50 protein-coding genes (1 of these 50 running past the window's edge) are annotated in these 56,576 nt (G+C 63.0%); 19 read left to right on the top strand and 31 right to left on the bottom strand.

All coding sequences use genetic code 11. The annotated features are described in order from the left end of the window. Positions 1 to 435: the 3' portion of a metallophosphoesterase gene (locus FDM28_RS04560; RefSeq protein WP_138513457.1), read on the top strand. 372 nt of this gene lie to the left of the window's left edge; only the last 435 of its 807 coding nucleotides appear in the window; the start codon falls outside the window, past its left edge; it ends in the stop codon at positions 433 to 435. A gap of 90 nt (positions 436 to 525) precedes the next feature. Here the strand turns inward: FDM28_RS04560 and FDM28_RS04555 are convergent, their stop codons facing one another. Beyond that, a complete protein-coding gene (locus tag FDM28_RS04555) occupies positions 526 to 1,452 on the bottom strand; it encodes a DNA ligase (RefSeq protein WP_240791889.1) in 927 nt (308 codons plus the stop codon). A 98-nt stretch (positions 1,453 to 1,550) separates the two neighbouring features. On the opposite strand from FDM28_RS04555, the gene FDM28_RS04550 reads away from it, so the two are divergent. Next, positions 1,551 to 1,973, top strand: coding sequence for a universal stress protein (locus FDM28_RS04550; protein ID WP_138513455.1), 423 nt, complete (start codon positions 1,551 to 1,553; stop codon positions 1,971 to 1,973). A 52-nt stretch (positions 1,974 to 2,025) separates the two neighbouring features. On the opposite strand, the gene FDM28_RS17590 is transcribed toward FDM28_RS04550, so the two are convergent. From FDM28_RS17590 to FDM28_RS04525, 6 genes are all read right to left on the bottom strand, one after another. Beyond that, the gene (locus tag FDM28_RS17590; protein ID WP_170211587.1) at positions 2,026 to 2,184 is read right to left on the bottom strand and encodes a hypothetical protein; all 159 of its coding nucleotides are present in this window, start codon (positions 2,182 to 2,184) and stop codon (positions 2,026 to 2,028) included. Between the two features lie 140 nt (positions 2,185 to 2,324). Then, entirely contained in the window at positions 2,325 to 3,308 is a 984-nt protein-coding gene (locus FDM28_RS04545) for an aldo/keto reductase (protein WP_138513453.1), read from the bottom strand. Positions 3,309 to 3,393: 85 nt separating this feature from the next. Further along, the gene (gene yjfF / locus FDM28_RS04540) at positions 3,394 to 4,362 is read right to left on the bottom strand and encodes a galactofuranose ABC transporter, permease protein YjfF (protein ID WP_138513451.1); all 969 of its coding nucleotides are present in this window, start codon (positions 4,360 to 4,362) and stop codon (positions 3,394 to 3,396) included. Further along, positions 4,359 to 5,411, bottom strand: a complete 1,053-nt coding sequence (locus FDM28_RS04535) for an ABC transporter permease (RefSeq protein ID WP_240791888.1) — start codon at positions 5,409 to 5,411, stop codon at positions 4,359 to 4,361. The genes yjfF and FDM28_RS04535 overlap by 4 nt, the downstream gene beginning before the upstream one ends. Positions 5,412 to 5,422: 11 nt before the next feature. Next, complete coding sequence (locus FDM28_RS04530) at positions 5,423 to 6,961, bottom strand: sugar ABC transporter ATP-binding protein (protein ID WP_138513447.1); 1,539 nt, start codon at positions 6,959 to 6,961, stop codon at positions 5,423 to 5,425. Between the two features lie 76 nt (positions 6,962 to 7,037). Then, positions 7,038 to 8,003: an ABC transporter substrate-binding protein gene (locus FDM28_RS04525; RefSeq protein WP_138513446.1), complete on the bottom strand. Its 966-nt coding sequence runs from the start codon at positions 8,001 to 8,003 to the stop codon at positions 7,038 to 7,040. 372 nt (positions 8,004 to 8,375) lie between these two features. Between FDM28_RS04525 and FDM28_RS04520 the strand changes: the two genes are divergently transcribed. Beyond that, a complete protein-coding gene (locus tag FDM28_RS04520) occupies positions 8,376 to 9,296 on the top strand; it encodes an aldose 1-epimerase (RefSeq protein WP_138513444.1) in 921 nt (306 codons plus the stop codon). Positions 9,297 to 9,364: 68 nt separating this feature from the next. On the opposite strand, the gene FDM28_RS04515 is transcribed toward FDM28_RS04520, so the two are convergent. Both FDM28_RS04515 and FDM28_RS04510 read right to left on the bottom strand, forming a co-directional pair. Beyond that, entirely contained in the window at positions 9,365 to 10,006 is a 642-nt protein-coding gene (locus tag FDM28_RS04515; RefSeq protein ID WP_138513442.1) for a TetR/AcrR family transcriptional regulator, read from the bottom strand. A 53-nt stretch (positions 10,007 to 10,059) separates the two neighbouring features. After that, complete coding sequence (locus tag FDM28_RS04510; protein WP_138513440.1) at positions 10,060 to 10,977, bottom strand: LysR family transcriptional regulator ArgP; 918 nt, start codon at positions 10,975 to 10,977, stop codon at positions 10,060 to 10,062. 85 nt (positions 10,978 to 11,062) lie between these two features. Here FDM28_RS04510 and FDM28_RS04505 point away from each other — a divergent pair, with 85 nt between their 5' ends. After that, positions 11,063 to 12,394, top strand: a complete 1,332-nt coding sequence (locus FDM28_RS04505; RefSeq protein WP_138513438.1) for a D-amino acid dehydrogenase — start codon at positions 11,063 to 11,065, stop codon at positions 12,392 to 12,394. A gap of 178 nt (positions 12,395 to 12,572) precedes the next feature. Here FDM28_RS04505 and FDM28_RS04500 read toward each other — a convergent pair whose 3' ends face one another. Beyond that, positions 12,573 to 13,508, bottom strand: coding sequence for a LysR family transcriptional regulator (locus FDM28_RS04500; RefSeq protein ID WP_138513437.1), 936 nt, complete (start codon positions 13,506 to 13,508; stop codon positions 12,573 to 12,575). Between the two features lie 212 nt (positions 13,509 to 13,720). Between FDM28_RS04500 and aptA the strand changes: the two genes are divergently transcribed. Then, positions 13,721 to 15,097, top strand: a complete 1,377-nt coding sequence (gene aptA / locus FDM28_RS04495) for an omega-aminotransferase AptA (protein ID WP_420853003.1) — start codon at positions 13,721 to 13,723, stop codon at positions 15,095 to 15,097. 87 nt (positions 15,098 to 15,184) lie between these two features. Next, positions 15,185 to 16,690, top strand: a complete 1,506-nt coding sequence (locus tag FDM28_RS04490) for a CoA-acylating methylmalonate-semialdehyde dehydrogenase (protein WP_138513434.1) — start codon at positions 15,185 to 15,187, stop codon at positions 16,688 to 16,690. 124 nt (positions 16,691 to 16,814) lie between these two features. Here FDM28_RS04490 and FDM28_RS17585 read toward each other — a convergent pair whose 3' ends face one another. The 3 genes from FDM28_RS17585 to FDM28_RS04480 all read right to left on the bottom strand — a co-directional run bounded on the left by FDM28_RS17585 (position 16,815) and on the right by FDM28_RS04480 (position 18,148). Beyond that, positions 16,815 to 16,988 carry a hypothetical protein gene (locus FDM28_RS17585; RefSeq protein WP_170211585.1) on the bottom strand — a complete coding sequence of 58 codons (174 nt, stop codon included), beginning with the start codon at positions 16,986 to 16,988 and terminating at the stop codon, positions 16,815 to 16,817. Positions 16,989 to 17,140: 152 nt separating this feature from the next. Then, positions 17,141 to 17,587: an FxDxF family PEP-CTERM protein gene (locus FDM28_RS04485; RefSeq protein ID WP_420853006.1), complete on the bottom strand. Its 447-nt coding sequence runs from the start codon at positions 17,585 to 17,587 to the stop codon at positions 17,141 to 17,143. Between the two features lie 63 nt (positions 17,588 to 17,650). Then, positions 17,651 to 18,148, bottom strand: coding sequence for an FxDxF family PEP-CTERM protein (locus FDM28_RS04480; RefSeq protein WP_240791887.1), 498 nt, complete (start codon positions 18,146 to 18,148; stop codon positions 17,651 to 17,653). A gap of 115 nt (positions 18,149 to 18,263) precedes the next feature. On the opposite strand from FDM28_RS04480, the gene FDM28_RS04475 reads away from it, so the two are divergent. Further along, positions 18,264 to 19,313: an LLM class flavin-dependent oxidoreductase gene (locus tag FDM28_RS04475; protein WP_138513430.1), complete on the top strand. Its 1,050-nt coding sequence runs from the start codon at positions 18,264 to 18,266 to the stop codon at positions 19,311 to 19,313. Here the strand turns inward: FDM28_RS04475 and FDM28_RS04470 are convergent. Next, the gene (locus tag FDM28_RS04470; protein ID WP_138513428.1) at positions 19,285 to 20,151 is read right to left on the bottom strand and encodes a pirin family protein; all 867 of its coding nucleotides are present in this window, start codon (positions 20,149 to 20,151) and stop codon (positions 19,285 to 19,287) included. The genes FDM28_RS04475 and FDM28_RS04470 overlap by 29 nt on opposite strands. A gap of 74 nt (positions 20,152 to 20,225) precedes the next feature. On the opposite strand from FDM28_RS04470, the gene FDM28_RS04465 reads away from it, so the two are divergent. Together FDM28_RS04465 and FDM28_RS04460 are read left to right on the top strand one after the other, a co-directional pair. After that, on the top strand, positions 20,226 to 21,401 hold the full coding sequence (locus FDM28_RS04465) for a GGDEF domain-containing protein (protein ID WP_138513426.1): 1,176 nt from the start codon (positions 20,226 to 20,228) through the stop codon (positions 21,399 to 21,401). Between the two features lie 40 nt (positions 21,402 to 21,441). After that, the gene (locus tag FDM28_RS04460; RefSeq protein ID WP_138513424.1) at positions 21,442 to 23,406 is read left to right on the top strand and encodes an ATP-binding cassette domain-containing protein; all 1,965 of its coding nucleotides are present in this window, start codon (positions 21,442 to 21,444) and stop codon (positions 23,404 to 23,406) included. A 104-nt stretch (positions 23,407 to 23,510) separates the two neighbouring features. Here the strand turns inward: FDM28_RS04460 and FDM28_RS17840 are convergent, their stop codons facing one another. The 5 genes from FDM28_RS17840 to FDM28_RS04435 form a co-directional block, all read right to left on the bottom strand. Beyond that, the gene (locus FDM28_RS17840; protein ID WP_138513422.1) at positions 23,511 to 24,164 is read right to left on the bottom strand and encodes a PEP-CTERM sorting domain-containing protein; all 654 of its coding nucleotides are present in this window, start codon (positions 24,162 to 24,164) and stop codon (positions 23,511 to 23,513) included. 25 nt (positions 24,165 to 24,189) lie between these two features. Beyond that, positions 24,190 to 24,780 carry a PEP-CTERM sorting domain-containing protein gene (locus FDM28_RS18070; RefSeq protein WP_276611852.1) on the bottom strand — a complete coding sequence of 197 codons (591 nt, stop codon included), beginning with the start codon at positions 24,778 to 24,780 and terminating at the stop codon, positions 24,190 to 24,192. A 159-nt stretch (positions 24,781 to 24,939) separates the two neighbouring features. Then, positions 24,940 to 27,285 (bottom strand): response regulator, encoded by a 2,346-nt coding sequence (locus tag FDM28_RS04445; RefSeq protein WP_138513420.1) that lies wholly within the window; start codon positions 27,283 to 27,285, stop codon positions 24,940 to 24,942. Between the two features lie 38 nt (positions 27,286 to 27,323). Next, positions 27,324 to 28,181 (bottom strand): phosphate/phosphite/phosphonate ABC transporter substrate-binding protein, encoded by an 858-nt coding sequence (locus tag FDM28_RS04440; RefSeq protein ID WP_138513418.1) that lies wholly within the window; start codon positions 28,179 to 28,181, stop codon positions 27,324 to 27,326. Positions 28,182 to 28,240: 59 nt separating this feature from the next. Further along, entirely contained in the window at positions 28,241 to 29,530 is a 1,290-nt protein-coding gene (locus tag FDM28_RS04435; RefSeq protein WP_138513416.1) for a CaiB/BaiF CoA transferase family protein, read from the bottom strand. Between the two features lie 145 nt (positions 29,531 to 29,675). Between FDM28_RS04435 and FDM28_RS04430 the strand changes: the two genes are divergently transcribed. Next, positions 29,676 to 30,995, top strand: a complete 1,320-nt coding sequence (locus tag FDM28_RS04430) for a GH1 family beta-glucosidase (RefSeq protein WP_240791886.1) — start codon at positions 29,676 to 29,678, stop codon at positions 30,993 to 30,995. A gap of 63 nt (positions 30,996 to 31,058) precedes the next feature. On the opposite strand, the gene FDM28_RS04425 is transcribed toward FDM28_RS04430, so the two are convergent. Continuing rightward, positions 31,059 to 32,093 carry a LacI family DNA-binding transcriptional regulator gene (locus FDM28_RS04425; RefSeq protein WP_138513412.1) on the bottom strand — a complete coding sequence of 345 codons (1,035 nt, stop codon included), beginning with the start codon at positions 32,091 to 32,093 and terminating at the stop codon, positions 31,059 to 31,061. A 55-nt stretch (positions 32,094 to 32,148) separates the two neighbouring features. Continuing rightward, the gene (locus FDM28_RS04420; RefSeq protein WP_138513410.1) at positions 32,149 to 33,345 is read right to left on the bottom strand and encodes an acyl-CoA dehydrogenase; all 1,197 of its coding nucleotides are present in this window, start codon (positions 33,343 to 33,345) and stop codon (positions 32,149 to 32,151) included. A gap of 198 nt (positions 33,346 to 33,543) precedes the next feature. Between FDM28_RS04420 and FDM28_RS04415 the strand changes: the two genes are divergently transcribed. Genes FDM28_RS04415 through FDM28_RS04405 form a run of 3 tightly spaced genes read left to right on the top strand, consistent with a single transcriptional unit; the run spans position 33,544 to position 36,955 of the window. Continuing rightward, on the top strand, positions 33,544 to 35,229 hold the full coding sequence (locus FDM28_RS04415) for a flavin monoamine oxidase family protein (RefSeq protein WP_138513408.1): 1,686 nt from the start codon (positions 33,544 to 33,546) through the stop codon (positions 35,227 to 35,229). A 5-nt stretch (positions 35,230 to 35,234) separates the two neighbouring features. Further along, a complete protein-coding gene (locus FDM28_RS04410; RefSeq protein WP_206021909.1) occupies positions 35,235 to 36,038 on the top strand; it encodes a carbon-nitrogen hydrolase family protein in 804 nt (267 codons plus the stop codon). A gap of 8 nt (positions 36,039 to 36,046) precedes the next feature. Beyond that, positions 36,047 to 36,955 carry a LysR substrate-binding domain-containing protein gene (locus FDM28_RS04405; protein ID WP_138513406.1) on the top strand — a complete coding sequence of 303 codons (909 nt, stop codon included), beginning with the start codon at positions 36,047 to 36,049 and terminating at the stop codon, positions 36,953 to 36,955. 70 nt (positions 36,956 to 37,025) lie between these two features. On the opposite strand, the gene FDM28_RS04400 is transcribed toward FDM28_RS04405, so the two are convergent. Continuing rightward, positions 37,026 to 38,039, bottom strand: a complete 1,014-nt coding sequence (locus FDM28_RS04400; protein WP_138513404.1) for a hypothetical protein — start codon at positions 38,037 to 38,039, stop codon at positions 37,026 to 37,028. Positions 38,040 to 38,288: 249 nt separating this feature from the next. Between FDM28_RS04400 and FDM28_RS04395 the strand changes: the two genes are divergently transcribed. The 4 genes from FDM28_RS04395 (at position 38,289) to FDM28_RS04380 (ending at position 43,902) form a co-directional block, all read left to right on the top strand. Then, the gene (locus FDM28_RS04395; RefSeq protein WP_138513402.1) at positions 38,289 to 39,650 is read left to right on the top strand and encodes an NAD(P)-dependent oxidoreductase; all 1,362 of its coding nucleotides are present in this window, start codon (positions 38,289 to 38,291) and stop codon (positions 39,648 to 39,650) included. 27 nt (positions 39,651 to 39,677) lie between these two features. Then, positions 39,678 to 40,985, top strand: coding sequence for an NAD-dependent dihydropyrimidine dehydrogenase subunit PreA (preA, locus tag FDM28_RS04390; RefSeq protein WP_138513400.1), 1,308 nt, complete (start codon positions 39,678 to 39,680; stop codon positions 40,983 to 40,985). An 89-nt stretch (positions 40,986 to 41,074) separates the two neighbouring features. Beyond that, complete coding sequence (gene hydA, locus FDM28_RS04385) at positions 41,075 to 42,517, top strand: dihydropyrimidinase (protein ID WP_138513398.1); 1,443 nt, start codon at positions 41,075 to 41,077, stop codon at positions 42,515 to 42,517. Positions 42,518 to 42,639: 122 nt separating this feature from the next. Then, positions 42,640 to 43,902 carry a Zn-dependent hydrolase gene (locus FDM28_RS04380; RefSeq protein ID WP_138513396.1) on the top strand — a complete coding sequence of 421 codons (1,263 nt, stop codon included), beginning with the start codon at positions 42,640 to 42,642 and terminating at the stop codon, positions 43,900 to 43,902. Positions 43,903 to 44,052: 150 nt separating this feature from the next. Here the strand turns inward: FDM28_RS04380 and FDM28_RS04375 are convergent, their stop codons facing one another. From FDM28_RS04375 to FDM28_RS04360, 4 genes are all read right to left on the bottom strand, one after another. Beyond that, the gene (locus FDM28_RS04375) at positions 44,053 to 45,342 is read right to left on the bottom strand and encodes an ATP-binding protein (protein ID WP_138513394.1); all 1,290 of its coding nucleotides are present in this window, start codon (positions 45,340 to 45,342) and stop codon (positions 44,053 to 44,055) included. 90 nt (positions 45,343 to 45,432) lie between these two features. Further along, positions 45,433 to 46,446 (bottom strand): adenosine deaminase, encoded by a 1,014-nt coding sequence (add, locus tag FDM28_RS04370; RefSeq protein WP_138513392.1) that lies wholly within the window; start codon positions 46,444 to 46,446, stop codon positions 45,433 to 45,435. Next, positions 46,443 to 46,655, bottom strand: a complete 213-nt coding sequence (locus FDM28_RS04365) for a DUF4287 domain-containing protein (protein ID WP_138513390.1) — start codon at positions 46,653 to 46,655, stop codon at positions 46,443 to 46,445. Before FDM28_RS04365 ends, add begins: the two co-directional genes overlap by 4 nt. Before the next feature lie 22 nt (positions 46,656 to 46,677). Further along, entirely contained in the window at positions 46,678 to 47,022 is a 345-nt protein-coding gene (locus FDM28_RS04360) for a DMT family protein (RefSeq protein WP_138513388.1), read from the bottom strand. 100 nt (positions 47,023 to 47,122) lie between these two features. Here FDM28_RS04360 and yghU point away from each other — a divergent pair, with 100 nt between their 5' ends. Continuing rightward, positions 47,123 to 47,980 (top strand): glutathione-dependent disulfide-bond oxidoreductase, encoded by an 858-nt coding sequence (gene yghU, locus FDM28_RS04355; protein ID WP_138513386.1) that lies wholly within the window; start codon positions 47,123 to 47,125, stop codon positions 47,978 to 47,980. Positions 47,981 to 47,996: 16 nt separating this feature from the next. Here the strand turns inward: yghU and FDM28_RS04350 are convergent, their stop codons facing one another. Genes FDM28_RS04350 through FDM28_RS04340 form a run of 3 tightly spaced genes read right to left on the bottom strand, consistent with a single transcriptional unit; the run spans position 47,997 to position 54,057 of the window. Beyond that, positions 47,997 to 49,160 (bottom strand): response regulator, encoded by a 1,164-nt coding sequence (locus tag FDM28_RS04350; protein WP_138513384.1) that lies wholly within the window; start codon positions 49,158 to 49,160, stop codon positions 47,997 to 47,999. Beyond that, complete coding sequence (locus tag FDM28_RS04345) at positions 49,157 to 53,047, bottom strand: response regulator (RefSeq protein ID WP_138513382.1); 3,891 nt, start codon at positions 53,045 to 53,047, stop codon at positions 49,157 to 49,159. Before FDM28_RS04345 ends, FDM28_RS04350 begins: the two co-directional genes overlap by 4 nt. Before the next feature lie 5 nt (positions 53,048 to 53,052). Beyond that, positions 53,053 to 54,057: an ABC transporter substrate-binding protein gene (locus tag FDM28_RS04340; RefSeq protein ID WP_138513380.1), complete on the bottom strand. Its 1,005-nt coding sequence runs from the start codon at positions 54,055 to 54,057 to the stop codon at positions 53,053 to 53,055. A gap of 100 nt (positions 54,058 to 54,157) precedes the next feature. On the opposite strand from FDM28_RS04340, the gene FDM28_RS04335 reads away from it, so the two are divergent. Beyond that, positions 54,158 to 54,796, top strand: a complete 639-nt coding sequence (locus FDM28_RS04335) for a tRNA-uridine aminocarboxypropyltransferase (protein ID WP_138513378.1) — start codon at positions 54,158 to 54,160, stop codon at positions 54,794 to 54,796. Positions 54,797 to 54,845: 49 nt separating this feature from the next. Here the strand turns inward: FDM28_RS04335 and FDM28_RS04330 are convergent, their stop codons facing one another. After that, on the bottom strand, positions 54,846 to 55,532 hold the full coding sequence (locus FDM28_RS04330; protein WP_138513376.1) for a hypothetical protein: 687 nt from the start codon (positions 55,530 to 55,532) through the stop codon (positions 54,846 to 54,848). Further along, on the bottom strand, positions 55,532 to 56,518 hold the full coding sequence (locus FDM28_RS04325; RefSeq protein WP_138513374.1) for an MYG1 family protein: 987 nt from the start codon (positions 56,516 to 56,518) through the stop codon (positions 55,532 to 55,534). Before FDM28_RS04325 ends, FDM28_RS04330 begins: the two co-directional genes overlap by 1 nt. Positions 56,519 to 56,576: the final 58 nt, after the last annotated feature.

The following is a 56,576-nucleotide window of genomic DNA, read 5'->3' as shown; positions in this document are numbered from 1 at the left end:
CCGCCAGAGCGCCAGCTCAAAGCCCGCGACAAGGCCTACCGCGCCGCCAACTACTACCTGAAGAAAACACTCACCACCCGTGCCGACGAGCCGTGGCTGGCAGACGGCTTGCGCGAGCAGGCCTTGGTCTGCCAAGCCTGGCTGCGCGAGGCCTTGGCAAAGCCGCATGACGGCCCCACGGTGGTGGTAACCCACTTTGCCCCCAGCCTGCGCAGTGCCGACCCGCGCTACGGCCTGGTGCCCGGCACCGCCGGCTTTTGCAATGCGCTGGACGAATTGCTCCCGCGGGCCGACCTGTGGCTGCATGGCCACCTGCACGCGCCCAGCGACTACAGCGTGGGCAATTGCCGGGTGGTGGCCAACCCGCTGGGCTATGTGCGCAAAAGCGAGCAGCTGGGCTACCGGCCGGAGCTTTTGATAGAAATCGGCACCTAGCGCACGTGCGCTATGCGCAATCAGCTATGAAATCAGGAGCAAAATGGGCATGAAGGCAGGCCCCAATCGCGAAGCGCGCACGCTCTTCCGTCAGCTCTCGGGCGCCTGCGCCGCCCGCAAATAGCTGGCAAACCGGGGCACGCCTTGCCCGGTGTATCCGCGAAACCGGAAGCTCACCCAGCTGCCCACCGCAGGCGGGTGTTGGCGCTGCGCGTCGGTGAAGCCCGTCCCCAGCTTGAAGCGTAGGGGCTTGCCACCATCGGCAGCCGGCATCTCCAGCCACAAGGCACCCATGCGTCCCTGCAAGCGCCCTTGGCCGGGCACATGCGCCACCACGTGGCCCTCTGCATCGTCAAACGGCTTGAGCTTGACCAGCTCAACCGAGCGGCCGGGCAAGTAGCGACCACCGGCTTGCTGCAGCATCAAGCCCTCGCCGCCCTCGGCCACAGTGCGCGTCAACAAGGCCTGCAAACTGTGCGCCGACGCCACCGGCTGCTGCGCCACCGCATGCACCCAGGGGTGGTCGAGTTGCGCAACCGCAGCGTGCAGAGCCATCTGCCGCGCGCTGAACACGCCGCCGTGCGCCGGCATGTCAAACACCATGTAGCGCAGGGAGCGCCACGCCGCGTCATCGGGCACCTGCTGGCGCACGGTGGACACCGCCGCCTCAAACTGGCCGCGGCCCGCCCACAGCTCGCCATCCAGTGGCGTGGCGGGCCAGCCGGCCGTGAACCACGCGGGCGCGGCAATGGCTTGCCCACCCCGCGTCCACAAGCGCTGGCCATCCCAGTAGGCACGGACTCCGTCGTACTTCTCACTCACCCGTGCATCTGCCAAGGGGTAGGCCGTGCGGTACACGCCGGCCAACATCAGCGGTGGCCGGGTGGGGGCGGCAGCGGGCGCAAGCGGTGCCTCTGCGCTCTGCGCCCACGCACTCTGGGGCCCCAGAGTGAAGGTAGCGGCCAAAGCCGTCAGGCATTGGCGACGGGTGCTCAGAGGCATGGGCGGGTGCGGCATGGTGTTCTCCCTGTGAACCGAACGGAATTCTTGACAAAGCTCAAGTTCGTGCAAGGCACAGGTTTTACACTGGACTTCTACACAACCGGAGATGCCTGATGAAGATTTTGCTCGCAGTGGATGGAAGCAGTTACAGCAAAAAAATGCTGGCCTACCTCAGCACCCACGAGGCCCTATTGTCTCCCGACCAGGAGTACACCGTGTTCAACACCCAGTCGGCTCTGCCCCCGCGCGCCAAGGCAGCCTTGGGCAAAGACATCGTGGAGCAGTACTACCGCGAAGAAGCCGACAAGGTGCTCGCACCCGTGGGCAAATTCCTCAAGCGCCATGGCATCAATGCCAAGCTCGAATCCAAAGTCGGCCCGGCCGGCGCCACCATCGCCAAGCAAGCTGATAGCGGCAAGTACGACTTGCTGATCATGGGCTCCCACGGCCACAGCGCGCTCACCAACCTGGTGATGGGCTCGGTAGCTACCCAGGTGCTGGCGCACTGCAAGACTCCGGTGTTGCTGGTGCGCTAAGCCCCACCCGCACACCCCTGCCAAAGCGGCCGCAGCTTCGTGCTCGGCCGCTTTATTTTTTTGGCAAAACCGCACTGACCAAGGCGCCGGTGGCCTGCACCCCGGTTTTCACCACCACCGCCCCCGTGGTGACAGCGGCATCCGCCACCGCCAGCACCGAGCAACCGCTGCACAAAAAAGCCAAGCCCACAGACCACCACCATCGTTGCATTGCGTCCCCTCATTGATTGCTGATGAGGGGCTTTCGACGCAAAACCGGCGGGGCTGAGGCCCTATGGAGCCAACTTTACCCCGCTGAAAAATAGCGGACACACAAGGCCCGGCACCTGCCGCACCCCAGCGCGGAGCGCGCTACCAGCGCTGGTGCACCAGCGGCTTGGCGTAACGCGCGTAGATGTCAGCCAAGGCCTGCATGGTGGCATCGGGCAACGCGGGCAAGTCAGCGGCGGCCACGTTGTCTTGCACCTGCGCGGGGTTCTTGCCACCGGGGATGGTGCAGGTCACCGCCGGATGCATCTGGATCCAGCGCAACGCCATTTGCGCCATGCTCATGCCCGCAGGCACCAGCGGGCGCATGGCCTCCACGGCCTGCAGGCCGACGTTGTAGTCCAGCCCCGAAAACGTCTCGCCCTTGTCGAAGGCCGCGCCTTCGCGGTTGAAGCCACGGTGGTCGTCGGCGGCAAAGGTGCTTTGCGCGCTCATCTTGCCGCTGAGCAAGCCGCTGGACAGCGGCAGGCGCGCGAGGATGCCCACACCGCGCTTTTGCGTCTGCTCAAACAGCAGCTCGGCCGGGCGCTGGCGGAACAGGTTGTAGATGATCTGCACGCTCTGCACGCCGGGGTACTCGATCGCCTTGAGCGCTTCTTCCACCTTCTCGACACTCACGCCGTAATGGCGCAGCTTGCCGGCTGCCACCAGGTCATCCAGCACGCCAAATACTTCAGGCATGTAGAACACCTCGGTCGGCGGGCAATGCAGTTGCAGCAGGTCGATGGCCTCGGTGTTGAGGTTTTGCAGGCTGCGTTCCACAAAGGCGGTGAGGTTGGCGCGCGTGAAGCCGGCGGCCACATGCGGGTCGAGGCGGCGGCCGGCTTTGGTGGCTACATAAAACGGCTCGCTGCGCTCTTTGCGCAGACGTGCCAGCAGGCGCTCGCTGCGGCCATCGCCATACACGTCGGCGGTGTCAAAGAAGTTGACGCCCAGGTCCAACGCACGGTGCAAGGCGGCCATGGAGTCCGCATCATCCACCGCGCCCCAGGTGCCACCGATGGCCCAGGCGCCGAAGCTGACGGTCGAGATGTTCCAGCCGGTACGGCCGAGGGGACGGTATTGCATAGGGTGTATCCGTTCAGCTTGCTATGGTTTCAGGAGCTGCCCACGCAATCCATACGTGGGCCAGGGGCCGATTTAATCCCAAACGCTATGCCCCTGGCTTGCGCCCGGCTTCAAACACCCGCTGCAGCACGCAGAACACGAAGAGCAGCGCGCCGATGACGATACGCGTCCACCACGAGCTCAGGGAGCCATCGAACATGATGAGGGTCTGGATGACGCCCAGCGTCAGCACACCAAACAGCGTGCCTGCCACGTAGCCCACGCCGCCGCTGAGCAGCGTGCCGCCAATCACCACCGCCGCAATGGCATCCAGCTCCAGCCCCACTGCGTGGAGGCCGTAGCCGGAGAGCATGTAGAAGGTGAACACCACGCCTCCCAATGCGGCACAGAAGCCGCTCAGCGCATACACCGCCACGTTGGTACGCGCCACCGGCAACCCCATGAGCACGGCCGAATACTCGGACCCGCCGATGGCGTACACCGTGCGGCCGAACTCGGTGCCGTGCGCGATGAAGACCGCAACAGCCAACACAGCCAGCGCGAGGATGGCGCTGATGGACACCATAGGCCCCTCGGACCAGAGATGGATGCGGGTTTGCGCCAGCACGGTGTAGGCCTCATCGGTGATGCTGATGGAGTCGATGCTGATCAGGTAGCACAGCCCCCGCGCCAGGAACATGCCCGCCAGCGTGACGATGAAAGGCTGCAGCCGGAAGCGCTGGATCAGCCAGCCCATGAAGGCGCCAAACAGCGTGCCCATGGCCAGCACCAGCGGAATCGCCACCATCAAGTCCCAATGCAGGTGCTGGACCAGCTTGGCCAGCACGATGGTGCTCAGTGCCACCACCGAGCCCACCGACAGGTCGATGCCACCGGACAGGATGACGAAGGTCATGCCCACGGCAACGATGACCAGGAAGGCGTTGTCGATCAGCAGGTTGAGGAACACCTGGGCCGAGAAGAAGCCGGTGTAGGACACGCCACCGAACACCGACATGGCGGCAAACAGCGAGATGGTGGCCGCCAGCGGAATGTATTTGCTCTGGAGCTTCATGCGTGGCTCCCTGTGGCAGGACGCACCACCCACCCGCGCACCGCGCGGCGGAATTCGGCGGACTGCATCAGCATCACCACGAACACTACAGCGGCCTTGACCACGAGGTTGATCTCCGGCGGCACGCCAATGGAATAGATGGTGGAGGTGAGCGTCTGGATGATGAGGGCGCCAATCATGCTGCCAGCCAGACTGAAGCGCCCGCCGGTGAGCAAGGTACCGCCCAGGGTAACGGCCAGGATAGCGTCCAGCTCCAGCAGGTTACCGGCGTTGTTGCCGTCGGCGCTCTTGACGTTGGAGCTGATGATCAGGCCGGCAATGCCTGCGGTCAGGCCACAGAAGGCGTACACACAGATGCTGATGAGCCGCTCTTTAACACCCGCAACCCGGGCCGCTGCGGGGTTGATGCCGATGGCCTGGATGAACAGGCCCAGCGCGGTGCGCGTGACGGCGAGGTGCATCAAGAGATACACAAAGCCCGCAATGAAGAGCGCAAACGGCAGGCCCCAGAGGTAACCGCTGCCAATGTAAAAGTAAGGCGGGTAGTAGACCGTGACGATTTGCCCGTCGGTCAGCAGCTGGGCCACGCCGCGGCCCGCCACCATGAGGATGAGCGTGGCAATGATGGGCTGCAGGCCAATCTTGGCGACCAGCAAGCCGTTCCACAGCCCGCAGGCCAAAGCGGTGAGCAGCGCACACACGATGGCCAGCCACATGGGGAAACGGCTGATGTGCTGAGCCACCCCATCGGTGATGACCAGCTTGCCGCCCACCATCAGGGTCGCTACCGCCGCACTGATGGCCACGGTAGCGCCCACCGAGATATCAATGCCTCGGGTGGCAATGACCAGCGTCATGCCTAGAGACACCAGCATCAGCGGCGCTGCGCGGTTCAGGATGTCGATGACGCTGCCGTACAGGTGGCCGTCGCGCCACTGCAGCATCCAGAAGCCGGGGTTCAGGCTAGCATTGACCATCAAGATCAGCACCAGCGTGACCACGGGCCACAACAAAGAGTGCAACTGCACCCGCTTCCAAAGAGAAGGCATGTTCGAAGTGCTCATACCTGCCCCGCAATCATGGCGTAGACCGCATGCTCGTCGGTGCCTGCGGGCAGTTCACCCACCTTGGCCCGGTCGCGTAGCACCACGATGCGGTCAGAGACGCGCACCACTTCTTCCATTTCCGAGGAGATGAACAGCACCGCCATCCCCTGTGTAGCCAAGGCCAGTATCTCGTTCATGATTTCCTGCTTGGCGGCAATGTCGATGCCGCGTGTGGGTTCATCCAATATCAGCAAGCTGGGCTGCGTAGCCAGCCAGCGGGCTAGCACCGCTTTTTGCTGGTTACCGCCGGAGAGCTGTCCGATGGGGGTGTCCACATCGGCGGTCTTGATGCCCAGGGCCTTCACATAGCCCTCGGCCAGCGTGGTCTGCTGCACCCGGCCTATGGCAGGCCACAAGCCTTGGCGGGCCTGCAAGGCCAGCACGATGTTCTCGCGTACCGAGAGCTCGGCAATGATGCCCTCGGCCTTGCGGTCTTCCGGGCACAGGGCCAGCCCTAGCTGGATGGCAGTAGCGGGTGAGTCCATGCGCACAGTTTTGCCGCCCAGCGTGATTTCCCCCGCATCGCTGCGGTCCAGCCCGAACAGCAGGCGCGCCAGCTCGGTACGCCCCGAGCCCAGCAGGCCACCCAGGCCCACCACTTCGCCCCGGCGGATACCGAGGTCTACCGCTTTCACATGGCCGCGGCGGTTCAGGGCCTTGGTTTGCAGCCACTCCGGCTCCGCTGCACGGGCGTCACCATCGGCCGCCTGCGCGCTGTGGGCAGCCGCCAACTCGCGGCCCACCATGGCGGCAATCAAGGCGTTGTGGCCCAGCTCGGCCGCCGGGTATTCGCCCACCAACTCGCCGTTGCGCAGCACAGTGATGCGGTCGCACAGCGCGTAGACCTGGTCCAGAAAGTGGGTGACAAACAGGATCGCCATGCCCTGGTCGCGCAGCTGGCGCAACACAACGTACAAGCGCTCCACCTCTTCGTCGTCCAGGCTGGAAGTGGGTTCGTCCAATATCAGCACTTGAGCCGAGATGCTCAGCCCCCGCGCAATGGCCACCATCTGCTGCACCGCCACCGAGTAGCTGGCCAGCGTCTGGGTGACGTCAATATCGAGGTTCAGGCGGGCCAGCAGCTCGCGGGCCTCGCGGTGCATGCGGGTCCAGTCGATGGCGCCGGCCCGCTGCCAGCCGTGGCGCGGATAACGCCCGGCAAAAATGTTTTCGGCCACCGACAGGTTGGCACAGAGGTTGACCTCTTGGTACACGGTGCTGATGCCCAGGCGCTGGGCGTCCAGCGTGGAGCTGGCGCGTATGGGCTGGCCGTTCAGGCGCATCTCGCCTTCATCGGCCGGGTAGACGCCGGTGAGCACTTTGATGAGGGTGGACTTGCCCGCGCCGTTCTGGCCCATCAGGGCATGGACTTCGCCGGCATACAGCCGCAGCCCGACGCCTGAGAGCGCCCTGACCGGACCGAACTGCTTGGCCACGCCGGAGAGCTCCAGCACGGGGGCCACCGCAGGAGCCGCTGGTGATGTGTGTGTCATGGTGTCGTGCAAAAAAGGCCTGCAGCCGAAGCCGCAGGCCAAAACGAATGACTGAAGCGAACTAACTAACGGGAGATCAGTACTGGCGGCTGGGGAACTCTTTGGCCGCGGTTTCCATGGGGTACACACCGTCTTTGCCGATGATGCGGCGCGCCACGGTTTTGCCGGCCACGATGTCTTTGGCGGTGGCCATCACCAGCGGGCCGAGCAGCGGGCTGCATTCCACGCTGACGTTGAGCTTGCCGGCAATCATGGCTTCGAACGCCCCCTTCACACCGTCCACCGAGATCACCAGGATGTCCTTGGCGGGCTTGAGGCCGGCTTCCTCGATGGCCTGGATGGCGCCGATGGCCATGTCGTCGTTGTGCGCGTAGAGCACATTGATCTTCTTGCCCTCTGCCTTCAGGAAGGCCTCCATGACTTCCTTGCCCTTGGCGCGGGTGAAGTCACCGGTTTGCGAGCGGATGATCTTGATGTTGGCGTTGCCCTTGATGGCGTCTTCAAAGCCCTTCTTGCGGTCGATGGCAGGCGCAGAGCCCACGGTGCCTTGCAGCTCCACCACGTTGATGTCACCCTTCATGGTCTTGGCGCGCTCCACCAGCCACTGGCCGGCCATCTCGCCTTGCTTCACAAAGTCGAAGCCGATGTGGGTGGCGTAGAGCGAGGTGTCTTTGGAATCCACCGAGCGGTCCATCAGGATCAATGGAATCTTGGCATCCTTGATTTCTTTGAGCACGGTGTCCCAGCCGGACTCGACCACGGGGGTCAAGGCGATCACGTCCACCTTCTGGGCGATAAAGGAGCGCAGGGCCTTGATCTGGTTTTCCTGCTTTTGCTGCGCGTCAGAAAACTTCAGTTCAATGCCAGCGGCAGCGGCAGCGGACTTCATGGAGTTGGTATTGGCGGTGCGCCATTCACTCTCCGCACCGATCTGGCTGAAGCCCACCACAATTTTCTTTTGCGCAAAGGCCGTCAAGGGGGTAGCGATGGCGATGGATGCGGCCAGGGCGGATGCCAGTACCGTGCGACGATGGTTGTTCATGTTGTCTCCTCTTTCGTTGTAGATGCGGGGAAATCGATTTCAAAGCAGCCGCCCGCGTTCGGCTACTTGTCTTCCCCTTCCACCAGACAACGTTTTCAAGCGACCCGGATGTGCAGGAGTGGCTGTCATCATATGAATCAAAAATATATCAATCTAATAGTTATTTAGATGTTTCTGATATCAATCGAATAATTCAGGTTTACCCTAAGTTATTGTTTTAAAAAGATTTATTGACTTAGTTCGCCTAGAAGACTAAATGTGGCCACTTGTTTTATTCATTGCAATTCAGGTATGTCAAAAGCCTGAATCGTGATTTTCTTTTCCACCGCCGCAGGACTAGCATGCGCCACCCCACCACCAGCCCACATTGCCATGCACCCGACGCCTGCCCCTTCCCACCCCATCCATTGGTTACAACATGCCGGCCAGCGCCTGGGCCTGATTCCCAGCCTGGGAGGCAGCGTTGCCGCCTGGCAGCGCGACACTGCGCAGGGCGTGCACGATCTCTGGCGCCCTTGGGCGGGCGCGGCAGACCTGTACACCACCGCGTCCTTCCCGCTCGTGCCCTGGTCCAACCGCATCGGGCAGGGCGGCTTCGTGCACGAGGGCCGGCACCACCCCATGCAGCCCAACCGCACTGGGGAGCCCTACCCCATCCACGGCGATGGCTGGCTGCAGCCGTGGGACATCCAGCAGCCCCGCCCCGACACGCTGGAGCTGCACCTTGAATCCCACCACTTTGGCGGCAACCCCTACCACTACCGCGCCCTGCAACGCTTTGTGCTGCGCGACGACGGCATGGACCAGTTGCTAGAAGTCACCCACCTGGGCGCAAGCAGCCTGCCCTACGGCCTGGGGCAACACCCGGCTTTTTTACGCACACCGCAGACGCGTTTGCATGCGGAAGTGGACGGGGTGTGGCTCAGCGGCGCCGACCCGATGCCCACCGGCTACACCACCGCCTTCCCGCCGGGGTGGGACCCAAGCGTCGGTATGGAGGTGAGTGGCAGCCTGATCGACAACGCCTACGCCGGCTGGAGCGGGCAGGCGCACATCGACTGGCCCGAGCACGCGCTGCGCTTGCACATGCGGGAGTCGGCCGTAGCCGCCCGCGGGCGAAAGGATGGGTTTTGCCTGCTGTACCGCCCACCCACTGGGGCGCACTTTTGCTTTGAGCCGGTGAGCCACCCCATCGATGCGTTCCACATGGAAGGCCGCCCGGGCATGCAGGTGCTGGAAATGGGCCAGACCTTGCGCCAAGCCGTGGAGTGGCGCTTTGAAGCACTCCTGTGACGCACCCGATGGCGTGCGCCAGCAATTTGCTATCAAATAGATAGCTGCTTGCGCATATTCTGCAAGCGCTAGCGGGTGTTTAAGCCATCAAAGCAGGTGGACATCACCAGGTCGATGATTTGCGCATCGGTGTGCTGGCCGCCCATGCGTAAGAACTCCAGCACCGGGTCGCAGGCGCGGGCGTACAGGGTGTAGAGCACGGCAATAGCCGGCAGCTCGGGGTTGATCAGCCCCTGGGCCTGGGCCGCTTCGATCCAGGCGCCCAAGCGGTCGCTCACATCCATCAGGCCATCCATATAGCCCTTGTGGCCCATCAGCGTGGCGCGCAAGGTGCTGTTCTGGCTGGGCAGCGAGGGCATCTCGCCGGCCAGTTTCAGGGCCATGGTCCAGCGCACCACCGCACGCAGGCGCTGCAGGGGCGACATGTCCTCCGGCAAGGTATCGAGAAAGGCCTGGGCCTGCCCCATCAGGTAGGCCATGGCGGCGGCGGCCAGGTCTTCCTTGCTGGGAAAGTGCTTGTACAAGCTGGCCTTGGCAATGCCCACACTCGCGGCCACCTCATCCACCGTCATCGCCTCGAAGCCTTTTTCGGCCAGCAGCAGGTTCACGGCGCGGATGATGGCGTCCTCGCGGGCCTGCAACATCTGCTTTTTGAAAGAGACTTTGGCAGGGGCAGCAGGCAGCTCGCGGGCGGCAGTAGGTTCGGTCATGCGGGTATTTTATGCCCCGCTGTCAAAAAATAGGCGCTTCGGCTACTTTGTGACTACTTGGTTTTCGCGCCCAGCAGCCGGATGGCCGCGCCAGACAAGGCTTGGGTGAGGCGGTCTATCACCTCAGAATCCAGGTTCCAGCAGTGCCAATACAGGTTGACCGGCAGACGGATATCGGGCGCCAGGTTAACGAGTTGGCCGCTCTCCAGCAAGCCCTGCACCAGCAACTCGGGCACGATGCTCGCCCCCCAGCCAGCCAGCACCGCGCGCACCTGCCCCTCAGAGCTGGGCACGAAGCGTTGGCTCAAAGACACCCGGCGCAGATTGAGTGCGCGGCTCACGAACTCGGTGGGCAGGTCGTCCTTGCGGTTGAAGGCCACAAACGGAATGCTGCGGAAGTTGTGCGGCGTCAGCCCCTGCGGGCAGTGGGCCGCCGCATAGTCGGCACTGGCCACCACCACATACTGCATGGCGCCCAGCGACTGCACTTTGCAGCCCCGCAGCGCCTGCTTCAAGGTGGTCACGCAGCCGAGCACCTGGCCTTCGCGCAGCCACTCGTGGGTGAAATCCTGATCATCAGTGATCACTTCCAGCGGCAGGCCATCGTGCACCAGCGGGTCCAGCGCGGGCAGGGCCCAGGTGGCAATGCTGTCGGCGTTGATGGCAATCGAGATGCGCTCGTCCTCCCGCACCGCACCGGTGCTGGGGGCCAGGTCTTTGAGGTCGGTTTCCAGGTCGGCGCGCAACAGGCGCATCTGCATGGCGTGCTTGATCAGCAAGCGCCCGGCCGACGTGGCCTTGACCGGGCGGCTGCGCACCAGCAGCACCGTGCCCACCTGCGCCTCCAGCGCCCTCAGCCGCTGCGAGACGGCGGATTGGGTGATGGAGAGGCGCACGGCTGCGCGCTCGAAGCCCCCCTCTTCGACGATGGCGGCCAGGCATTCGAGGGCGTCTGAGTCAAAAGTGCGCATGGTTTTCTTTATTAATCCAACTAATGTTTTCGCAAACCAGTTAATTTTACTTTTACAAGTCTTCGGCTTCCCTGACACTGCGCGGATGAAAATTATTGTTCTCGGCGCAGGCACCATCGGCGTATGCACAGCATGGCATTTGCTGGAGCTCGGCCACGAAGTCACGGTGGTGGAGCGGCAAGCCGGTGCCGCACTGGAAACCAGTTTTGCCAATGGCGCGCAAATCTCGGTGAGCTACTGCGAGCCCTGGGCCAACAAGGACGCCCCGCTCAAAGCCCTGAAATGGATGCTCAGCAAGGAAGCGCCCCTGCTGTTCCGCCCCCAAAACCCCTTCGGCCCCGGCCTGCACCAGTACAGCTGGGGGCTGCAGTTTTTGGCGAACTGCAACGATGCCGCCTTTGAGCGCAATGTGCAGCAGCTCGTGGCCCTGGGTGCCTACAGCCACGCCGCCCTCAAAGAGGTGGTGGCGTCTACGGGCATCGAGTACAACCGGCTGGAGCGCGGCATTGCCCACTACTACTGCGACCAAAAGTCGTTTGACACTGCCGGCGAAGCCGCTGCGCTGATGCGCAAGTACGGGGTGAACCGCCAGGTCATCAGCAAGGAAGAGTTCTTCAAGATCGAACCGGCCTATAAGCAGTTCGCGCACCAGATTGTGGGCGGCACCATCACCCCCAGCGATGAGTCGGGCGATTGCCTGGTCTTCACCCAGGAACTGGCCCAGCGCTGCGTGGCGCGCGGCGCCGAGTTTTTGTACGAGCACAGCGTGGAGCGTCTGGAGACGGCGGGAGACGCTATACATTCGGTAGCAGTGCGCGCACTGTCTGCGGGCGCCAAGGGCCGGAATGTGCCCGGTTCCATCCGCCTCATCAAGGCCGACCACGTGGTCGTGGCCGCCGGCTCTTACACCGCGCCGCTGATGCGCACTGTGGGTGTGAACCTGCCTATCTACCCCGGCAAGGGCTACAGCGCCACCTTCAAAATCCTCAAGCCCGAGCTGGCACCGTTTGTCTCCACCATCGACGACGCCAAGAAAGTGGCCATCAGCCGCCTGGGCGACCAGCTGCGGGTGGCCGGCACCATCGAGGTGGGCGGTTTTGACCTCACGCTGGACTCCTCGGTCGCCCAAGCCCGATGCCATATGCTGTCCCGCCGGATTGAAGAAGTGCTGCCCGGCGTGTGCGACACCCGCACCGAAGCGCAAGGCGGCCAGCCCAATTACTGGACCGGCCTGCGCCCCGCCACCCCGACCAACATCCCGTACATCGGCCAAAGCCCGGTGCGCGGCCTGTGGGTCAACGCCGGCCACGGCACGCTGGGTTGGACGCATGGTGCGGGTTCAGGCAAGGCGATTGCCGAGCTGATCCACGGCAAGAAGCCGGAGATGAACTTCAAGTTTTACGGAGCGCAGGCCTAACCTTGCGTCTTTTTGGGCACGGCTCAACACTGTGTCTGGTGGGAGCTAGCGGAGTAGGCGTTCTGCTCCGTGTCCCCCGGCCGCTTTGCGGCCTCCTCCTTGACCTGCGCAGAACGCCTACCCCGCCAGCTCTGGCATAGGTTTAGGGAAATCCTGCGCCAATACCGGCTACGACTCTTCAGTTCGCATGCACTTTTTCCAGGCACTGCTGGAACGCCCTTGTCGCACGGCTGGCTTGCGGTGACTTGCGCGTGATGGCGAAGAACTGGCAAGCGTAGCTCAGCAAATCAGGCCGCACGGCTTGCATCAAGCCCCGGCGCACAAAGCTCTCGGCATAGTGATCGGGCAAAAACCCCAAGAACTGGCCTGAGAGGATCAGCGTCGCGATCGACTCCTGATCAAACCCCGTGGCACGGCGTGGCAGGCGCATGCGCTGGCTCAGCTCCATATTGGGGGAGTGGTAGCCCAGCCCCGCAAACTCGTGTTGGGGCAAGGTGTCCCAGCTCAGGGCGCTCTGGTCGGCGTTCCACAGCGCGTGACGGGTGCCGCAGTAGAGCAGCATGTGCTCGTCAAACAGCGGGGTGTAGTCCAGCACGTCCGACGCACGGTGGCCGGGGATGATGCCCACATGGAACTGCCCGTCCAGCACCCCGCGCTCAATCGCCGTGAGCGTAGCGACGTGCAGGTTCAACCCCACATCCGGAGCCTCAGCGTGGAAGTGAGCGATGGCTTCGGCAATGTGGCTGGCAGGGTTGCTGGCGGTTTTGTCGAACACGGCCACCTGCAGCTGCCCCCCCATACGCTGATGGATTTCGTCCACGCTGCTGCGAAAGGCATCGGTGGCGGCCAGTAGCTGGGTGGTCTGGGCGTAGATCTTTTCACCCTCGGCGGTGAGCGCAAAGCCGGCCCGGCCACGCCGGCACAGGGTGAGGCCCAGGCGGGTTTCCAAGTCTTTAATGTGGCGGCTCACCGTGGACGTGCCGATGTTGAGTTCCAGCTCGGCGGCAGCCATGCCCCCGCAATCCACCACCGCCTTGAAGACGCGCAGCAAGCGCAAATCCATATCGCTGATCTGGCCGAGGACGGCTTTGGCTTTTGTGGGGGAAGCTTTCATCGCAGGGCCGCCCCAAGATGAGGCTTTGGGGTTTTACCAAAGGCGCCCCCTCGGGGGGCCGCGACCCGCATGCAATAGGGGAGCGTAGGGGCGAAGGTTACTTTCATAAACTGCCAAGTAAATAGTGCTATTTGTTAATTCATAAGAGTAACAGGAGCCACCACAATGCACCATCGCCCCTGTGGCATGTCCCTCTGAAACGGAGTCCTCTCATGAAGCTCAACGACACCAGCAGCCCCGCCATTGGTGAAGCCATTACCAGCGCATCCAAATTCCCCATGTCCCGTGAGTGGATGGAGTCGCACTGGATGGCCTTTACCGGCAACCGCGATTTCAAAGCCAATCCGCGCATGATGGTGAGCGCCCAAGGCGCCTACTTCACCGACTCCAACGGCAAAAAGATTTTCGACGGCCTATCGGGCCTGTGGTGCGCAGGCTTGGGCCACGGCCGCCGCGAAATCACCGAGGCGGTGAGCAAGCAGATGGCGACCATGGACTACTCGCCCGCCTTCCAGTTCGGCCACCCGCTGTCGTTTGAGTTGGCCAACAAGATTGTGGAACTGACGCCCGAAGGCCTGGACTATGTGTTCTACACCGGCTCCGGCTCTGAGTCGGCCGACACCGCGCTCAAGATGGCCCGCGCCTACTGGCGTGCCAAGGGCATGGGCAGCAAGACCCGCCTGATTGGCCGCGAGAAGGGTTACCACGGCGTGAACTTTGGCGGCATTTCGGTGGGCGGCCTGCCCGCCAACCGCAAGACCTTTGGCCAGGGCATTGAGGCCGACCACCTGGCTCATACGCAGCTGGCGTCCAACGCCTTCAGCAAGGGCCTGCCCGAAAAAGGCGGTGACATGGCTGACGAACTGCTGCGTCTGATCGCGCTGCACGACGCTTCCAACATTGCGGCCGTGATCGTGGAGCCCATGTCCGGCTCGGCCGGCATCGTGGTGCCGCCGGTAGGCTACCTGCAGCGCCTGCGCGAGATCTGCACCCAGAACAACATCCTGCTGATTTTTGATGAAGTGATCACCGGCTTCGGCCGCCTGGGCGCCTACACCGGCGCAGGTTACTTTGGCGTGGTGCCGGACATCCTGAACGCTGCCAAGCAAATCACCAACGGCGCGCAGCCCCTGGGCGTGACGGTGGCCAAGAAAGAGATTTACGACACCTTCATGGCGCAGGGCGGCCCGGACTACATGCTGGAATTCCCCCACGGCTACACCTACTCCGCCCACCCCGTGGCCTGCGCGGCCGGCATTGCGGCGCTGGACCTGTTGGTCAAGGAAAACATGATTGAGCGGGTGAACGCTTTGGCTCCCTACTTTGAAAAAGCCGTGCACAGCCTGCGCGGCGCCAAGCACATCACCGACATCCGCAACCTGGGCCTGTCCGCCGGCTTCACCCTGGCCGCCGTGCCCGGCGAGCCCGCCAAGCGCCCTTACGAGGTGGCCATGCGCTGCCTGGACAAGGGCTTTTACGTGCGCTACGCCGGTGACTGCATTGCGCTGGCGCCGCCCTTCATCACCACCGAGGCAGAAATCGACAGCCTGGTCAACGCCTTGGGCGAGGCCATCAACGAAACTGCCTAAAGCGAACCATCCACTCGCTATTCTTTTTATAGCTACTAGCGCACATTCCTCGTGCGCTAGCAGCCCTTTTGACTAGTAAACCCCTCTATGTCCCAACTCCTAACAGTCGGCCACCTCATCGGCGGCAAGATCATCACCACCGGCGAACGCGCCCAGGACGTCTTCAACCCCGCCACCGGCCAAGCAGAAAAACGCGTGCTGCTGGCCCCCAAAGCCACGGTAGAAGAAGCCATTGCCAACGCGCAAGCCGCCTTCCCTGCCTGGCGCAACACCCCCCCGCTCAAGCGCGCCCGCGTGATGAGCAACCTGAAAGTCTTGCTGGAAAAGCACGCCGAAGAACTCTGCGCCCTCATCACCGCCGAACACGGCAAGGTGCTGAGTGACGCCTTGGGCGAACTGCAGCGCGGCATCGAGAATGTGGAATACGCTTCCTACGCGCCCGAGCTGCTCAAAGGCGAGCACAGCAAAAACGTGGGCCCAGCTATCGACAGCTGGTCCGAGTTCCAGGCGCTGGGCGTGACCGCCGGCATCACCCCCTTCAATTTCCCGGCGATGGTGCCTTTGTGGATGTGGCCTATGGCGGTCGCCTGCGGCAACACCTTTGTGCTGAAACCGTCTGAGCGCGACCCCAGCTCCACCCTGCGCGTGGCCGAACTGGCACTGGAAGCCGGCCTGCCACCCGGCGTGCTTAACGTGGTCAACGGCGACAAAGAAACCGTGGACACGCTCTTGCGCGACCCGCGCGTGAAGGCCGTGAGCTTTGTGGGCTCCACCCCGATTGCTGAATACATCTACGCTGAAGGCTGCAAGCACGGCAAGCGCGTGCAGGCCCTGGGCGGCGCAAAAAACCACGCGGTGGTCATGCCCGACGCCGATGTAGCCAACGCCGTGAGCGCGCTCATGGGCGCGGCCTATGGTTCTTGCGGCGAGCGCTGCATGGCCATCCCGCTGGTGGTGGCGGTGGGTGACGCGACCGCCGACGCGGTGATTGAAGGCCTGAAGGCCGAGATCGCCAAGATGAAAGTGGGCCCCGGCACCGCTCTCGGCATGGACATGGGCCCGCTGGTTACAAAGCCGCACTTTGAGAAGGTGAAAGGCTATGTGGACCAGGGCGTGAAAGAAGGCGCCACGCTGGTGGTGGACGGACGCAGCCTGAAGGTAGCAGGCCATGAAGACGGCTACTACCTCGGCCCCTGCCTGTTTGACAACGTCAAACCCGGCATGGTGATCTACCAGGAAGAAATCTTTGGCCCCGTGCTGGGCGTGGTGCGCGTCAAAACCTTGCAAGAGGCCATGGACATGATCGATGCCCACGAGTACGGCAACGGCACCTGCATCTTCACCCGCGACGGCGAAGCCGCACGCTACTTCACCGACAACATCCTGGTTGGCATGGTGGGTGTGAACGTGCCGCTGCCCGTGCCTGTGGCCTACCACTCGTTCGGCGGCTGGAAGCGCAGCCTGTTCGGCGACCTGCACGCCTACGGACCCGACGCGGTGCGCTTCTACACCAAGCGCAAGACCATCACCCAGCGCTGGCCCAGTGCCGGTGTGCGTGAGGGGGCAGTGTTCAGCTTCCCCAGCAGCCGCTGAGACTGAAACCGGTGGCAGCGTCGACTGCCACCCGGTGTTTTCAGCTGCTGCACTAACGAAAAAGGGCTTGTCATCAGACAAGCCCTTTTTCGTTAGAAGGCTCCTCAAGGAGCCGTGTGGCGCTTTACTTGAAGCGACGGCGAGCGATGGTGGCCATCAGGCCCAACCCCACGGCCAACATGGCCAAGGAGTTGCCGTCAGTGGTTGCCACGGAAGTCAACAAATCAGCACCGGATACCTGCACAGCCCAAGCAGGCGCAGCAGTAACGGCAATAAGCATCAACGACTTGAGTTTCATAAACCCCCCTTGGTGAATGTGTGACAAATTAAGTATTAACCCTATGCTGCATTGCACCAATAGCCCAAATGGACTAAGGGCCCCTTGTCGCTTACACAAACAAAAAGGGCCTGCGAAAACGCAGGCCCTTTTTGAAGAAAGTTAGATTCGAATTATGCAGCGCGCTTGGAGAAGCGGCGGCGAGCAATCGCACCCATCAAGCCCAAACCAGCCAAAAACATGGCGTAGGACTCTGGTTCTGGAACGGGTGTCACGGAACCGTTAAAAGCGGAGACTGTACCCAGTGAGTTAGGGGCAGGTGTGCTAACACCAGTCACCTTAAGGGTGTAAGCCTTACCGCCCACCAAAGAGACGGTTGTGCTATTCAAGTCGCTAAAAAACGCGAGGTAATTTCCGTTCAATTTAGAAGCTGAAACGCTAGCGATCGATGCTGAGCCATCCCACAAAGAGAAAGACAAGGCAGAGAACTGGCTCCCCATACCGCTGAGCCGCACCACCAGGGTATTTGCCGCATCGGGAGTCACCAAAAACGACTCGGTAAAGGCACCACTACTCGCTTCACTAAAGGTTGCAGTAGTTGTTGCTGCCTGGGCAGTCATCGCCGTCGCTGCAATAGCTGCAATACCGATCGATTGAAGAAATTTTTTCATGACTACTCCCGATTATTTAGATTGGCGACGACGAGCGATCACACCCATCAAGCCTAAACCGGCCAATAACAAAGCATAGCTTTCAGGCTCTGGCACGGGCGCCAGAGTGACTGTGTAACTGCCGATATCGCCGGTGCCACTCAACTTAAACCAGTAGCTTGCGCCGGGGGCCAAGGCAAACGTTGTCGAATAAGAGGCAACACCGAAGCCGTCTACCACGCCATTCAGAGGCAGCGATTGTGTGGGCGTACTGTAAGAACCCAATCCAAAGATGACGCTTGTCGCTAGACCAGTTCCGACGTAATCAACACCGATGTAGGAGCCAGTGATGCCAGAAAAACTGCTTGGCAAGGTAAAGGTATAGGTATCTTCGAATGAGCCTACGAAGTCGACCGTATTGGCGTAGCTCGAATTCAACGGTCCGATGTTGACGATCGCAGCATGGGACACGGCAGCGGATGCCATCAACATTACAGTTGCAGCAGCTTTTTTAAGGAAATTTAGGATCACGAGTTACCCCCTATATGTATAACTGACGCGTAGTCTCACTGAATTACTGCACCGCAACAATAGCCCCATCGGACTACCCGCCGCATGGTTTTGCCGCATTCGCGACAATCTCACCATGTCCTCACACCACCTCCCCCGCCTTTCCATGCTTGATCTGGTTGCCGTCCGCGAAGGCGGCACGGTGGGGCAGGCCTTGCAAATCGCTTTGCGCACTGCGCAGCATGTGGAGGCGCTGGGTTTCGAGCGCTACTGGCTGGCAGAGCACCACAACATGCCGGGCATCGCCAGTTCTGCCACCGCTGTACTGGTGGGCCATATTGCAGGCGGCACCGAGCGCATCCGGGTCGGGTCAGGCGGCATCATGCTGCCCAACCATGCGCCGCTGGTCGTGGCCGAAGCGTTTGGCACCTTGGCCGAGTTGTACCCGGGCCGCATCGACCTCGGCCTGGGCCGCGCCCCCGGCACCGACCAGGCCACCATGCGCGCCCTGCGCCGCAACAAGGTCGAACACGAAGACGATTTCCCGCGCGACGTGGCCGAGCTGCAAGCGCTTCTGGCGCCCCTGCAACCGGGGCAAAGGTTGGTCGCCATGCCTGGCGCGGGCACGCAAGTGCCCATCTGGCTGCTGGGCTCCAGCCTGTATTCGGCCCAACTGGCCGGCCACTTGGGGCTGCCTTATGCGTTCGCATCCCACTTCGCACCACGCTATCTGCACCAGGCGATTGCGATGTACCGCAGCCTGTTCAAACCGTCAGCCTCACTGGCCAAACCACATGTGATGGTGGGAGTGCCGCTGGTCGCGGCGGAAACGGACGAAGAGGCCGAGCTACTCGCCAGCAGCATTTACCAGCGGGTGCTGGGCATCCTGACCGGGCAACGCGGGGCCCTGCCCCCGCCCAAGCCGCAGTTCCTGCAACAGTGCCCACCCGATGCACGGGCCGCCATCCAAGACTTTCTGGGTGAAGCTGTTATCGGCGGGCCGGACACCGTGCAGCAAGGCCTGCTGGCAATGGCAGACGCCACCCTTGCCGACGAGCTGATGCTGGTCTGCGACATCTACGACCCCGCCTTGCGCCTGCGCTCCCTGGACATTGCGGCGCACGCCATGCGCCAGGCTGCCGAAGACAGTGCGAAAGTCAGGGACGCCGCGCCGGCAATGGGATGAACTCGGTCTCGCCCGGCACAGTGGGGAAGCGCTGTGCCTCCCATTCGTCCTGGGCCTGGAGAATGCGTTCCTTGCGGCTAGACACAAAGTTCCACACCATAAAGCGGTGCCCCAGCGGCGCCCCACCCAGCACCATCAAACGCGTGGCCTCTGTAGCACGGACCACGGGCTCAGCCCCTTCGTCCAGCACCAGCATCTGCCCAGCGGGCAGCGATGCGCCTTCTACTGACACGTCCGCGTCCACACTGTAAATACCCCGCTCCACCGCGGCCGCAGGCACTGCCAGCGACGCACCGGCCTCCAGCTCTATCGCCAGGTACAGGGTGGGCGACAGGGTCGCCACGGGCGACGTCGCGCCGAACGCACTGCCCACCAGCACCCGCACCGTGGCGCTGGGCAGTGCGACCACCGGAATGGCGCTGGCAGGGGTATGGGCGAAAGCCGGGGCATCCTCCTCATGCTCGGCAGGCAGGGCCGACCACAGCTGGAAACCATGGCTGCGGCGCTCGACATCGCGCAAGTCCTCCGGTGTGCGCTCGGAGTGGACGATGCCCCGCCCTGCCGTCATCCAGTTGATGGCGCCGGGCTCAATGCGCTGCACCACGCCCGTGGAGTCGCGGTGCATCATGGCGCCCTCGAACAGATAGGTCACCGTGGCCAGCCCGATATGGGGGTGCGGACGCACATCGTGGTTGTCGCCGGGCCGGGCGGACACCGGGCCGAAATGGTCAAAAAACACAAACGGGCCGATGGCCTGGCGCTGCACCGAGGGCAGCACGCGGCGCACGGTGAAACCACCACCCAGATCATGGGCGCGGGGAATGATGGGGCTGCTCATGAAACTCCTCGGTAAACCCATAGTGGCAACAGGCCCATGGTAGCAATTCCGCTCTGCTAAAGTCATCGCTCCTTATGAACAGCCCCTACCTCCACGACCTGCGTCTGTTGCTGCAACGGTGGCGCATCGAGCACACCCAAGTGGCAGACGAAGCGTCCGCCGCCAACCTGCGCCGCATGCGCTGGCTGGGGCCGGTGGTGGTCGGCATCAACGCCTTGCACGCCCTGGTGTTTCTGGTACTGACGCTGCAAGCCGCGCCGGGTGACCCGCACACCCGCTGGAAGCTGGGCCTGTTTCTCATCCACACCGGCATGGGCCTGGCCTTGCTGTTGTGCACCTGGGGCGCCTACCGCCTGCGCCACCAGCAGCGCAGCCTGTCCGGGCGTTGGCTAGAGCTCGTGTCGGCCGCCACGATTCTGGGTTTTGCCATCGCTATCGTGTGTGTGGACCAGTGGATCACCCCCAGCATCACCCCGTTTTTGATGGCCAGCCTGGGCGTCAGCCTGGCGCTCTACCTCCGGCCGCTACCGGCCACATGCCTGTATGTGGCAGCGTATCTGGGCTATTACGTAGCCTTGGGCTGGACGCAGGCCGACCCCGAAGTGTTGCTCTCCAACCGCATGAACGGCATCACCGCCTGCATCATGGGCTGGGCGCTGTCTGCGCTGCTGTGGCGCAAACACGTGACGATTGCGATGCAACGCCGGCAACTGGAGAAAGCCCACAGCGACTTGCAGGACAAGCAGCGTGAGCTGGAGCGCCTGACGCGGCAGGATGGCTTGACCGGCCTCTTCAACCGCAACACATTTGTGGAGCTCAGCCGTAGCGAGCTCCTGCGCGCCCAGCGCCAGGGCAGTGCCACCACCATCCTGCTGCTGGATCTGGACCATTTCAAACGCGTCAACGACACCTGGGGCCACCCCGCCGGCGATGCAGTGCTGCGCCAGGTCGCCACCCTGGCGGCACAAACCGTGCGCAGCACCGACCTGGTGGGGCGCTTGGGCGGCGAAGAATTCATTGTGCTGCTACCCCACACCTCCGAAGAGGCCGGCCGCAAAATCGCCGAAAAGCTGCGCCAGCGGTTGGAAGCCACCCGCGTGGTGTGGGAGGGCATCCACATCCCCGTGACCGCCAGTTTCGGGGTAGCCAGCGCCCCGGCCGCCGCCAAGCGGGACTTCGACAGCCTCTACACCGACGCCGACAAGGCGCTCTACCTCGCCAAGCAGCGGGGGCGCAACCGGGTGGTCTGAAAATAAGGGCTTGAAAGCGCTGCGGGGATAATCGCGGCACATGGCACTTATTACTCTTCTTGACGCCCAGCTGGCTTTTGGACACGTTCCACTCCTCGACCACGCTGATTTTTCCCTCGAAACCCAAGAGCGCGTGGGCCTGATCGGCCGCAACGGCGCCGGCAAATCGTCCATGCTCAAAATCCTGGGCGGCATGGAGCGGCCCGACGACGGCACCCTGCAAGTCCAAACCGGCACCCGCATTTCCTATGTGGCGCAAGAGCCGCAGCTCGACGCTGACGCTACGGTTTTTATAGCTGTTCGCGCAGGTTTGGAGCGCGTTATCGGCTTAATTGAGCAATATTGCGCAGGTGAAGGCGATCTGGACGCCATGCAAAGCGAAATCGAAACGCTGGACGGCTGGAACTGGGAACAACGTGTCAACGAGACCCTGCAGCGCCTGCACCTGAACCCCGAGGCCATCGTGAGCGCGCTCTCCGGCGGTACCAAAAAGCGCGTGGCCCTGGCCCAGGCGCTGGTCGCCCAACCCGATGTGCTGCTGCTCGACGAACCCACCAACCACCTGGACTTGGACTCGATTGAATGGCTGGAAGGCCTGCTCAAGGAGTTCAAGGGCTCCATCATCACCATCACCCACGACCGCTCTTTCCTGGACAACGTGGCCACCCGCATCGTGGAGCTGGACCGCGGCAAGCTGATGAGTTACCCCGGCAACTTCGCCGCCTACCTGACCCAAAAGGAAGAGCAGCTAGCGCAAGAGGCGGTCATCAACGCCAAGGCCGACAAGCTGCTGGCTCAAGAGGAGGTGTGGATCCGCAAGGGCGTGGAGGCGCGCCGCACCCGTGCCACCGCCCGCATCAACCGCCTGCAAGAGCTGCGCGCCAACCGCGAAGCCCGCCGCGAGGTGATGGGCAGCGTGAACATGGACGTCAACAGCGGCGACAAGAGCGGCAAGCTGGTGTCCGAGATGGTGCATGTGAGCAAGACCTTCGGCGACCGCATGATCGTCAAAGACTTCACCGCCACCATTCTGCGCGGCGACAAGATCGGCCTGCTCGGCCCGAACGGCGCGGGCAAGACCACCTTGCTCAAGCTGATTTTGGGCGAACACCAACCCGACCCGGCACCGGCCAATGCGCCCAAGCCCGAACCCGGCCACAGCCCTTGGGGCACGGTGCGCCTGGGTGCCAACGTCACGGTGGCCTACTTCGACCAGATGCGCAACGCGCTGGATCTGGACGCGACGCTGGAAGACTTCATCAGCCCCGGCTCGGAGTGGATCGAGATCGGTAACCAGCGCAAGCACGTCAAGAGCTACCTGGGCGACTTTTTGTTCTCACCGGCCCGCGCCACCTCACCAGTGCGGTCCTTGTCGGGTGGCGAGCGCAACCGCTTGCTGCTGGCCCGCCTATTTGCCCGCCCGGCCAACGTGCTGGTGCTGGACGAACCCACCAACGACCTGGACATCGACACCCTGGAGCTGCTGGAAGATCTGCTGCAAAGCTACGACGGCACCGTGTTCCTTGTCAGCCACGACCGGACCTTTCTGGACAACGTCGTCACCAGTACCATCGCATTTGAGGGCGATGCCAAGTGGCGCGAGTACGAAGGCGGTGTGAGCGACTGGCTGATCCAGACCAAGCGCGCTAACGACATTGCCGCCGCCCAAGGCAAAACTCAGGCCAAGCCCTTTAACTACGAGCGCGAGCAGCTACAAAAACAGGAGCAGGCTGTAGCCAAGGTCAGCGCCACTGCGCCTGCAGCCCCGGCACCAGCCAAGGCCCGCAAGCTGAGCTTCAAGGAGCAGCGCGAGCTCGATGGTCTGCCTGCCGCCATCGCGGCCCTGGAAGCCGAGCAAAAAGACATTGCCGCTGCGCTGGCCGACGGCAGCCTGTTCGCCAAAGACAACGCCCGCGCACTCGCCTTGAGCGCGCGCAATGCAGAGATTGACGAAGCGTTGTTGGCGGCGCTGGAGCGCTGGGAAGAACTAGGCAAGCCGGCCTAAGCCTGCAGCTCTTGGCAACTGAAGTTGCCAGCACTCTACAAATGGAAAAGGGCTTGCTACTGCAAGCCCTTTTTTTGTGCTTCCGTGCTTTACAGCACCGGGAATTACGCCTGTTTGCGACGGCGGCGGGCCACTGCCCCCATCAAGCCCAGACCCGCCAGCAACATGGCATAGGTTTCTGGTTCTGGCACAGGGGTTGTCAACTCCATTCGAAATGCCAAGTCACCACCCCAATTGAGGCCATCCCAGTTTGCACTCGTCAGCTTGGAGGGATCGTTTTCATTGTTGAAATAAACGAACTCCCCACCTGCATATTCATTTGAATTTACAAGTCCCCATTTGTTGGTGCCCCTTGATGCCGTTTGCAGACCAGAGGTACTAAAAAATGCAACGTACTGTGTGTTGGCAGAGAGTTGCAGGCTTGGGGTGCTAACTGCGATTTTTTCAAAACCGTCATAGCCGTAGCTAAAATTCAGCACGGGGCTAGTCCACAGAATGCTACTGGCTTTGCTGCCATCCCATGCCCCGACGTAGGCTTTGAAATCCTGATCCAAGTCGGTCATTGCAAAGGTGAAAGACTTCAAAACCGTGTCAGTAGCACCAGTGGTGAAAGTTTGACCGTAAGTAGCGGTATCCGGATTCCCCCATTCCCAGACAAAATTATTCCCGTTCCAAGCAGAAAAAGTTTCAATGGTGGTTGCGGCTTGGGCTGTAAAAGCTACTGTCAATGCAGCAGCGAGTGCAATTTTTTTAAACATGTGATTTCTCCGGATTCTTTGAAACTCAAGCGCGCTTGTTGCGACGACGGGCAACAGCTCCCATCAGCCCTAGCCCCGCCAACAGCATGGCGTAAGTTTCCGGCTCAGGAACTGCAGCGGCAATTGTGAGTGTGTCCAAAGCGAAAGTGGCTTGAGTTCCGTTGTAACCCAGGTGAGGTGTTCCACCGAAAGAAGTGAAGCTCACCGAGTCCACATTGCCCAATCCGAAAGCGATGTGGGTCGGGGATGTTGCACTCAAGGTGTAAGTCGTCGAGCTGACGGTGCTCCCGCCCAGCTTGCCAACTACGGTGACAGACAGGCCATCACGCCATCCTGCGGTGAGATCTGCCCCAACCAATGAAAAAGGAGTTGCGCTCGAAATGGTGGCCACACCAGCGCCTTTGTTAAAGGCAACAAAGCTACCGGAAGTTGCCGCCAACTTCAAGCCGGAAGATGGCAAGCTTGCTGTGTTCAGCGCAGCAAAGCCGCTCCAATTCAAACCACCAAAGGCAGTGAACACTTGTCCGCTGACTAGCCCGCTTTCAAACGTTACCGGAGCGGCACTAGCAATTGAAGTCAAGCTAGATAACGCCAAAGTAGCCATCAATTTTTTCATCTTCATCCCTATCGGAAAATTTCGGATAGCGCAATTTTCTTGCTTGCGACCGACGGCAACAATAGTCCGTTTAGCCCACATACCCTATGTTTACAACGCCGAGACCGACGAAGCGTTGATGGCCGAGCTGGAGCGCTGGGAAGAACTCGGCAAACCCGCTTAAAGCGCCGGCCGCCCTGTGAAATGCCGCAGGGTGGCCACCAAATGGTCGATCTCAAAGGGCTTGCCCACGTGGTCGTTCATGCCGGCGGCCAAACAGGCTTCGCGGTCTGAGGCCATGGCGTTCGCCGTCATGGCGATCACCGGCAGCTCAGCAAAGCCGGGCAAAGCGCGCAGAGTGCGGGTGGCCTCATAACCATCCATCACCGGCATTTGCACATCCATCAGCACCGCATCAAAGGCTTCCGGCTGGGCGGTGAGCAAGTCCACGGCGATGCGGCCGTTGTCTGCCAGGGTGATGTCGGCACCCTCTTGTTTAAGCAGGCCTTTGGCCACCAGCTGGTTGATTTTGTTGTCCTCCACCACCAGCAGCTTCATGCCTTGCAGGCGCTGCGGCTTGGCCAGGGTTTGCGGGGCCGCCGGGTTGGCGCCTGTGGCGGCCGTGGCGCTGGCGGCCTGGGCATCCATCACCGCGTCCAGCAACATGGACGCCGTGACGGGCTTGACGAGAAAGCCATTGAGCAGCGCCTGCTCATCGGCGGTGCGCTCGGCCATCATGGCGCGGCCATTGGCACTCACCATCAGGATGAGCGGGCCATTGACTTGCGTGGCTTCCCGGATGCGGCGGGTGGTTTCCCAGCCGTCCCACTCGGGCATGCGCCAGTCCATGAAGATCACCTGGTACGGCGCTCCGGCCTCGCGCCGGGCCTGCACCTGGCGCAGGGCCTCGGGGCCGCTGTCGGCCACATCCACCTCCCAGCCCAGGGAGCGGGCCATGGTCGCCAACAGGGTGCGGGCAACGAGGTTGTCGTCCACCACCAGCGCACGCTGCGCCAGCAAGGGGTGGCGGGGGCTGACCAGTTCAACCGGCGGCGCCAGCTGCAGCGGAATGGTGAAGAAAAAGTTGCTGCCTTCGCCGGGGGTGCTGTGCAGCTGCAGGGTGCCGCCCATCAGCCCGACCAGGCGCTGGCAAATCGCCAGCCCCAGCCCGGTGCCACCAAAGCGCCGGGTGGTGGAAGCCTCCGCCTGCGAAAAGCCGCTGAAGATGTGCGCCTGGTTTTCGGGCGCAATGCCGATGCCGGTATCCGACACCGCAAACTCCACAAATGCGCGGTCACCGTTGGTCGCTTTCAGGCGCAGCCGGATCACCACCTCGCCTTTCTCGGTGAACTTGACGGCGTTGCCGCCCAGGTTGATCAGCACCTGCTGCAGGCGCATGTCGTCGCCCACCACTGCGTGGGGCACGGCAGGGTCCACATCAAACAGCACCTCGATGGTTTTGCTGCCCACGTTGGCCGAGAGGATGACGGACAGGTCGCGCAGCAGCTGGTCGGTGCGGAAGGGGCGGGGGTCCAGCGTCATCTTGCCGGCTTCGACCTTGGAGAAATCCAGAATGTCGTTGAGCAGGCTCAGGAGCGAGCGGGCCGCGCTGGCCGTGTTGTGGGTGTAGCCGCGCTGCTTGTCGTTGAGTTCGGTGCCATCCAGCAACTGCAGCATGCCCAGAATCGCATTCATGGGGGTGCGCAGCTCGTGGCTCATGTTGGCCAGAAACTGGCTCTTGGCCAGGCTGGCCTGTTCAGCGGTCACGCGGGCCTTGTCGGCGGCGAGCTTGGCCTGCTCCAGCGCTGCACGGCCGCTTTCGCGCTCGTGCACCAGCACAGCGGTCTGGTTGAACATGGTGACCAGGCTCTGGATTTCGGCCGGCGCGCCGTCAATCACCAGCGTCTCTGTCTGGCCGTTGCCGGCGCCCAGGGTCTGCACCACCTCGCGCAGGCGCTCCAGACCGCCCAGCCAGTGGTTGAGCGCCCAGCGGATCAGCAGCAGGCCCAGGATGAGGCTGGCCAAGCCCACGCCGGACACCAGCACGGTGATGGACCACAAATCGGCAGCGACCTCGCCCGCGTCGTACTGCAGGCGCAGCAAGCCATAGTCTTTGCCCCCCACCGACACCGGGCGGTTCACATCGTCCAGGCGCTGTTCCACCCAGGTGGTGATGAAGGCGGGCGTGGTGTGATCTGCCGCCCCCTGGCTTTTGGCCACCACGCTGGCGCCGCTGGTGTCTTTGAACATGGCGGTAGAGAACACCGAGCCCTGCACGCCTTTTTCGAGGATGCGCTTGACGGTGTCGTAGTCGCCGATCACCACGCTGTCCTGCACCGACTGGGCGACCACCTCCATCAACATCACCGAGGAAGACTGGGTCTCCTCGATCTGCTTGCGGAACTCGTAGCTGATAAAGGCTGTCAGCCCTGCCGCCACAAAGGTGAGCAGCGTCGCGGAGTAGATCGCAAAAATGCGGTTCGTCAGCGTCGCCGGGATGAGGCGGTCCAGAAAGCGTGCAGGCATGGTGGCGTGGCAGGTGTCCGTGGGCAGGTGGAAGGCCCTTAGCGCAGGTTGGGAGGAGCCGTCTTGTAAAAGTTGCGGTAACTGCTGTATTCGCTGCCATTAGACGGCACAAAGCGGGCCGTGGGCAACAGGCCTACCAGGTTGCCGGAGGCGGCCAGGATCTTCACCCCTTGCACGTCTTTGCCCATGTCGGCAAACGCCTTGCTCACGGCCCTGAGATCTTTTTCCGGCACGTTGCGCGAGGCCATCAGCGCCAGGTCATACAGCGGCTCGGACTGCCACAGCACCCGCAGCTTTTTGCCCTCGCGCTTGGCCCAGCCTTCGGTGAGCTGGGAGTTGGCCCCCACCGCCTTGGCCTTGCCACTGGCGAGCTGGGCAAAAGCGCCGTCCATATTGCCGCCGAACACCACCTCCACCGGCACGTTGCGGTTGATCAACTGCGCATAGCTGAACTTGTAGGCCACCAGCGCCTCGGGGCCGGGAAAGGCCACCGGCTGGTTGGCCAGTTGCTCCAGCTTTTGGTAGGGCGAATCGGCCAGCACCACGATTTGGCTGTGGATGGGCGGCGTCTCGCGGCGGCCAAACACCTTCCAGCCGAGCTGATCGCGGTCGGGGCTGAACAGGTGGTTGGAAAACACAAACTCCACCTCGTTGGCCAGCACAAACGCCGTGGTGTCAGCCGAGGTGCGCCCGATTTTGAGCTGCAGCTTCACCCCGCTTTTGGCGGTGATGTATTCAATGATGGGGTTCCAGTACTTGGCGGTGAGCTCCAGCCCATACTGGTTGACCGGGGAGAAGCGGTACACCGGCCCCTCCTGGGCCTGGACAGCCCCCCAGGACATCAGGCCCGCCAAGGCCAGCAACGATTGGGTCAGTACCCCACGACGGTAGTTCATAGCGTCTCCACGACAAGTTGTAGTTCAGCGGGCAGCGCAGCCGCACTGTCCGGGCCAGTCTACACAATGCCACGGGCTTGCAAGTCTTGTATTTGATGTGCATCAAGCCCCAACTCCGCCAGGACGTCGCCGGTGTGCTCGCCCAAGGCCGGTGGCGGGTAGCGCAACTGGGTGGGCGCAGCTGACAAGCGCATCGGGCTGGCCACGCTGCGAATGCTCTGCGCCCCGCCATGCGCTATGATTTCAGGAGCTGCTTGCGCAGATTCCACGTGCGCTAGAGGCTGATGGAGCACCAAACCCCGGGCCTGCACCTGCGGGTCGGCAAAGGCCCGCGCCAGCGTGTTGATGGGGCCGCAGGGCACGGCTTTGTCTTCCAGCAGGGCAATCCAGGCCTCCGTGCTGCGGGTGCGGGTCACGGCTTGCATCAGCGGGACCAGCACGGCGCGGTTTTCGACCCGCCGCGTGTTGGTGGCAAAGCGGGCGTCTTGTGCCCACTCGGGATGCTCCGCCGCCTGGCAGAAGCGGGCGAACTGCCCGTCGTTGCCCACTGCCAGCAACATCGCGCCGTCCAGCGTGGGAAAGTCCTGGTACGGCACTAGGCTGGGGTGCGCATTGCCAGTGCGCACGGGCTCCACCCCGGTGTTGAGGTAGCCGGCGCCCTGGTTGGCAAGAATGGCCATGCCCACGTCCAGCAAGGCCATGTCGATATGCTGGCCCTCGCCGGTACTGTGGCGCATTTCCACCGCCGCGAGGATGGCACTGGTGGCGTACACGCCGGTGAACACATCGGTAATCGCCACACCCGCGCGCTGCGGGCCGCCACCGGGCTCGCCGTCCGGGCGGCCGGTGATGCTCATCATGCCGCTCATGGCCTGGATCATCAGGTCGTAGCCCGCGCGCTCGGCGTAAGGCCCGGTCTGGCCGAAACCGGTGATGGAGCAGTAAATCAGGCGCGGGTTCAGGGCCTTCAGGCTGGCGTAGTCCAGCCCGTAGTGGGCCAGCCCACCGACCTTGAAGTTCTCAACCAGCACATCGCTCTGCAGGGCCATCTGGCGGATCAGCGCCTGGCCTTCGGGCTGGGCCATGTCGATGGTGATGGAGCGTTTGTTGCGATTGCAGGCGGTGAAGTAGGTGGCCTCTGACGTGGGCCGCCCCTCGGCATCCGGCACGAAGGGCGGGCCCCAGTGGCGGGTGTCGTCACCGGCCTGGGGGCGCTCCACCTTGATGACATCGGCCCCGAGGTCGGCCAGCATCTGGGTGCACCAGGGCCCGGCCAACACGCGGGAAAGGTCCAGAACCTTGAGATGAGAGAGTGCGCCTTGCGGGGCGGCGGTGGAAGAGGTGGTCATGCCGGCAGCCAGAATGGGGGAGGCCCATGGTAGCGCGCAGGGCCGGATTGACATGGGCGATTTCACCCGTAAAATTCGCACTTGAAAACGATTTCAAATGAGAATAACGCAAGGACGCAACGTGACCCTTCCCGAGACTTCCCCCGTGGCCCCTGAATCCCTCCGCTTCCCCGCCGATTTCCGCTGGGGCGTGGCCACCAGCTCGTACCAGATCGAAGGCGCTGCCGCCCAAGGGGGCCGCGGTCCGTCCATTTGGGACACGTTCTCCAAAACCCCCGGCAAGGTGGTGAACGGTGACACCGGCGATGTGGCCTGCGACCACTACAACCGCCTGGAATCCGACCTCGACATGATCCAGAGCCTGGGCGTAGACAGCTACCGCTTCTCGATCGCCTGGTCCCGCGTGCAACCGCTGGGCTATGGCGCCTGGAACACCGAGGGGCTGGATTTTTACGAACGCCTGGTCGACGGCCTGTTGAAGCGCGACATTGCCCCCTACGCCACCCTTTACCACTGGGACCTGCCGCAGGGCCTGCAAGATTTGCAGCAAGGCTGGGAAGCCCGCGACACCGCCTACCGTTTTGCCGACTACGCCGAGCGCATGGGCCGCCTGCTGGGCGACCGCGTGGCCAGCATTGCCACCCACAACGAACCCTGGTGCACCGCCACCCTGGGCTACGACCTAGGCGTGTTCGCCCCGGGCAAGAAAGACGTGCCGGCCATGCTGCGCGTGTCACACCACCTGCTGCTCTCGCACGGGCTGGCGCTGCAGTCCATGCGCGCGGCCGGCGTGAAAGCGCCGCTGGGCATTGTGCTCAACCAGTCGCCTACCACCGCCGCCACCGACAGCCCCGCCGACCAGGCCCGTGCCCAGCGCGAGTACGACCGGTTTGTGCGCTGGTACATGGACCCGATCTTCAAGAAGGCCTACCCCCAAGGCCCGGAGCTGGCGCAGCCCGACAACATCGAGGCCGGAGATTTCGACATCATTGCCCAGCCCCTGGACTTTCTGGGTATCAACTACTACACCCGCATCTGGGCCAGCACCAGCACACCACCGGTGCCCGCGCCCAACCAGGACGGCGTGTCCGACATGGGCTGGGAAAACTACGCGCAAGGCCTCTCAGACCTGCTGCAAGGCATTCACCGCGACTACACCCTGCCCCCCATTTACATCACGGAAAACGGCTACGCCGAGGCCGACAAGGTGGTCGATGGCCGTGTGAATGACCCCGGCCGCCAGGCCTACATGCAGACCCACTTGCAAGCGCTGCACGAGGCCATGGCGGCGGGTGTGGATGTGCGCGGCTTCTTTTACTGGAGCCTGATGGACAACTTCGAGTGGGCCTGCGGCTACGACAAACGCTTCGGCCTGGTGCATGTGGACTACGCCACCCAAGCGCGCACCCTGAAAGACAGTGCCCTGCGCTACCGGGCGTTCATCGCCAGCCAGCGCAAGCGTTAAACAAAAAAGGCCCTCGGGCCTTTTTTACGTCTGCCGTTGGGGACCTACTGATTCAGGCCTGCATCAAGCCTGCCATTTTCGGGTGGTCTCGCGCACCATAAGCTCCAGCGGGGGCAACTGCACCGCATCTGCGGGGTAGCCCATCATGTCGAGCAGCATGCGTGCGGCATACAGGCCGACCTCGTACACCGGCTGGCGCACGCTGGTGAGCGGCGGGGTCATGAAGCTGGAAGTGGGCATGTCGTCAAAACCCACCAGCGATACGTCGTCCGGCACGCGCAAGCCGCGCTGGTACAACGCCAGGCGCGCACCTTGCGCCGTGTCGTCATTCGCGCAAAAAACCGCGCTAAAAGGCACACCGCTGTCGATCAGGCGCAGTGCCGCCAGGTGACCGCCTTGGTCGGTGAAATTGCCCCGCACCAGCAGGCGCGGGTCCGGGGTCACGCCGGCTTCGGCATGGGCCTGCAAATAGCCGAGGTAGCGGTCTTGCGCGTCGGCACGGTTCTCCACACCGGCAATATGGGCGATGCGGGTGTGACCCAGCGCCAGCAAATGCTGGGTGGCCAGGTAGCCGCCGAATTTCTGGTCCACATGGAGTGAGCGCAGCTTGGGCCCCTCCAGGGCCCGCTCGGTGATCACCACCGGTTGCTGGCGCGCCAGTTGCTGCACATCGGCATCGCTGATGTTGCTGGTGAGGATGATGAGGCCATCCACCCGCCGCGAGGTCAGCAGTTGGAGGCTGGCCAAGTCCGTTTCTGCGCTCCAGTGGCCGCTGACGATGATGGGCGAATGGCCGCTGGCCTCCAGCCCCACCTCAATGCCCTTGAGCGCGCGCGAGTAAAACTGGCTCTCAATCGACTGGGTGAGCACCCCCACCGTCATGGTGATGCCGGTCTTCAAACTGCGGGCGAAGATGTTAGGCCGGAACTGGAGCTGCGCAATCGCCGCCTCCACCGCCTCGCGCTTGGCCGGGGCCACGCGGGCAGTGCCGTTCAGGATGCGAGACACCGTGCTGGGCGACACCCCGGCAACCCGGGCCACGTCCAGCAGGGTGACGGCCTCTGTTCCGGAGGGCGAAGTGTCAAGGGTGGTGGTCATGGCGGGCGAGTGTATGCCATGCCTCCCCTGCCGCACCCGCCATGCCCGGCGCTATTCAGTTCGCAAACGCTGCAATGCCGGTGATGGCCCGGCCCAGGATCAGCGCGTGGATGTCGTGCGTGCCCTCGTAGGTGTTGACCACCTCCAGGTTCACCAGGTGGCGGGCCACGCCAAACTCGTCGCTAATGCCGTTGCCGCCCATCATGTCGCGCGCCATACGGGCAATGTCCAAGGCCTTGCCACAGCTGTTGCGCTTGAGGATGGAGGTGATTTCCACCGAGGCCGTGCCCTCGTCCTTCATGCGGCCCAGGCGCAGGCAGCCCTGCAGGCCGAGAGCGATTTCGGTTTGCATATCGGCCAGCTTCTTCTGGATCAGCTGGTTGGCGGCCAAAGGGCGGCCGAATTGTTTGCGGTCCAACACGTATTGGCGGGAGCGCGTCCAGCAGTCTTCGGCCGCACCCAGTGCACCCCAGGCAATGCCATAGCGCGCGCTGTTGAGGCAGGTGAAGGGGCCTTTGAGGCCGCGCACCTCGGGGAAGGCATTCTCTTCGGGGCAGAACACGCCGTCCATGACGATTTCGCCGGTGATGCTGGCGCGCAGGCCCACCTTGCCGTGGATAGCGGGGGCGGACAGGCCGGCCATGCCTTTTTCCAGCACAAAGCCGCGGATGGGGCCGACTGCACCTGACTCGGTGACTTCTTTCGCCCACACCACAAACACATCGGCCATCGGGCTGTTGCTGATCCACATCTTGGAGCCAGTGAGCTTGTAGCCGCCGGGCACCTTGTGGGCGCGGGTGGCCATGGAGCCGGGGTCGGAGCCGTGGTCGGGCTCGGTCAGGCCAAAGCAACCTATCCATTCGCCGGTGGCCAGCTTGGGCAGGTACTTCTGGCGCTGGGCCTCGGTGCCGAACTCGAAGATAGGCACCATCACCAACGAGGACTGCACGCTCATCATGCTGCGGTAGCCACTATCAACCCGCTCCACCTCGCGGGCGATCAGGCCGTAGGCCACGTAGTTCAGGCCGGGGCCGCCGTATTGCTCGGGAATCGTGGGGCCCAAGAGACCCAACTCCCCCATTTCCCGGAAGATGGCGGGGTCGGTGCTGCCGTCCCGGAAGGCCTGGGTCACGCGGGGGAGCAGCTTGTCCTGGCAGTAGGCAGCGGCGGCATCGCGCACCATGCGCTCGTCATCAGAGAGTTGGCTGTCCAGCAAAAAAGGGTCTTGCCAATTGAAGGCGGCTTGGCTCATGGAGTGCTCCGGCAGAAGAAAGGAATGCAGAGATCGTAGCCCCTGCATAGTGCCTGTGCAAGCAAGCGTTTTGCACACAGGCATGCGTTTAACTCATTTTTAAATCCAAAAAAACGCAGTTTTTGACGCTTTGACGCCGATGTATTGCATGCGGTGCATACCTATGACATAGTCCGCGCCAATTTGGAGAGCAATCCCATGAGCGACACCATCACGACAACAGCACCTGAAGTGCGCAAACCGGTCACCATCTTCGGCCCGGATTTCCCATTCGCGTTTGACGACTGGATCGCCCACCCCGACGGGCTGGGCCAGCTACCCGCACACCGCTTGGGCGAGGAGGTGGCCATCGTCGGAGCCGGCATGGCCGGCATGGTCGCCGCCTACGAGCTGATGAAGCTGGGCCTCAAGCCGGTGATTTATGAGGCGTCCAAGATGGGCGGGCGGCTGCGCTCGCAAGTCTTTGAAGGTACGCAGGATGTGGTGGCGGAACTGGGCGGCATGCGCTTTCCGGTCTCGGGCACCGCGTTCTACCACTACGTCCACCTGCTGGGCCTGGAGACCCGGGACTTCCCCAACCCCCTGACGCCCGCTTCGGGCAGCACAGTCATCGACCTGGAGGGTAACACCCACTACGCGCGCAGCCTGCAAGACCTGCCCCCGATCTTCAAAGAGGTGGCGGACGCCTGGGCCCAGGCACTCGAAGACGATGCTCGCTTCAGCGACATGCAAAACGCCATTCGCAACCGGGATGTGCCGGCGCTCAAGCGCATGTGGAATGCGCTGGTGCCGCTCTGGGATGACCGCACGTTTTACGACTTCATCGCCAACTCCAAAGCGTTTGCCAAGCTGTCCTTCCAGCACCGGGAAATTTTTGGTCAAGTGGGTTTTGGCACCGGCGGTTGGGACTCGGACTTTCCGAATTCCATGCTGGAAATCCTGCGGGTGGTGCTGACCAACTGCGATGACAACCAGCAGCTCATCGTAGGCGGGGCCGACCAGGTGCCTCACGGCCTGTGGCGCCATGCCCCCACCCAACTGGTGCACTGGCCGGCAGGCACTACCTTGCAAAGCCTGCACAGTGGCGCGACCCGTGCTGGGGTGGCCGCCATTGCCCGTGCAACGGATAGCCGACTTGCCGTGACGGACACCTGGGGCGATACGCGCCACTACAACGCGGTGCTGACCACCTGCCAGAGCTGGCTGCTCACCACCCAGATTGCGGTCGAAGAATCCCTTTTCTCCCACAAGATGTGGATGGCGCTGGACCGCACCCGCTACATGCAATCCAGCAAGACCTTTGTCATGGTGGACCGGCCATTCTGGAAAGACAAAGACCCGGAGACCGGCCGCGATGTGATGAGCATGACACTCACCGACCGGCTGACCCGCGGCACCTACCTGTTTGACAACGGGCCGGACAAACCGGCGGTGATTTGTCTGTCTTATGCCTGGATGGGCGACGCCCTCAAGATGCTGCCGCAAACCCCGGAGAAACGCGTCAAGCTGGCCCTGCAGGCCCTCAAGAAAATCTACCCCAAAGTGGACATTACCAGCCACATCATTGGCGATCCGATTTGCGTTTCCTGGGAGGCTGACCCCTACTTTCTGGGAGCCTTCAAGGGCGCATTGCCCGGGCACTACCGCTACAACCAGCGCATGTACGCCCACTTCAAGCAGGACCAGCTTCCACCGCAGCAACGCGGCATTTTCATTGCGGGGGATGACGTGTCTTGGACACCCGCTTGGGTGGAGGGCGCGGTGCAAACGTCCCTGAACGCAGTGTGGGGCATCGTGCAACATCTGGGCGGTCACACCCATGCCGCCAACCCCGGCCCCGGTGATGTGTTTGACACCTTGGGCCCGATGGCGCTCCCCGAATGACTGCCATGCGTGTACCTCTGAAACTGGCACTGTGGCAATGTGCCCCCGCTCCGCTGGATGTGCCGGGCAATCTGGAGCGGCTTGAAGCTGCAGCCCGCGAGGCCGCCAGTGCAGGAGCACAACTCCTGGTGTGCCCTGAAATGTTCATCACCGGCTACGCCATTGGTGCGTCGGCCGTGCAGGCCCTGGCCCAAGCGGCAGACGGGGCCTGGGCCGACGCCATGGCCGGCATTGCACAACGCCACCAAGTGGCGGTGGTGTACGGCTACCCCGAGCGCGGCGCGGACGGCCGCGTGTACAACGCAGCCCAATGGATCGATGCGTCGGGCCGGCGCTGCCTGAACTACCGCAAGGCCTATTTGTTCGGCGATCTCGACCGCAGCCAGTTTTCAGCCGAGGCGCAAAGCGCCCGGACCTTCGACTTCCATGGCTGGAAGATTGGCATGCTGATTTGCTACGACGTGGAGTTTCCCGAAGCCACCCGCGCACTTGCGCTGGCAGGTGCAGACTTGATCGCGGTGCCTACAGCCAACATGAAGGAGTACGACTTCGTGGCCCGCTCGCTGGTGCCGGTGCGCGCTTATGAGAACCAGTTGTTTGTGGCCTATGCCAATTTCACCGGCCCCGAGGGCGCACTGCACTACGGTGGCCTGAGCGTGGTGGCCGGGCCCGATGGCGCCACCCTCGCACAAGCCGGGCGCGAAGAAGCGCTGGTGTTTGCCACTCTCAACGATGAGCGGCTCACTGCCGCCCGCAACGCCGCGCAGCACGTTCGAGACCTGAAGGCCCTCTACAACCCACCGACTTAACCCGCCCCATGCGACGAAAAATACCCGCCACCCAAGCCTTGCTCTGTTTCGAGGCTGCGGCGCGCCACGAAAGTTTTACCCGCGCGGCCCAGGAGCTGTCGCTCACCCAAAGTGCCATTTCGCGGCAGATCACCACGCTCGAAGAGCTGGTGGGCATGGCGCTGTTCCGCCGCACGCGGCATGGTGTGGCGCTGACGAGTGCGGGCACGCGCTACGCCACCCAAGTCGCGTCCTGGCTGCGCGGGCTGGAGCAAGACACCCTGGACCTCATGTCCACCCGCGGGCATGGTGGCGCGGTGCAGTTGGCCAGCGTGCCCACCTTTGCAGCGCGTTGGCTCCTGCCGCGCTTGCCCGACTTTCACGCCCGACACGCCAACACGGTTGTGCACATTGAAACCCGTACCCGCCCGTTTCTGTTCAACGACACCTCGTTCGACGCAGCCATCTTCGCCTGCACCGAATTACAAATCCGCCATTGGGCAGGCACGCGCTGCTACCCGCTTTTGCAAGAACAGGTGGTTGCCGTGTGCAGCCCGGCCTTGCTGCGCGGGCGCAGGGCATTGAGTGCGGCAGACGTGGCTTTGCTGCCCCTGCTGCAACAAAGCACCCGGCCCGACAGCTGGCAAAGCTGGTTTTCGGCGCAAGGCATTGAAGCAGCCAACGCCTTTGCCGGGCCGCGCTATGAGCAGTTTTCGATGGCTTCGTCCGCTGCCGCCTGCGGAATGGGCGTGGCCTTGGTGCCACGCCTGTTGATAGAGGCAGAGCTGGCCCGGGGTGAGCTGGTGCTCGCGCACCCTGCTCCGCTGCCCGGTGAGCGGCACTACTACCTGGTGCTCCCGGAAAACACCGAGGCCGGCCCTGCGGTGGAGCTATTCAGCGAATGGCTTCAGGCAGTGTGCACGTCTGACACGCTGTAGGACACAAGCAAAAGCCGCGGGCATTGCTGCACCGCGGCTTCCAGGGCACGTCTTTTAATAGGCGTTTTGCTTAAGGCTGGCGCACGATCACCGGCTGAATGTTGAACAGGTTAGCACTGCCCGGCTCCACCCCCACCTTCACCCAGTGCAGGCTGGGGCTGCCGAAGGTTTGCAGGCGCGTGAGGTTGGGTAGCAACTTGGCAGGGCTGTAGAGCGGCTTGTCCACCTTGAAGAAGTGCGTGTCACCATGCACCAGCAGCACTTGGCCTTTAAAGCTTTCGGTCTGCTTCACCACCGCCGCCATGAAGGCGCGGTAGCCACTGAACTGGGGCAGCTGGCTTTCATCCGCCTCTTCGGTTTCGGGCCAGTCGAATCCGGGGTCGGCCTGGATCACCAGCACCACGCCCTCGGCCTTGTCGGCGCGGGCTTTGGCAAAGGTGGACTCTACCCACTGGATGTTGGCGCCGTCGCGCTCCAGATACTCCGCATTGGCCGCATCGCACTGCGCGGCGTTGCGGGCGCTCTTGGCGGTGCATTCCTTGGCGCTCATGATGACGTTGTTATTGCTACCGGGCACGTTGATGCCGGCAAACACCACAGGGCCCATGCTGAAGCGGGTGTTCTCCACATACTTCTCGCCCAGCTTGCCCTGATGCTCCAGCGGCAAGGTGGTTTGGCCCAGGCTGTTGAGCGTGGGGTACATCACTTTGCGCAAGTGGGCCAGGCGCTCCAGCGCGTCAAAGCCGCCGTTGTTGGTGCGGTGGCAGTCGGTCCACTCGTTGTCGCCGGGCACATAGACCACCGGCTTTTTCATGCCGCCAAACATCTTGAGGGCGTCGGTGTAAATCTCGTTGGAGCAAGTGGAGCTGCCGTCCTTGATGTCGCCGTCGTAAATGGAAAACGCGATATCAGCGGCATTGATGCTGGCCAGCACGGCCGGCAGCTTGGTGTCGTCGCCCGCCTTTTTGTAAGGCATGTCGCCCCACAGGCCAAAGCTGTAGCTGTTCACAGGCGTGCCCGGTGCAGTGGCGCAGGCACTCAGGCTGGCAGCAAGCGCCAGGGCGGACAAAAGACGAAGAGACATGGAGAACTCCAATAAAGACAGCCTGCCACTGTCTCCGCCCCGTGTGACAAAGGCATGACAGGCGCGCGACACCCGACCCATGCCCCGCAAGCGTGCAAGCCGGCAACGGCCCGCACCCCACACCGGTGCAATCTGCCCGACCAACGGGCTGTTTTATGGTGCAAACCCCTAGTTACAGCGTGGCACGTCGATTGCTAGCATGCAATCCATGACTTGACCAAACGGTCAGTTTTTTAAGGAGTAGCCCGCGTGTCCACCCCCTCTACCTCTCCCGACGTTCGTGCAGGCCGCCTCGCCAGCGAGGAATACGCCCAACGCTTTGCCGACGCCACCCCGCGCTTTACGCACACCCAGGCCCTGCTGGAAGCCGAGCGCTGCCTCTATTGCTATGACGCGCCCTGCGCCACGGCCTGCCCCACCAGCATTGATGTGCCCTCCTTCATCAAGCGCATTGCAGACGGCAATCTGCGCGGCTCGGCCCACACCATTCTGGAGAGCAACCCCTTGGGCGGCATGTGCGCCCGTGTGTGCCCCACCGAAAACTTGTGCGAAGCCGTCTGTGTGCGCAACACCCAGGAAGACCGGCCCGTGGCCATCGGCCGCCTGCAGCGCCACGCCGTCGACGCACTGATGGAAAGCGCCAAGCCCCAAGTCTTTACCCGCGCCCCCGCCACCGGCAAAAAAGTGGCCGTGGTGGGTGCCGGCCCCGCAGGCCTGGCCTGCGCCCACACCTTGGCACGCCACGGGCACGACGTGGTGGTGTTCGACGCCAAGCCCAAGGCCGGCGGCCTGAACGAATACGGCCTGGCCAGCTACAAAACGCCCGACAACTTTGCCCAGCGCGAAATCGCCTGGCTGCTGGACATTGGCGGCATCACCATTCAAAACCAGTGGAAGCTGGACACCGTGGCGCAGTTGAACACCTTGCGCAAGGACTTTGATGCCGTCTTCCTCGGCATGGGCTTGGCCACCACCCAGGCGCTGGGCGTGCCCGGCGAAGCCCTGCAAGGTGTGCAAGACGCGGTCGACTTCATTGCCACCCTGCGCCAGACGGAAGACAAAGCCACCCTGCCCGTGGGCCGCCGGGTGATCGTGATTGGCGGCGGCATGACCGCGGTAGACGCCGCCGTACAAAGCAAGCTGCTGGGGGCCAAGGTGGTGCACATGGTGTACCGCCGGGGTGCAGACACCATGAGTGCCTCCAAAGACGAGCAGGAATGGGCCCAAACCAACGGCGTGGTGCTGCACCAGTGGCTGGCGCCGGTCGAAATCCTGGGTCACGAGGGTGCCCACAGCGGCCAGGTGCGCGCCGTGCGCTTTGCCGAGCAGGCCCTGGTGAACGGCAAGCTCGCCCCCACCGGCCGCGAAATCACCTGGGAGGCCGACACCGTGCTCAAAGCCATCGGCCAGAAGCTGGGCAACCCGGTGTTGGCCGAGGCCGGCCTCACCCTGCGCGACGGCAAGATTGCTACCGATGCCGCAGGCGCCACCAACCTGCCCGGTGTATGGGCCGGCGGCGACTGCCGTGCCGGCGGCCTGGACCTGACCGTGGAAGCCGTGGAGCACGGCAAGCAAGCCGCACTGGCCATTCACGCAACCCTTTCGGCCTGAGCGGCCATCGACTTTCGGAGAAACACCATGGCCAATCTGGAAACCACCTTCTGCGGCGTCAAAAGCCCCAATCCCTTCTGGCTCGCCTCGGCTCCGCCGACCGACAAGGCCTACAACGTCAACCGCGCCTTTGAGGCCGGCTGGGGCGGCGTGGTCTGGAAGACCTTGGGCGAAGCCGGCCCACCGGTTGTCAACGTGAATGGCCCCCGCTACGGCGCGTTGCTGTCCGCCGACCGCCGGCTGAACGGCTTCAACAACATCGAGTTGATCACCGACCGCGACCTGGAGCTCAACCTGCGCGAAATCACCGAGGTCAAGCGCAACTGGCAGGACCGCGCCATGATCGTCTCGCTCATGGTGCCCTGCGAAGAAAAGAGCTGGAAAGCCATCCTCCCCCGCGTGGAAGACACCGGCGCCGATGCCATTGAGCTCAACTTCGGCTGCCCCCACGGCATGAGCGAACGCGGCATGGGCGCCGCCGTAGGCCAGGTGCCCGAGTACATCCAGATGGTCACCGAGTGGTGCAAGCAGTACAGCAAGCTGCCGGTCATCGTGAAGCTCACCCCCAACATCACCGACATCCGCAAGCCCGCGCAGGCGGCCAAGCGCGGTGGGGCTGATGCGGTGAGCCTGATCAACACCATCAACTCCATCATGGGCGTGGACCCCTACACGCTCACCATGTCGCCCTCCACCGGCGGCAAGGGCAGCCACGGTGGCTATTGCGGCCCGGCCGTGAAGCCGATTGCCCTGAACATGGTGGCCGAGATTGCCCGCGACCCGCTCACCGCCGGCCTGCCCATCAGCGGCATTGGCGGTATTGGCAACTGGCGCGATGCGCTGGACTTCATCGCTTTAGGCAGCGGTACGGTGCAGGTGTGTACCGCCGCCATGGTCTACGGCTTCAAGATCGTGCAGGAGATGGAAAGCGGCCTCTCGAACTACATGGACGAGATGGGCTTCAAAAGCGTGAGCGAGATTGTGGGCAAGGCCGTGCCCACGGTGAGCGACTGGCGCTACCTCAACCTGAACCACATCAGCAAAGCCGTCATCAACCAGGACAGCTGCATCCAGTGCGGGCGCTGCCACATCGCCTGCGAAGACACCAGCCACCAGGCCATCACCTTGGAGAAAGACGGCAAGCGCCACTTCGAGGTGAAAGAGGACGAGTGCGTGGGCTGCAACCTGTGCGTGACCGTGTGCCCCGTGCCGGACACCATCACCCTGCGCGACCTGGCACCCGGTGAAGTAGACCTGCGCACCGGCAAGACCGTGAGCGCCGAGCACGCCGACTGGACCACCCACCCCAACAACCCCATGCGGGCAACTGCCTGAACGGACTTGCAAGGCTGGTACTTAGGCATAAAAATGACTTCCAGCCCTCGGTTTTATTGCGCAAGCAGCTATTGTTTTAGGAGCAATTCATGAGCACTCTGTTTATCCGTGGCGGTACGGTGGTCAACGCCGACCGCGCCTTCAAGGCCGATGTGATCACGCAGGACGGCAAGATTGTGGCCGTGGGCGAGAACCTGACGGCGCCCGCGGGCGCCACCACGGTAGACGCGGGCGGCCAGTACGTCATGCCCGGCGGTATCGACCCGCACACCCACATGCAGCTGCCCTTCATGGGCACGGTCACCATGGACGACTTCTACACCGGCACGGCAGCCGGTCTCGCGGGCGGCAACACCACCATCATCGACTTCGTCATTCCTGACCCCAAAGAAAACATCCTGGACGCCTACCAAAAATGGCGTGACTGGGCCGAAAAGTCGGCGTCGGACTACAGCTTCCACGTCGCCATCACCTGGTGGGACGAAACCGTGCGGCGCGACATGGGCACGCTGGTGCAGCAAGAAGGCGTCAACAGCTTCAAGCACTTCATGGCCTACAAAAACGCCATCATGTGCGACGACGAAACGCTGGTGAACAGCTTCAAGCGTTCGCTGGAGCTGGGCGCCATGCCCACCGTGCACGCCGAAAACGGCGAGCTGGTCTACCTGCTGCAAAAGCAAGTGGCCGAGATGGGCATCAAGGGCCCCGAAGGCCACCCGCTGTCGCGCCCGCCCATGGTCGAAGGCGAAGCCGCCAACCGCGCCATTGCCATTGCCGATGTGCTCAATGTGCCCATCTACGTAGTGCACGTGAGCTGCATTGAAGCGGCCGAGGCGATTGCCCGTGCCCGCGCACGCGGTCAGCGCGTGTACGGCGAGGTGCTGGCCGGCCACCTGGTGCTGGACGACAGCGTCTACCGCCACCCCGACTTTGCGACGGCAGCTGCCCACGTGATGAGCCCGCCCTTCCGGCCCAAGGGCAATAGCGAATTTTTGTGGCGCGGCCTGCAAAGCGGCAACCTGCACACCACCGCCACCGACCACTGCACCTTCTGCGCTGCGCAAAAGGCCGCAGGAAAAGATGATTTTTCAAAGATCCCCAACGGCTGCGGCGGCGTGGAAGAGCGCTTGGCCGTGATCTGGGATGAAGGCGTGAACACTGGGCGTTTGACCCCCAGCGAGTTTGTAGCGGTCACGTCTGCCAACACGGCCAAGCTGTTCAACATCTATCCGCAAAAGGGCAGCGTGTCAGTTGGCGCCGATGCCGACCTGGTAGTGTGGGACCCCGCAGGTACCAAGACTATGTCGGCCAAGACGCAGTTCAGCAAAGGCGACTTCAACATCTTCGAAGGCCGCACGGTCAAGGGCATTCCGAGCCACACGGTGAGCCAAGGCGAGCTGGTGTTTGTGCAGGGCGATCTGCGCGCCGTACAGGGCAAGGGCCGCTACATCAAGCGCCCGGCCTTCAATGACAACTTCTCCGCCAGCCGCCTGCGCGCCGAGACGCTGGCTCCCACTGCTGTCAAACGCTAAGAGGCTGGCCTGCTGGAGTGCGTATAGCCGAGCGGCTCATGCTGCCAAACGCGCAGAAATCGCCGCCCGGCTATACGCACTCCAGCGACACGTAGCGTTATTTGTTTAGGAAGGAATTCGACATGACAACCGCCACCGCACTCGACATCGACAAGATCCGCATCAACGGCGAGCGCCTCTGGGGCTCGCTGATGGAGCTGGCGCAGATTGGCGCCACGCCCAAAGGCGGCGTATGCCGCCTGACGCTGACGGACCTCGACAAGCAAGGCCGCGACTTGGTGACCCGCTGGGCCCGTGAGGCGGGTATGACCGTCACCATCGACAAGATTGGTAACGGCTTCATGCGCCGCCCGGGACGCAACAACAGCCTACCGCCCATCATGACCGGCAGCCACATCGACACCCAGCCCACCGGCGGTAAGTTCGATGGCAACTATGGTGTGCTGGCGGGCATTGAGGTGGTGCGCACCCTGAACGACCTGGGCATAGAAACCGAAGCGCCGATCGAAGTGGCCTTCTGGACCAACGAAGAAGGCAGCCGCTTTGTACCGGTGATGATGGGCTCGGGCGTGTTTGCCAAGGCCTTCACGCTGGAGCATGCGTATGCCGCCACAGACACCGAAGGCAAGAGCGTGAAGGGTGAGCTGGAGCGCATTGGCTACATCGGTGACCAAGAACCCGGCGACCACCCGATCGGCGCGTACTTTGAGACGCACATCGAACAAGGCCCGGTGCTGGAAGACAACGACGTGACCATTGGCGTGGTCAGCGGCGTGCTGGGCATTCGCTGGTTTGACTGCACCGTCACCGGCATGGAAGCCCACGCCGGCCCCACGCCGATGGCGCTGCGCAAGGATTCGCTCTTGGCCGCCACGCGCATCATGCAAGACGTGGTGGCCGCCGCCCATCGCCACCCGCCGCATGGCCGCGGCACCGTGGGCATGGTGCAGGTGTTCCCCAACAGCCGCAACGTCATCCCTGGCCGGGTGAAGTTCAGCATCGACCTGCGCAACAGCACCGACGCGCTGGTGGACCAGATGGCCGACGAGGTGAAAGCCTTTGCCGCCAAGGTGGGCCAAGAGCACGGCGTGGATGTGAAGATCGAAATGGTGTCCAGCTACAACGCCATCCAGTTCCACGAGAACTGCGTGGACGCCGTGGGCCGCGCCGCCAAGAAGCTGGGCTACAGCAACATGCCCGCAGTCTCAGGCGCCGGCCACGACGCTGTCTACATGGCCAAGCTGGCCCCCAGCGGCATGATCTTCATCCCCTGCAAAGACGGCATCAGCCACAACGAGATTGAGGATGCGAAGCCGGAGCACATCACCGCCGGGTGCAATGTGTTGTTGCATGCGATGCTGGAGCGGGCTGGGGTGGTCAGCTAAGTTGCGCAGCAACCACCCAAAAAGCGCCGCGGGGACTTATACCCGCGGCGCTTTTTTTAATAGGTATGCCGTTTTAGCGCGACAACCAGACGAGCAAATTGGGAGCCGTTGCAGCTACTCAAGAATGCCTGCTATCGAGCGCATTCCGACCTACTCCACATCCGACAAGCACCTCTGCAAATCACTGTCAGACACTGTGGCGCCTCCTCTTTGTGCACAGTACAAAAAAGCGCAGAAAACTGCATTGGCAATTTGCGCACCGGTGAACGGATAACGTTCAGCGACGTCCTCAAACCGCACATCAGCATCTGTTTTGGCTTCTGGAAGGTAGATCTTCCACAGTTGAAGGCGCTGCCCAACGTCGGGCAACCCAAACCGCACTGCCATGTCCACGAGGCCGGACTCATCCGCGAAGGGCTGGCGCGACTCCAGCAAAGCCAAGCCTGCAAAGCTCGCCAAATGCATTCGCAGATGAGCAAAATTCGATGCCTGCGTCGCTGTCACCCCGTCGTCTTGAAGCAATCCGGCGTTCTCTATCAAAAGCATCCACTGGCGATTACTTGCCAGTTTGAAAACACGGTCTAGCCCACGCTGAGCGCAATCGGCATCCCACCCACCAATCAGCTTGAGGTCTAGTTTGTAAACGTCCGTTGCGGACTCCTTACCAAGCAAAAGTGCCGATAACGTCTTACCTACGCCGGCTGGTCCATGTAGCGAGACCCGCAGACCCTGCTCGCGATGTGGTGGACATCCCGGCATATGCATCAACGCAACACTACGTTGCAACCACAAGCGCAGTTGGCTCACTTGATTCAAGGTATGTTCACCGAGCACCAATGTTTCCCACGCCAAGGGGGTGCTCACACGCTGAGCGGGAAACTCGCTACTGAAGCTGGGTTTGGTCCCCTCTCCCATGCACAAACGGCTTAGCCATTCCGAACTGAGCGTCAGTCGCCCGCTGAGTGCAGGCTCACCCGAAGGGGAAGACTCCAATGCCAGTATTTCGTTCTGACAAAACGAATGACTGGGCCCCAAGATCTGCATGAGTGCAAAGCGTTTTTCTAAAGAGTTCCCCGCCAACAAGAAAGATGCCGTTTCGCCCGTAGGGATAAACCCACCATGCGCCACTCCTTTTGAACCGCCGAACTCTGTGAATCCACGATCAAGATTTTGATTGCGAACGAAGAACGCATCCAGAAGCTCTGGGCGCAAATGTGGGGCTAATGCGAGTGCAAGTACCAAACGTTCAGATTCCCCACATTGATACTGGTGGAGAACAGTTGCCAAAGCGCTACCCGACAACACTTTCGGGGGTGAAGGTATCGGTTGATCGGCCTCTTGTTCAAAATGCTGCTTGAACCGCGCATCCATGACGGCGGAAAGCCATTGCATTTCGGCTTCAAGAGCCTGTGCATGGAGACATTCATTCGGAGTAGACATCAAACCCATCTTTCATTGCTGTATGCGGATGAAGTCTACGTGCCTGCGGTGCACTCCGTACCCGCATGGTGAGGTAGTGTTAAATGGCCACTACCAACGACGAAGCTTCTCCAACAACCCCGCCTTCACATCCTCGTTCGCAAAACTAGCCTCAATCGAAGTCCGCGCCGCCTCCCGCGTCACTTCATCCGTCCACCCAAACGCCTGCCGACACAGCGCGTACTCCCCCACCAAACTCGCGCCCAGCAGCGCCGGGTCGTCGGTGTTGAGCGAGACACGCACACCCGCCTGCCGCAAGCGCTCAATCGGGTGCGCCTCAATCGACGGATACACCCCCAGCACCAGATTCGACGTGGGGCACACGCCCAGCGGGATCTGCCGGTCCGCCAGCATCTGCACCAGCGCCGGGTCGTCGATGGCGCGCACACCGTGGTCGATGCGATCGGCGCCCAGCAGGTCCACCGCGTCCCACACGCCTTCGGGGCCGCTGGATTCGCCCGCGTGCACGGTGCGGCGCAGGCCGGCGTTGGCGGCTTTGCGGAAGGCGTCTGCAAACCGGGGGCCGGTGCGGCCGGCGGCGGCTTCGTTGCCGTCTACCGACAGGGCCACCACGCGCGGGTGGCGCAGCGTCGTTAAAGTGTTCACTAGATCGATGGACTCGTCGGCCGACTGCGTGCGCAGTAGGCTGACGCACAACCCCACGTTGGGCAGGCCGTCTTGCTCCGCTGCGCTCAAGCCGGCGTGGATGGCGTCGAGCATGGGGCCCAGGCGGCCATGCCATGCGTGCCAGTGGGTCGGGTTGAAGATGACGTCGGCATAACCTGTGCCGTTAGCGGCCAGGCGCTGGCTGAGGCCGTAGCTCAGCTCCACCAAGCGGTCTTGCGTGCGGGCCAGGCCGCAGGCCAGATCCAAGAAGCCCAGAAAGTCCGCTAGGCCCGAGAACTTGAACAAGTCTTCTTGCGGGCGGGGCAAGGCCACGCCTTCGCTCTTGGCCCATTGCGCAATCAGCGCAGCTTCAAAGCAGCCCTCCAGGTGCAGGTGCACCTCGGCTTTGGGCAGGGCTTTGAGGCGTGCCGCCTCTGCGGGTGCAAGGGGCGCGCTCACTGGGCGACTGCCAGGCAATGCGCCACGATGGCATTGGCGTGGCCGTGGCCCAGGCCGTGCTCGGCCTTGAGCCAAGCCACGATCTCCATGTGCTTCTTGCCCTGCTGCTGTTTCACCAAGTTAAACCAGTGGGCCATGGGGTGGCCGTAGGTTTTCTCGATGGAGGGGAAGTAGGACGCGGGGCCTTTGACTTTCTCGGGTGCTGTCATGGAAAACTCCTTGCCCTGCTTTTTACGCTGCCGGCGCCTTGAAGGCAAACGCAAAAAATGCGGCGCCCCCCAGGCACACAAATGCGGCCACGTAGTTCCACGCGAACTTCTCTTTCAGCACCAGCACCGCAAAGCCGAGGAAGACGCTCAGCGTCACCACTTCTTGCAGGATCTTGAGCTGAAAGCCGGAGAACACGCCGTAGCCCAAGCGGTTGGCGGGCACTGCCAGGCAGTACTCAAAAAAGGCGATGCCCCAAGACACCAAAATCACGCGCCACAGCGGCCAATCGTGACCGAACTTGAGGTGGCCGTACCAGGCAAACGTCATGAAGACGTTAGACAAAACGAGGAGGAGAAAAGTGCTCATGCGGCATTGTCTCTGAGACACGGCAAACACCCCTGCGCCGGCATTTTTTGCGTTTCGTCCCTATCATGGCTTGAACACCCCCCTTTACCCCGTAAGCCACATGACCGACTCTTCCCCTTATGTACCTCCCAAGGTTTGGACTTGGGACAAAGAAAATGGCGGCGCCTTCGCCAGCATCAACCGGCCCATTGCCGGCCCCACCCATGACAAAGCGCTGCCCGTGGGCAAGCACCCGCTGCAGCTGTATTCGCTGGGCACGCCCAACGGGGTGAAGGTGACTATCCTGCTCGAAGAACTGCTGGCACTCGGCCACACTGGTGCCGAATACGACGCGTGGCTGATCAACATCCGGGACGGCGACCAGTTCGGCTCCGGTTTTGTGGACGTGAACCCCAACTCCAAGATTCCGGCCCTGCTGGACCGCAGCGGGCCCGAGCCCCTGCGCGTGTTCGAGTCGGGCTCCATCTTGCTGTACCTGGCCGAAAAGTTCGGCGCATTCCTGCCCAAAGACATTGCGGGCCGCACCGAAACGCTGAACTGGCTGTTCTGGCAGATGGGCAGCGCGCCTTATCTGGGCGGTGGCTTCGGGCACTTTTATGCCTATGCACCCACCAAAATTGAATACGCCATTGACCGCTTCGCCATGGAAGTGAAACGCGAGCTCGACGTGCTGGACCGGTGCCTGGCCGACCACGAATACCTGGCGGGCAGCGAGTACACCATTGCCGACATGGCAGTCTTCCCTTGGTACGGCGGGCTGGTCAAGGGCTGGGCCTATGGCGCTGCCGAGTTCTTGAGCGTGCACGAGTACACCCATGTGCAGCGCTGGGCAGACCAGCTCTACAGCCGCCCGGCCGTGAAGCGGGGCCGCATGGTCAACCGGGTGACGGGCGAGCCGTCCGAGCAGCTACGCGAGCGCCACGATGCCAGCGACTTCGACGGCAAACCGCAAGGCTGAAGCGCACTGAGGCCGTTTACTCGAAGGGCAAACCGGCAATCTGCGCGTAATCCGCCTTTTGCTGCAGGTCCTGGTTGCTGTCCTGGTAGGTGGAGGCGATGGCGTTGAAGTGGTCCTGGATGTCCACAAACGCATCCACCATGTCGGGGTCAAAGTGGCGGCCTTTGCTCATGGCAATGATCTCTACCGCCTGCGCATGGGGCATGGCGGCCTTGTAGACCCGGCGGCTGATGAGGGCGTCGTACACATCGGCAATCGCCATCAGCCGGGCAGAGATGGGAATGGCATCGCCCGCCAGCCCTTGCGGGTAGCCGCTGCCGTCCCATTTCTCCTGGTGGCTGTAGGCGATTTCTTTGGCCATGGTGAGGAAGGCCACCTCAGTACCCAGCTCTTTTTCGGCGTGCGCAATCGCATCACGGCCCAGGGTGGTGTGGGTTTTCATGATCTCAAACTCTTCGGGCGTGAGCTTGCCGGGTTTGAGCAGGATGCGATCCGGAATGCCCACCTTGCCGATGTCGTGCAGCGGCGCGGACTTGTAGAGCATGGCAATGGTGGCCAGCGTCAGGTAGTCCTTGAACTTGGGGTGGCTGGAGAGCTTGCGCGCCAGCGAGCGCACGTAGTGTTGGGTGCGGCGGATGTGGTTGCCGGTGTCCGAGTCGCGCGTTTCCGCCAGCGAGGCCATGGCCAGAATGGTCACGTCCTGGATAGCACTCACCTCGCGGGTGCGCTTGACGACCTCGACCTCCAGGTATTCGTTTTTATCGCGCAAAAAGTCTGAAGAGGCTTTGAGCGCCAGCTGGCTGCGCACCCGGGCCAACACGATGGGCGGGCTGATGGGCTTGGTGATGTAGTCCACCGCCCCCAGCGAGAGGCCAAAAGCCTCATCCTCCGCCTGGGCCTTGGCGGTCAGAAAAATGATGGGAATGTGCTGGGCATGCGGGTCCGCCTTGATCTGGCGGCAGACTTCGTAGCCATCCATGCCCGGCATCATGATGTCCAGCAAGATCAAATCCGGCGGTGCCTCGCCCATGGCGATCTTGAGGGCACGCTCCCCGTTGTTGGCCCCCTTGACCTTGTAGTGGTCCCGCAGCAGGGACTGCATCAGCATCAGGTTTTCCGGCGTGTCGTCCACCACCAGAATGGTGGGCCGGGGGGGCAAGCTCGTGAGGTCATCCGTCATGGGGGGGAGTCCTCCGGTTGGTGCAGGCCATGTGCGCCGTTGTCCATGGCCTGTTGAATGATGGCTGCTGCCGCCTCAAAGTCAAAGACCTGCAGCGCGGCATCCAGCCGCGCGAAGTCCTCCGAGCAGGCGGCGCGCAGCAGGGGTTCGTGGCGGCGGGCGACTTCAATGGCCTCCATGTCGTCATCCTCCACCAAGCGACGCAGCTCCTGGCACACACGCTGCAGCGCCTCCGGCGAGACCACACCGGTCGCAGCCGCTACCTCGGGTGCCGGTTGCAGTGCTGCCCGCAGGCCTTGCAGACTGGGCTCCAGCACCTCTTCCAACGCAATCAGTTCGGCGGCTTGCACTGCGGCATCGACCCCGCGCAGGCTCAGCTCCAGGCTCTCGGCAGCCAGTTGCACCTGGGTGAGGCCGATGTTGCCGGCCACCGATTTGAGGGTGTGCGCCAAGCGCAGGGCAAGGGGCTGGTCACGCACGGCCAGCGCACGGCGTATGTGGGGCACCACCTCGCCTTGCCCCTGCACAAACTTGCGCAACAGCGAGAGATACAGGGTGCGGTTCCCCATGACACGGCGCAGGCCGGTGGCGGTATCCAGCCCCGCCACCACGGGCAAGGCCTCGGCGGACACGGGCGCAGCCACGGGTGGCTCGGGCGGCGGTTGCGGGGTGGCGCGGGGGGCAATCCATTGCAGCAGGCTGGCGAACAGGTCTTCCGGCTCGATCGGCTTGGCCAGGTGGTCGTTCATGCCTGCGGCCAGACAAGCCTCGCGGTCGGCGAGCATGGCATTGGCCTTCATGGCCACGATCGGCAGCGTGGCGTACTCGGGCATGCTGCGCAGAATGCGGGTGGCGGTCAGGCCATCCATGACCGGCATTTGCATGTCCATGAGCACCAGGTCAAAGTGGGAGGACTGCACTTTGTCCAAGGCCTCGCGGCCATCGCAGGCCAGCTCCACCACCAGCCCGGCGCCGCGCAGCAGCTCGGTGGCAACTTCCTGGTTCAGCTCGTTGTCTTCCACCAGCAGCACCCGCGCGCCGCGGATTTGCGACACATCGGTGGCCGAGTGGTCGCGGCCGGTGGGCTCGGGCGGGAGCTGCCCCTGCGAGCCGTTGAGTTCGCGCACCACGCAATCAAACAGCATGGACGCGCTCACCGGCTTGACCAGCACCGTGGGGATGCCCGCACCCTCGGCGCTGTTGAGCACTTCCTCGCGGCCATAACCGGTCACCAGCACCAGCAGCGGCTGCTGGGCCAAGGGCAGCACCTTGACGCGACGGGCCAGGTCCACGCCGTTCATGCCGGGCATTTGCCAATCGACAAACAAAATTTCAAACGGCCGGCCTTCGTAATCGGCCTTGTACACGAGGTCCAGCGCCGAGGGGCCGGACGAGGTGGACTCGGCTTGCAGGTTCAGGTCCTGCAACATGGATTGCAGCAGCAGGCGGGCGTTTTCGTTGTCGTCCACCACCAGCACGCGCTTGCCATACAGCTCGCTGCGCAGCACGCGCGCACGGCCGGTCACGCTGCTCTTCTCCAACTTGGCAGTGAACCAGAAGGTGCTGCCCTCGCCGATCTTGCTCTCCACACCCACCTCGCCATCCATCATGTGGGCGAGTTGCCGCGAGATGGCCAGCCCCAGGCCGGTGCCGCCGAACTTGCGGGTGGTCGAAGCATCGGCCTGCTGGAAACTCTGGAACAGCACCTCCAGTTGCTCATCTGTCACGCCGATGCCGGTATCGCGCACCGAGAAGTGCAGGGTCACATGGTGCTCGGTGTCTTCCTGCACCCGGACCAGCACATCAATCTCGCCACGCTCGGTAAATTTGACTGCGTTGTTGGTGTAATTCACCAGAATCTGCCCCAGGCGCAGCGGGTCGCCAATCAGGTGCAGCGGCACTTTGGAGTCCACGCTGAACACCAGCTCCAGCCCCTTGGAGGCGGCCTTGTCGCCCACCAGGCTGGCCACGTTTTCCAGCACCTTGTCCAGCTCAAAGTCGATGTGCTCAATGTCGAGCTTGCCGGCTTCGATCTTGGAATAGTCGAGGATGTCGTTGATGATGCCCAGCAGGTGCTGGCTGGACGTCTGAATTTTCTTCAGGTAACCCCGCTGCCGCTCGGACAGCTCGGTCTTCAAGGCCAGGTAGGACATGCCCATGATCGCATTCATGGGCGTGCGGATTTCGTGGCTCATGTTGGCCAGGAAGCTGCTCTTGGCCCGGTTGGCCTCCTCGGCCTGCACACGCGCATGCTCAATGGCCTGGGCGGCCTCGTGCGCGGGGCTGATGTCTTCCAGCACGCCGAGCACCGCATTGCCGTACTCCGGCGTATCAAACATGCGGGCCGAAATGCGGGCCCAGAAGAGGCTGCCGTCTTTGCGCACCATGCGCATTTCGGTTTTCTGCAGGAGACCACCTTTTTCCATGGCTTCGAGCTCGCGGCCCATGCTGTGGAAGCTCTCGTCATCGAGGTACCAGCTGCGGGGCGACTGGCCGATCAGGCCGCCCGGCTCGTAGCCGAACAGCTCTTCCAGATTGCGGTTGCACTGCACGATGATCCGGTCCACCAGCAGCACGATGCCCACCGTGGCCATCTCGAAAATCGCGCGTTGCTGGGCATGGGCTAGGGTGAGCTTTTGCTGCTCTTCCGAGAGCTTTTGCAAGGCCGCCTCCAGGCTGGCCGTGCGCTGGGTGACTTGGTTTTCCAGGCTGGCGTTGAGGCTGCGAATGGCTTGCTCCGCCCGCTCGCGATCCGTCACATCACGCATGATGACGGTGAGCAGGTGCTCGCCATCCACCACCAGGTGCGAAATGGAGGCTTCGGCCGGGAACTCGCTGCCATCCTTGCGCAAGCCCCGCACCACCGAGTGGTGGCTCATGGTGCGGCGGGTGACGCCGGTGGCGACGAACTTCTCCACATCCTGCGCGTGGCGGGTGCGTTGGGGCGCCGGAATCAGGGTCTCCACCGACTGGCCGAGCACCTCGTCCAGGGTATAGCCAAACAAATCGAGTGCGGCGCGATTCATCACCACGATGCGGTGCTGCTGGTCCACGGTGATGATGGCATCCATGGCGGCTTCAATAATGCCCTCCATGCGCGCCTGGCTGGCCAGCACTTTTTGTTGCGCCAGGGTGATGCGCTGCATCATGCTGTTGAAGCCCTGCGCCAGGCGCTCCACCTCCCGCGGGCCGGTTTCGGGCACCGGGGTCAGCACATGGCCCCCGTCGGCAAACTCCGCAGCGGCCAGCTCCAGCTGGCGGATCGGCCGTATCACCCGGCGCTTGAGCACCACATACACCACGCAAATCAGGGCACAGGCAATCAGCAGCTCCGGCAGCAGGCGGCGCTGCGCATTCCAGAGCACGCGGTCAAAGTCGGGCTGGAGGTCGTATTCCACATAGACCGCGCCGCGCTGGGTGCTGCGCAGCTCCTGCTCACTCACCGGCAGGTTGTAATGGGTGATGACGGTAACGCGCGCCTGCTCCATCGAGGCCTCCACGTCAGGCAGGTTGCTGGCCACCGCCCGCTGGAATCGGCCCTGGTCAAAACCGGGAATCACGGCACCGGCCATCTGGCCGCGCCAGCTGAAGCGCTGGGCCAGATCGACCTTGCCCTGCGGGTCCAGTACGGCAATTACCACCAGCGCCGGGTCGGTAGAGGCCACCGCGAGGTCGGCAGCCACTTGCTCGCGTGCGCCCTTCAGGCCGCGCTCGGTGGCGCGGGCCATGTGCTCGGCCGTGAGCACCGCGTCAGCCTTCTGGTGCTCCATCACCGCATGCCGCTCGTTGGCCCAGCTGATGAGAAACGAGGTCATGAGCATCGCCACCACTGCAGCAGCCAAGCCCGCAGGAAGGGCAAAACGCAGGGTAAAGCGGTTGGTCGGCATGGGGTTCAGGCGGGTAAAAACCGGGTGTCCACCAGGTCGCCGGGCGGGGCGATCTTGCGGATCAGGCCCGCCTCAAACAGCACCCGTTGCAGCTCTTGGGCAGTGGCGTGCAGTTGCCCGCCGGGGCTCAACAAACGGCGGTTCTCGGCCACATCCGGCAAGCTCAGGCCCCGGTACGCACCGGGCACCTCGTGGGCCGGCGTTTGCATACGGGCCGACATGTAGGCGCCCGCCTGCACCGGCTGCTCGGCAAAGTAGCGCCGCGCCTCAAAATGGGCTGCCACCAAGGTGCGGATGGCGGCAGCGCATTCGTCCATGGCATCGGCCCGCACCGCCAACACATCCACAATGCGGCCTGGAATGCGGGCGCTGTCAAAAATGCGTTTCGCCCCTTGCGCCTCCAGCTGGCTGGCCCAGGGTTCGGCGGTCACCACGGCGTCCACCTTGCCCGAGCGGAAGACGGCCACGCTGCGGTCCAGGGTCATCGGGACTTTTTGGATTTCGTGCACCTCCAACTGGGCCGCTTGCAATAGAGCACTGAGCATCACAGCGCCCATGGCGCCCTCTTCGGCGGCAACGCGCTTGCCTTTGAGCTTCTCCAGGGTGATGCCGGGGCGGGCCATGACCACATCGGCCCCTTGCGATACATCCAGCACCACGACCGCACGCAAGTCCAGACCATCGGCGCGGGCGCTCATCATCTCGTCCAGGGTCATGGCGCCGACTTCCAGTTGGCCGGAGGCCAAAGCTCGCAGTGTGTCGGTGGTGGCCAGCATTTCCACCAGGCGCACCCGGCGCGGGTCCAGCAGGCCGCGCTCGCGGGCCAGAAACATCAGCTCGTAACCGGGAAACACAATGGAGCCCACCCGCATCAGCTCTTGCGGCTTGCTACAGCCCCCCAAGCTGGTGCCCGCCAGGGCCGCCCCCACCCATGCAGCGGCGCCCGCCATCCATTGACGGCGGCCGGGTAGTGCAGTTTTCTGCGCTGGTTCGGCCTTGCGTGTTGTCACTGTGCAGAATTTCACAAAAATGACCTGAATTTTCAGTGTACGTGATGACAAGCGCGCGTCACAAGTGCGCTAGATCAAACCGGCTAGCATTTGGCCGTCCATGATTTCCCTTAGAAGCACGCCCCTTCACGCTGCTAGCGCACCACCGCAACGGCCCCTGTGCGCGCACTGCCTGCGCCCGGTATCCGCCTGCCTGTGCCACTGGGTGACCCCGACCCCCAGTGCCTGCGAGGTGCTGATCCTGCAGCACCCGCTGGAGGTGGCGCACGCCAAAAACACCGCCCGGCTGCTGCACCTGAGCCTGCCGGGCAGCCGCCTGGTGGTGGGCGAGACGTTTGACGCCACCACCCTACAAGCCCTGCTGCCTGCAGACCGCACCCACATGCTGCTGTACCCGCCTACCCGCAGCGAAGGCCACGCCGCGCCTGCGGTGCTCGACCCGGCCGCGCTCACTGCGCCGGAGCGACTGCGCCTGGTAGTGCTGGACGCCACCTGGCGCAAGAGCCGCAAGATGCTGCACTTGAGCCCGGGCTTGCAAAGCCTGCCGCGGCTGGCGTTGGAGGCGCTACCGCCCAGCCGCTACGCCATTCGCAAGGCCCAGCAACCGGGGCAGCTATCGACCCTGGAGGCCACCTGCACCGCCCTGGCCCAGCTGGAGGGTGACGCTACGCGCTGGCAGCCGCTGCTGGCGGCGTTTGACGGCTGGGTGGCGCAGCAGCAGGTTTATGTGCCAAATTAGCCCCTAGCGCTCGTGTAATATGCGCAAGCCGCTATGAATTCAGGAGCAATCAGCTCCGGCGCATGAACTTGAAAATCAGAATCCAGAAGCTCAGGATGATGCTGGCCACCGGAAACTGCAGCGCGGTGGGCATGAAGTAAATCACCAGCACGCCGGGAATCCATACACACCACAGCGCCACCAGCACCGGCACATAGCTGCGGCTCAAAAAGTCGGCCGACACCACCCGCCGCCAGGTGCGGGCGCTGAAGCCATCGTCCCGCCACGCCAGCATGGCGATCACGGTGAAGTTGGTCATGGGGGAGTAGACAAACTGGTCGAGCAGCATCTTTTTGAGCAGCGTGACCCCGTCGTTGCCCTCGCCAAACAGGCGTACCTGCAGGGCGTAAAACACATCCACCGTCACGCCGATGCAGCCGAATACCAGCGCGGCAAACGCCATGTTGAACGCCGCCTGGCGCGTCCACGGCTCCTTGAGCAGCAGGTGGCTCAGCGCCTCGGGCACCAGCACCGCAAAGGTCACGTACGACGCAAAGGCAAACGGATAGCCCCAGGCCTGCTTGACCGTGCCCCACCACGCCAAGCCGGACTGCACCGCCGGGCTGAGCGCATACCCCAGCAACAAGACTGCCAGGCCGCACCACAGCACCAGCCCGGGGCGCAGGTTGGCCACCACCGCACTGCGCACCTGCTGCAAGACCGGCACCGATGCCGGGGAAGCTGTGTGGCCCGACATCAAGCAGACGCTGTGGGCTCAGCCAGGGCCAGCTCGGCCATCTTGAGTGCGCCTGCGAAGCTGCGCGCACCGCCGATGAAGAGGTTGAGGTGGCAAAACACGCTATCAGCCACGCCATTCACCGCGGCCAGCTCGCCGTCGCGCAGGCCAGCCCAACTTGATGGCAGGTCCATGCGGGCGGTGAAGGAGCCGGCTTCGACGGGCACGGTTTTGATCTGGTACTGGTCGCCATCCGAGTCGGGGTAGATCACAAACACCACCTCGGGCATTTCAGCCAACACCACATGCGTCCAGGGCATGCCGCCCTCTTGCAGGTGCAGCACCCGGCCGCGCAGCAGGCGGGGGGCGGCGCGCACCGTGTCCATGGCTTGCAGCTGGGCCACTTTTTTGCTGATAGCGTGGTCCAGAAACTTGCGGGTGATGGCAATGGCCTCACGGAAGCGGGTTTCCAGCAGCTGGGCCTTGGCCGTGTGGTCCAGGCCTTTTTCTTCCAGCCAGTGGGTGTTGAGCTGGGCGATCAGGCTGGAGAGGCCAAAGATGCCAGGCGACACATCGCCCTGGCCGGTGTCCACGATGTCGAGGTACTGCACCAGCGAGTGGTCGATGGAGCGCACGATCTCCGCCACCGCCGCCTCACCCAAAGCGTGGCCGTGACTGGCGGCCCAGGCCTGCACATAGGCAGTGCCATAGGCCGACCACACCAGGCCTGCACTGGCGTAGCCCACGCCGGGCACGGTAGTGCCATCCACCTCGGTGGCAGGGCGGGCGCCGTCAAAGCCGCGTTGGTGGTGGTCAAAGCGGCCTGTGGCGGCGTCCCACACGCCACCCACGTCCACCACCAAGTCGGCGGTGTCAATCAACTCTTGCTTGCGGGTGCGGATGAGGCGGTGCGATGGGAACACGCCCATCAAAATGCCCACGCCAAATACATCGTCGGCGTGGAAGGTGCCACTGTGGGTGGCGATCAGGGTGGTGGTGTCAGTCATGGGTAAATTGTAAAGAAATCGGCCTCCAGCGCTCGTGGAGCATGCGCAAGCAGCTACA

It is taken from the genome of Rhodoferax bucti, assembly GCF_005876985.1.
In the GTDB taxonomy this organism is placed as follows: domain Bacteria; phylum Pseudomonadota; class Gammaproteobacteria; order Burkholderiales; family Burkholderiaceae_C; genus Allorhodoferax; species Allorhodoferax bucti.
The sequence above is the reverse complement of the archived record's forward strand: the minus strand, read 5'-3'. Positions and strand labels throughout refer to the sequence as shown.

Excerpts from the sequence above, each read along its gene's own strand:
- FDM28_RS04555 (WP_240791889.1), bottom strand. The coding sequence starts at position 1,452 with ATGCCGCACCCGCCCATGCCTCTGAGCACCCGTCGCCAATGCCTGACG.
- FDM28_RS04550 (WP_138513455.1), top strand. The coding sequence starts at position 1,551 with ATGAAGATTTTGCTCGCAGTGGATGGAAGCAGTTACAGCAAAAAAATG.
- FDM28_RS17590 (WP_170211587.1), bottom strand. The coding sequence starts at position 2,184 with ATGCAACGATGGTGGTGGTCTGTGGGCTTGGCTTTTTTGTGCAGCGGT.
- FDM28_RS04545 (WP_138513453.1), bottom strand. The coding sequence starts at position 3,308 with ATGCAATACCGTCCCCTCGGCCGTACCGGCTGGAACATCTCGACCGTC.
- yjfF (WP_138513451.1), bottom strand. The coding sequence starts at position 4,362 with ATGAAGCTCCAGAGCAAATACATTCCGCTGGCGGCCACCATCTCGCTG.
- FDM28_RS04535 (WP_240791888.1), bottom strand. The coding sequence starts at position 5,411 with ATGCCTTCTCTTTGGAAGCGGGTGCAGTTGCACTCTTTGTTGTGGCCC.
- FDM28_RS04530 (WP_138513447.1), bottom strand. The coding sequence starts at position 6,961 with ATGACACACACATCACCAGCGGCTCCTGCGGTGGCCCCCGTGCTGGAG.
- FDM28_RS04525 (WP_138513446.1), bottom strand. The coding sequence starts at position 8,003 with ATGAACAACCATCGTCGCACGGTACTGGCATCCGCCCTGGCCGCATCC.
- FDM28_RS04520 (WP_138513444.1), top strand. The coding sequence starts at position 8,376 with ATGCACCCGACGCCTGCCCCTTCCCACCCCATCCATTGGTTACAACAT.
- FDM28_RS04515 (WP_138513442.1), bottom strand. The coding sequence starts at position 10,006 with ATGACCGAACCTACTGCCGCCCGCGAGCTGCCTGCTGCCCCTGCCAAA.
- FDM28_RS04510 (WP_138513440.1), bottom strand. The coding sequence starts at position 10,977 with ATGCGCACTTTTGACTCAGACGCCCTCGAATGCCTGGCCGCCATCGTC.
- FDM28_RS04505 (WP_138513438.1), top strand. The coding sequence starts at position 11,063 with ATGAAAATTATTGTTCTCGGCGCAGGCACCATCGGCGTATGCACAGCA.
- FDM28_RS04500 (WP_138513437.1), bottom strand. The coding sequence starts at position 13,508 with ATGAAAGCTTCCCCCACAAAAGCCAAAGCCGTCCTCGGCCAGATCAGC.
- aptA (WP_420853003.1), top strand. The coding sequence starts at position 13,721 with ATGAAGCTCAACGACACCAGCAGCCCCGCCATTGGTGAAGCCATTACC.
- FDM28_RS04490 (WP_138513434.1), top strand. The coding sequence starts at position 15,185 with ATGTCCCAACTCCTAACAGTCGGCCACCTCATCGGCGGCAAGATCATC.
- FDM28_RS17585 (WP_170211585.1), bottom strand. The coding sequence starts at position 16,988 with ATGAAACTCAAGTCGTTGATGCTTATTGCCGTTACTGCTGCGCCTGCT.
- FDM28_RS04485 (WP_420853006.1), bottom strand. The coding sequence starts at position 17,587 with ATGACTGCCCAGGCAGCAACAACTACTGCAACCTTTAGTGAAGCGAGT.
- FDM28_RS04475 (WP_138513430.1), top strand. The coding sequence starts at position 18,264 with ATGTCCTCACACCACCTCCCCCGCCTTTCCATGCTTGATCTGGTTGCC.
- FDM28_RS04470 (WP_138513428.1), bottom strand. The coding sequence starts at position 20,151 with ATGAGCAGCCCCATCATTCCCCGCGCCCATGATCTGGGTGGTGGTTTC.
- FDM28_RS04465 (WP_138513426.1), top strand. The coding sequence starts at position 20,226 with ATGAACAGCCCCTACCTCCACGACCTGCGTCTGTTGCTGCAACGGTGG.
- FDM28_RS04460 (WP_138513424.1), top strand. The coding sequence starts at position 21,442 with ATGGCACTTATTACTCTTCTTGACGCCCAGCTGGCTTTTGGACACGTT.
- FDM28_RS17840 (WP_138513422.1), bottom strand. The coding sequence starts at position 24,164 with ATGTTTAAAAAAATTGCACTCGCTGCTGCATTGACAGTAGCTTTTACA.
- FDM28_RS18070 (WP_276611852.1), bottom strand. The coding sequence starts at position 24,780 with ATGAAAAAATTGATGGCTACTTTGGCGTTATCTAGCTTGACTTCAATT.
- FDM28_RS04445 (WP_138513420.1), bottom strand. The coding sequence starts at position 27,285 with ATGCCTGCACGCTTTCTGGACCGCCTCATCCCGGCGACGCTGACGAAC.
- FDM28_RS04440 (WP_138513418.1), bottom strand. The coding sequence starts at position 28,181 with ATGAACTACCGTCGTGGGGTACTGACCCAATCGTTGCTGGCCTTGGCG.
- FDM28_RS04435 (WP_138513416.1), bottom strand. The coding sequence starts at position 29,530 with ATGACCACCTCTTCCACCGCCGCCCCGCAAGGCGCACTCTCTCATCTC.
- FDM28_RS04425 (WP_138513412.1), bottom strand. The coding sequence starts at position 32,093 with ATGACCACCACCCTTGACACTTCGCCCTCCGGAACAGAGGCCGTCACC.
- FDM28_RS04420 (WP_138513410.1), bottom strand. The coding sequence starts at position 33,345 with ATGAGCCAAGCCGCCTTCAATTGGCAAGACCCTTTTTTGCTGGACAGC.
- FDM28_RS04415 (WP_138513408.1), top strand. The coding sequence starts at position 33,544 with ATGAGCGACACCATCACGACAACAGCACCTGAAGTGCGCAAACCGGTC.
- FDM28_RS04410 (WP_206021909.1), top strand. The coding sequence starts at position 35,235 with ATGCGTGTACCTCTGAAACTGGCACTGTGGCAATGTGCCCCCGCTCCG.
- FDM28_RS04405 (WP_138513406.1), top strand. The coding sequence starts at position 36,047 with ATGCGACGAAAAATACCCGCCACCCAAGCCTTGCTCTGTTTCGAGGCT.
- FDM28_RS04400 (WP_138513404.1), bottom strand. The coding sequence starts at position 38,039 with ATGTCTCTTCGTCTTTTGTCCGCCCTGGCGCTTGCTGCCAGCCTGAGT.
- preA (WP_138513400.1), top strand. The coding sequence starts at position 39,678 with ATGGCCAATCTGGAAACCACCTTCTGCGGCGTCAAAAGCCCCAATCCC.
- hydA (WP_138513398.1), top strand. The coding sequence starts at position 41,075 with ATGAGCACTCTGTTTATCCGTGGCGGTACGGTGGTCAACGCCGACCGC.
- FDM28_RS04380 (WP_138513396.1), top strand. The coding sequence starts at position 42,640 with ATGACAACCGCCACCGCACTCGACATCGACAAGATCCGCATCAACGGC.
- FDM28_RS04375 (WP_138513394.1), bottom strand. The coding sequence starts at position 45,342 with ATGTCTACTCCGAATGAATGTCTCCATGCACAGGCTCTTGAAGCCGAA.
- FDM28_RS04365 (WP_138513390.1), bottom strand. The coding sequence starts at position 46,655 with ATGACAGCACCCGAGAAAGTCAAAGGCCCCGCGTCCTACTTCCCCTCC.
- FDM28_RS04360 (WP_138513388.1), bottom strand. The coding sequence starts at position 47,022 with ATGAGCACTTTTCTCCTCCTCGTTTTGTCTAACGTCTTCATGACGTTT.
- yghU (WP_138513386.1), top strand. The coding sequence starts at position 47,123 with ATGACCGACTCTTCCCCTTATGTACCTCCCAAGGTTTGGACTTGGGAC.
- FDM28_RS04350 (WP_138513384.1), bottom strand. The coding sequence starts at position 49,160 with ATGACGGATGACCTCACGAGCTTGCCCCCCCGGCCCACCATTCTGGTG.
- FDM28_RS04345 (WP_138513382.1), bottom strand. The coding sequence starts at position 53,047 with ATGCCGACCAACCGCTTTACCCTGCGTTTTGCCCTTCCTGCGGGCTTG.
- FDM28_RS04335 (WP_138513378.1), top strand. The coding sequence starts at position 54,158 with ATGATTTCCCTTAGAAGCACGCCCCTTCACGCTGCTAGCGCACCACCG.
- FDM28_RS04330 (WP_138513376.1), bottom strand. The coding sequence starts at position 55,532 with ATGTCGGGCCACACAGCTTCCCCGGCATCGGTGCCGGTCTTGCAGCAG.
- FDM28_RS04325 (WP_138513374.1), bottom strand. The coding sequence starts at position 56,518 with ATGACTGACACCACCACCCTGATCGCCACCCACAGTGGCACCTTCCAC.